This window comes from Williamsia sp. D3, assembly GCF_000506245.1.
GTDB lineage: Bacteria > Actinomycetota > Actinomycetes > Mycobacteriales > Mycobacteriaceae > Williamsia > Williamsia muralis.
In genome coordinates, this window is the sequence record NZ_AYTE01000014.1 from 1 (window position 1) to 56,079 (window position 56,079).

At 64.6% G+C, this 56,079-nt stretch carries 57 protein-coding genes, 1 tRNA gene and 4 pseudogenes (1 of these 62 only partly in view); 39 read left to right on the forward strand and 23 right to left on the reverse strand.

Annotation, left to right across the window (positions count from 1 at the left end; all coding sequences use genetic code 11):
- Positions 1–462 (forward strand): RDD family protein (locus tag W823_RS57715; RefSeq protein ID WP_161633986.1); only part of this gene is annotated, 462 nt, incomplete at its 5' end.
- Positions 456–632 (forward strand): hypothetical protein, encoded by a 177-nt coding sequence (locus W823_RS58070; protein ID WP_161633987.1) that lies wholly within the window; start codon positions 456–458, stop codon positions 630–632. The genes W823_RS57715 and W823_RS58070, both read left to right, overlap by 7 nt.
- 1 nt (position 633) lies before the next feature.
- On the opposite strand, the gene tgt is transcribed toward W823_RS58070, so the two are convergent.
- The 3 genes from tgt to W823_RS58720 all read right to left on the reverse strand — a co-directional run bounded on the left by tgt (position 634) and on the right by W823_RS58720 (position 2,843).
- Complete coding sequence (gene tgt, locus W823_RS38935; protein ID WP_031331841.1) at positions 634–1,896, reverse strand: tRNA guanosine(34) transglycosylase Tgt; 1,263 nt, start codon at positions 1,894–1,896, stop codon at positions 634–636.
- A gap of 84 nt (positions 1,897–1,980) precedes the next feature.
- On the reverse strand, positions 1,981–2,532 hold the full coding sequence (locus W823_RS58715; protein WP_235189470.1) for a hypothetical protein: 552 nt from the start codon (positions 2,530–2,532) through the stop codon (positions 1,981–1,983).
- On the reverse strand, positions 2,478–2,843 hold the full coding sequence (locus tag W823_RS58720) for a helix-turn-helix transcriptional regulator (RefSeq protein WP_235189471.1): 366 nt from the start codon (positions 2,841–2,843) through the stop codon (positions 2,478–2,480). The genes W823_RS58715 and W823_RS58720 overlap by 55 nt, the downstream gene beginning before the upstream one ends.
- A gap of 102 nt (positions 2,844–2,945) precedes the next feature.
- Here W823_RS58720 and W823_RS38945 point away from each other — a divergent pair, with 102 nt between their 5' ends.
- Entirely contained in the window at positions 2,946–3,821 is an 876-nt protein-coding gene (locus W823_RS38945; RefSeq protein WP_023956610.1) for an oxidoreductase, read from the forward strand.
- A gap of 79 nt (positions 3,822–3,900) precedes the next feature.
- Here W823_RS38945 and W823_RS38950 read toward each other — a convergent pair whose 3' ends face one another.
- The 3 genes from W823_RS38950 to W823_RS58730 are packed head-to-tail and all read right to left on the reverse strand — an operon-like array spanning position 3,901 to position 6,923.
- Positions 3,901–6,246: an MMPL family transporter gene (locus W823_RS38950; protein ID WP_023956612.1), complete on the reverse strand. Its 2,346-nt coding sequence runs from the start codon at positions 6,244–6,246 to the stop codon at positions 3,901–3,903.
- 57 nt (positions 6,247–6,303) lie between these two features.
- Entirely contained in the window at positions 6,304–6,648 is a 345-nt protein-coding gene (locus W823_RS58725) for a hypothetical protein (RefSeq protein WP_051406436.1), read from the reverse strand.
- Positions 6,645–6,923, reverse strand: coding sequence for a TetR/AcrR family transcriptional regulator (locus W823_RS58730; RefSeq protein WP_235189472.1), 279 nt, complete (start codon positions 6,921–6,923; stop codon positions 6,645–6,647). The genes W823_RS58725 and W823_RS58730 overlap by 4 nt, the downstream gene beginning before the upstream one ends.
- Before the next feature lie 159 nt (positions 6,924–7,082).
- On the opposite strand from W823_RS58730, the gene W823_RS57720 reads away from it, so the two are divergent.
- The 4 genes from W823_RS57720 to W823_RS38975 all read left to right on the forward strand — a co-directional run bounded on the left by W823_RS57720 (position 7,083) and on the right by W823_RS38975 (position 11,236).
- Complete coding sequence (locus tag W823_RS57720) at positions 7,083–7,598, forward strand: hypothetical protein (RefSeq protein WP_023956614.1); 516 nt, start codon at positions 7,083–7,085, stop codon at positions 7,596–7,598.
- A 673-nt stretch (positions 7,599–8,271) separates the two neighbouring features.
- Positions 8,272–8,718 carry a DUF6764 family protein gene (locus W823_RS38965; RefSeq protein ID WP_023956616.1) on the forward strand — a complete coding sequence of 149 codons (447 nt, stop codon included), beginning with the start codon at positions 8,272–8,274 and terminating at the stop codon, positions 8,716–8,718.
- Positions 8,719–8,866: 148 nt separating this feature from the next.
- Positions 8,867–10,024 carry an acyl-CoA dehydrogenase family protein gene (locus W823_RS38970; RefSeq protein WP_023956618.1) on the forward strand — a complete coding sequence of 386 codons (1,158 nt, stop codon included), beginning with the start codon at positions 8,867–8,869 and terminating at the stop codon, positions 10,022–10,024.
- A 45-nt stretch (positions 10,025–10,069) separates the two neighbouring features.
- Positions 10,070–11,236 carry a thiolase family protein gene (locus W823_RS38975; protein WP_023956620.1) on the forward strand — a complete coding sequence of 389 codons (1,167 nt, stop codon included), beginning with the start codon at positions 10,070–10,072 and terminating at the stop codon, positions 11,234–11,236.
- A 77-nt stretch (positions 11,237–11,313) separates the two neighbouring features.
- On the opposite strand, the gene W823_RS38980 is transcribed toward W823_RS38975, so the two are convergent.
- Entirely contained in the window at positions 11,314–12,141 is an 828-nt protein-coding gene (locus tag W823_RS38980; protein ID WP_023956622.1) for a crotonase/enoyl-CoA hydratase family protein, read from the reverse strand.
- Between the two features lie 143 nt (positions 12,142–12,284).
- On the opposite strand from W823_RS38980, the gene W823_RS38985 reads away from it, so the two are divergent.
- The 16 genes and pseudogenes from W823_RS38985 to nuoN all read left to right on the forward strand — a co-directional run bounded on the left by W823_RS38985 (position 12,285) and on the right by nuoN (position 30,754).
- Positions 12,285–14,453: an MMPL family transporter gene (locus W823_RS38985; RefSeq protein WP_031331843.1), complete on the forward strand. Its 2,169-nt coding sequence runs from the start codon at positions 12,285–12,287 to the stop codon at positions 14,451–14,453.
- Positions 14,454–14,480: 27 nt separating this feature from the next.
- Complete coding sequence (locus W823_RS38990; protein ID WP_023956627.1) at positions 14,481–14,897, forward strand: response regulator transcription factor; 417 nt, start codon at positions 14,481–14,483, stop codon at positions 14,895–14,897.
- Positions 14,898–15,123: 226 nt separating this feature from the next.
- Entirely contained in the window at positions 15,124–15,516 is a 393-nt protein-coding gene (locus tag W823_RS38995) for an NADH-quinone oxidoreductase subunit A (RefSeq protein WP_031331844.1), read from the forward strand.
- Between the two features lie 37 nt (positions 15,517–15,553).
- On the forward strand, positions 15,554–16,108 hold the full coding sequence (locus tag W823_RS39000) for an NADH-quinone oxidoreductase subunit B family protein (protein WP_023956631.1): 555 nt from the start codon (positions 15,554–15,556) through the stop codon (positions 16,106–16,108).
- Positions 16,105–16,812 (forward strand): NADH-quinone oxidoreductase subunit C, encoded by a 708-nt coding sequence (locus W823_RS39005; RefSeq protein ID WP_023956633.1) that lies wholly within the window; start codon positions 16,105–16,107, stop codon positions 16,810–16,812. The genes W823_RS39000 and W823_RS39005 overlap by 4 nt, the downstream gene beginning before the upstream one ends.
- Positions 16,812–18,117: pseudogene (nuoD, locus tag W823_RS39010) on the forward strand (NADH dehydrogenase (quinone) subunit D). The gene W823_RS39005 and the pseudogene nuoD overlap by 1 nt, the downstream one beginning before the upstream one ends.
- A complete protein-coding gene (gene nuoE, locus W823_RS39015; protein ID WP_023956635.1) occupies positions 18,114–18,983 on the forward strand; it encodes an NADH-quinone oxidoreductase subunit NuoE in 870 nt (289 codons plus the stop codon). The pseudogene nuoD and the gene nuoE overlap by 4 nt, the downstream one beginning before the upstream one ends.
- A 1-nt stretch (position 18,984) precedes the next feature.
- Positions 18,985–20,304 (forward strand): NADH-quinone oxidoreductase subunit NuoF, encoded by a 1,320-nt coding sequence (nuoF, locus tag W823_RS39020; RefSeq protein WP_023956637.1) that lies wholly within the window; start codon positions 18,985–18,987, stop codon positions 20,302–20,304.
- A complete protein-coding gene (locus W823_RS39025; RefSeq protein ID WP_023956639.1) occupies positions 20,301–22,712 on the forward strand; it encodes an NADH-quinone oxidoreductase subunit G in 2,412 nt (803 codons plus the stop codon). Before nuoF ends, W823_RS39025 begins: the two co-directional genes overlap by 4 nt.
- Positions 22,709–23,944: pseudogene (gene nuoH / locus W823_RS39030) on the forward strand (NADH-quinone oxidoreductase subunit NuoH); the annotation flags it as partial. The gene W823_RS39025 and the pseudogene nuoH, both read left to right, overlap by 4 nt.
- 100 nt (positions 23,945–24,044) lie before the next feature.
- A complete protein-coding gene (gene nuoI, locus W823_RS39035) occupies positions 24,045–24,569 on the forward strand; it encodes an NADH-quinone oxidoreductase subunit NuoI (protein WP_023956643.1) in 525 nt (174 codons plus the stop codon).
- Positions 24,566–25,381 carry an NADH-quinone oxidoreductase subunit J gene (locus W823_RS39040; protein ID WP_023956645.1) on the forward strand — a complete coding sequence of 272 codons (816 nt, stop codon included), beginning with the start codon at positions 24,566–24,568 and terminating at the stop codon, positions 25,379–25,381. Before nuoI ends, W823_RS39040 begins: the two co-directional genes overlap by 4 nt.
- The gene (nuoK, locus tag W823_RS39045) at positions 25,378–25,677 is read left to right on the forward strand and encodes an NADH-quinone oxidoreductase subunit NuoK (protein ID WP_023956647.1); all 300 of its coding nucleotides are present in this window, start codon (positions 25,378–25,380) and stop codon (positions 25,675–25,677) included. The genes W823_RS39040 and nuoK overlap by 4 nt, the downstream gene beginning before the upstream one ends.
- A 7-nt stretch (positions 25,678–25,684) precedes the next feature.
- Positions 25,685–27,579 (forward strand): annotated as a pseudogene (nuoL, locus tag W823_RS39050) (NADH-quinone oxidoreductase subunit L).
- The gene (locus W823_RS39055; protein ID WP_152538033.1) at positions 27,576–29,144 is read left to right on the forward strand and encodes an NADH-quinone oxidoreductase subunit M; all 1,569 of its coding nucleotides are present in this window, start codon (positions 27,576–27,578) and stop codon (positions 29,142–29,144) included. Before nuoL ends, W823_RS39055 begins: the two are co-directional and overlap by 4 nt.
- A complete protein-coding gene (nuoN, locus tag W823_RS39060) occupies positions 29,141–30,754 on the forward strand; it encodes an NADH-quinone oxidoreductase subunit NuoN (RefSeq protein ID WP_023956651.1) in 1,614 nt (537 codons plus the stop codon). Before W823_RS39055 ends, nuoN begins: the two co-directional genes overlap by 4 nt.
- Before the next feature lie 9 nt (positions 30,755–30,763).
- Here nuoN and W823_RS39065 read toward each other — a convergent pair whose 3' ends face one another.
- From W823_RS39065 to W823_RS39085, 5 genes are all read right to left on the reverse strand, one after another.
- A complete protein-coding gene (locus W823_RS39065) occupies positions 30,764–31,789 on the reverse strand; it encodes a GAF domain-containing protein (protein WP_031331851.1) in 1,026 nt (341 codons plus the stop codon).
- Between the two features lie 164 nt (positions 31,790–31,953).
- Positions 31,954–32,044 (reverse strand) — tRNA-Ser (locus tag W823_RS39070).
- Between the two features lie 89 nt (positions 32,045–32,133).
- A complete protein-coding gene (locus tag W823_RS39075; RefSeq protein ID WP_023956656.1) occupies positions 32,134–32,343 on the reverse strand; it encodes a CsbD family protein in 210 nt (69 codons plus the stop codon).
- Between the two features lie 133 nt (positions 32,344–32,476).
- Positions 32,477–32,935 carry a nucleoside deaminase gene (locus W823_RS39080; protein WP_023956658.1) on the reverse strand — a complete coding sequence of 153 codons (459 nt, stop codon included), beginning with the start codon at positions 32,933–32,935 and terminating at the stop codon, positions 32,477–32,479.
- Between the two features lie 23 nt (positions 32,936–32,958).
- Positions 32,959–33,468: a tRNA adenosine deaminase-associated protein gene (locus W823_RS39085; protein WP_023956660.1), complete on the reverse strand. Its 510-nt coding sequence runs from the start codon at positions 33,466–33,468 to the stop codon at positions 32,959–32,961.
- Between the two features lie 73 nt (positions 33,469–33,541).
- On the opposite strand from W823_RS39085, the gene W823_RS39090 reads away from it, so the two are divergent.
- Positions 33,542–34,546: a prephenate dehydrogenase gene (locus W823_RS39090; protein WP_051406440.1), complete on the forward strand. Its 1,005-nt coding sequence runs from the start codon at positions 33,542–33,544 to the stop codon at positions 34,544–34,546.
- Here W823_RS39090 and W823_RS0128595 read toward each other — a convergent pair.
- The 9 genes from W823_RS0128595 to W823_RS39125 form a co-directional block, all read right to left on the reverse strand.
- Positions 34,519–35,067, reverse strand: coding sequence for a putative glycolipid-binding domain-containing protein (locus W823_RS0128595; RefSeq protein ID WP_235189489.1), 549 nt, complete (start codon positions 35,065–35,067; stop codon positions 34,519–34,521). The genes W823_RS39090 and W823_RS0128595 overlap by 28 nt on opposite strands.
- Positions 35,068–35,225: 158 nt before the next feature.
- Complete coding sequence (locus W823_RS39095; protein ID WP_023956666.1) at positions 35,226–35,927, reverse strand: ABC transporter permease; 702 nt, start codon at positions 35,925–35,927, stop codon at positions 35,226–35,228.
- Complete coding sequence (locus W823_RS39100) at positions 35,924–36,619, reverse strand: ABC transporter permease (RefSeq protein WP_023956668.1); 696 nt, start codon at positions 36,617–36,619, stop codon at positions 35,924–35,926. The genes W823_RS39095 and W823_RS39100 overlap by 4 nt, the downstream gene beginning before the upstream one ends.
- On the reverse strand, positions 36,616–37,716 hold the full coding sequence (locus tag W823_RS39105) for an ABC transporter ATP-binding protein (RefSeq protein ID WP_031331857.1): 1,101 nt from the start codon (positions 37,714–37,716) through the stop codon (positions 36,616–36,618). The genes W823_RS39100 and W823_RS39105 overlap by 4 nt, the downstream gene beginning before the upstream one ends.
- A 22-nt stretch (positions 37,717–37,738) precedes the next feature.
- Positions 37,739–38,740, reverse strand: coding sequence for an ABC transporter substrate-binding protein (locus W823_RS39110; protein WP_023956672.1), 1,002 nt, complete (start codon positions 38,738–38,740; stop codon positions 37,739–37,741).
- A gap of 78 nt (positions 38,741–38,818) precedes the next feature.
- Entirely contained in the window at positions 38,819–39,559 is a 741-nt protein-coding gene (locus W823_RS39115) for a class I SAM-dependent methyltransferase (RefSeq protein ID WP_023956674.1), read from the reverse strand.
- On the reverse strand, positions 39,556–39,738 hold the full coding sequence (locus W823_RS56455) for a hypothetical protein (RefSeq protein WP_161633988.1): 183 nt from the start codon (positions 39,736–39,738) through the stop codon (positions 39,556–39,558). The genes W823_RS39115 and W823_RS56455 overlap by 4 nt, the downstream gene beginning before the upstream one ends.
- Positions 39,735–40,349: a class I SAM-dependent methyltransferase gene (locus tag W823_RS39120; protein WP_081729686.1), complete on the reverse strand. Its 615-nt coding sequence runs from the start codon at positions 40,347–40,349 to the stop codon at positions 39,735–39,737. The genes W823_RS56455 and W823_RS39120 overlap by 4 nt, the downstream gene beginning before the upstream one ends.
- Entirely contained in the window at positions 40,346–41,170 is an 825-nt protein-coding gene (locus tag W823_RS39125) for a hypothetical protein (RefSeq protein ID WP_023956676.1), read from the reverse strand. Before W823_RS39125 ends, W823_RS39120 begins: the two co-directional genes overlap by 4 nt.
- A gap of 163 nt (positions 41,171–41,333) precedes the next feature.
- Here W823_RS39125 and W823_RS39130 point away from each other — a divergent pair, with 163 nt between their 5' ends.
- From W823_RS39130 to W823_RS39145, 4 genes are all read left to right on the forward strand, one after another.
- Positions 41,334–42,692: a glutamate decarboxylase gene (locus W823_RS39130; RefSeq protein ID WP_023956678.1), complete on the forward strand. Its 1,359-nt coding sequence runs from the start codon at positions 41,334–41,336 to the stop codon at positions 42,690–42,692.
- Positions 42,693–43,044: 352 nt separating this feature from the next.
- The gene (locus W823_RS39135) at positions 43,045–43,281 is read left to right on the forward strand and encodes a hypothetical protein (RefSeq protein WP_030168661.1); all 237 of its coding nucleotides are present in this window, start codon (positions 43,045–43,047) and stop codon (positions 43,279–43,281) included.
- 255 nt (positions 43,282–43,536) lie between these two features.
- Entirely contained in the window at positions 43,537–43,824 is a 288-nt protein-coding gene (locus tag W823_RS39140) for a hypothetical protein (protein ID WP_152538024.1), read from the forward strand.
- A 44-nt stretch (positions 43,825–43,868) separates the two neighbouring features.
- Complete coding sequence (locus tag W823_RS39145) at positions 43,869–45,080, forward strand: NAD(P)/FAD-dependent oxidoreductase (protein ID WP_023956685.1); 1,212 nt, start codon at positions 43,869–43,871, stop codon at positions 45,078–45,080.
- A 44-nt stretch (positions 45,081–45,124) separates the two neighbouring features.
- On the opposite strand, the gene W823_RS39150 is transcribed toward W823_RS39145, so the two are convergent.
- Entirely contained in the window at positions 45,125–45,982 is an 858-nt protein-coding gene (locus W823_RS39150; RefSeq protein WP_235189473.1) for an ATP-grasp fold amidoligase family protein, read from the reverse strand.
- A 39-nt stretch (positions 45,983–46,021) separates the two neighbouring features.
- Between W823_RS39150 and W823_RS39155 the strand changes: the two genes are divergently transcribed.
- Positions 46,022–46,453 (forward strand): nuclear transport factor 2 family protein, encoded by a 432-nt coding sequence (locus W823_RS39155; RefSeq protein ID WP_023956689.1) that lies wholly within the window; start codon positions 46,022–46,024, stop codon positions 46,451–46,453.
- 174 nt (positions 46,454–46,627) lie between these two features.
- Positions 46,628–47,597, forward strand: a pseudogene (locus W823_RS39160) (intradiol ring-cleavage dioxygenase).
- Here W823_RS39160 and W823_RS39165 read toward each other — a convergent pair.
- Positions 47,594–47,947 carry a hypothetical protein gene (locus W823_RS39165; RefSeq protein ID WP_152538025.1) on the reverse strand — a complete coding sequence of 118 codons (354 nt, stop codon included), beginning with the start codon at positions 47,945–47,947 and terminating at the stop codon, positions 47,594–47,596. The pseudogene W823_RS39160 and the gene W823_RS39165 sit on opposite strands and share 4 nt — an antisense overlap.
- A 111-nt stretch (positions 47,948–48,058) precedes the next feature.
- Between W823_RS39165 and W823_RS39170 the strand changes: the two genes are divergently transcribed.
- The 9 genes from W823_RS39170 to atzF form a co-directional block, all read left to right on the forward strand.
- On the forward strand, positions 48,059–48,523 hold the full coding sequence (locus tag W823_RS39170) for an SRPBCC domain-containing protein (RefSeq protein ID WP_023956693.1): 465 nt from the start codon (positions 48,059–48,061) through the stop codon (positions 48,521–48,523).
- A gap of 85 nt (positions 48,524–48,608) precedes the next feature.
- Positions 48,609–49,454, forward strand: coding sequence for a helix-turn-helix domain-containing protein (locus tag W823_RS39175; RefSeq protein ID WP_051406443.1), 846 nt, complete (start codon positions 48,609–48,611; stop codon positions 49,452–49,454).
- Between the two features lie 121 nt (positions 49,455–49,575).
- The gene (locus W823_RS39180; protein ID WP_023956695.1) at positions 49,576–49,950 is read left to right on the forward strand and encodes a VOC family protein; all 375 of its coding nucleotides are present in this window, start codon (positions 49,576–49,578) and stop codon (positions 49,948–49,950) included.
- A 42-nt stretch (positions 49,951–49,992) separates the two neighbouring features.
- Positions 49,993–50,658, forward strand: a complete 666-nt coding sequence (locus tag W823_RS39185; RefSeq protein WP_023956697.1) for a GntR family transcriptional regulator — start codon at positions 49,993–49,995, stop codon at positions 50,656–50,658.
- Positions 50,659–50,781: 123 nt separating this feature from the next.
- A complete protein-coding gene (locus tag W823_RS39190) occupies positions 50,782–52,095 on the forward strand; it encodes a nucleobase:cation symporter-2 family protein (RefSeq protein ID WP_152538026.1) in 1,314 nt (437 codons plus the stop codon).
- Positions 52,092–53,174 (forward strand): ring-opening amidohydrolase, encoded by a 1,083-nt coding sequence (locus W823_RS39195; protein ID WP_023956701.1) that lies wholly within the window; start codon positions 52,092–52,094, stop codon positions 53,172–53,174. Before W823_RS39190 ends, W823_RS39195 begins: the two co-directional genes overlap by 4 nt.
- Positions 53,171–53,878, forward strand: a complete 708-nt coding sequence (locus tag W823_RS39200; protein ID WP_023956703.1) for a cysteine hydrolase family protein — start codon at positions 53,171–53,173, stop codon at positions 53,876–53,878. Before W823_RS39195 ends, W823_RS39200 begins: the two co-directional genes overlap by 4 nt.
- Complete coding sequence (locus tag W823_RS39205) at positions 53,875–54,534, forward strand: alpha/beta fold hydrolase (protein ID WP_051406444.1); 660 nt, start codon at positions 53,875–53,877, stop codon at positions 54,532–54,534. Before W823_RS39200 ends, W823_RS39205 begins: the two co-directional genes overlap by 4 nt.
- A protein-coding gene (gene atzF, locus W823_RS39210; RefSeq protein ID WP_038252800.1) for an allophanate hydrolase crosses the window boundary here: on the forward strand, positions 54,534–56,079 show its 5' portion. The gene runs 206 nt beyond the window's last position; only the first 1,546 of its 1,752 coding nucleotides appear in the window; it begins with the start codon at positions 54,534–54,536; its stop codon lies beyond the right edge, outside the window. Before W823_RS39205 ends, atzF begins: the two co-directional genes overlap by 1 nt.

Genomic DNA, 56,079 nt, shown 5'->3' on the forward strand with positions numbered 1-56,079 from the left:
CCGGCAGGTCCGCCTCCCGGTTCCTACCAGCAGCCAGGCACCCCGCCGCCGGCAGGTTCTTACCCGCCGCCGCAGGGCAACTATCCTCCGCCCTCGCAGGGCAGCTACCCCCCGCCGCCCCAGTTCGGCGACCAGTCCAGCTACGGACAGCCGCAGGCGGGCGCCGGATTCGGGCAGACCGCAGGCGCCGGAATTCGCTTGGGCGCCAGGATCATCGACGCCATCATCGTCGGCGTGGTCTTGGCCATCGTTTCGACGATCGTGGTGCTGGTCGTCGACATCTTCATCGTGTCGCTGATCGTCTCCCTGATCCTGAGCCTCGCCGGGTTGGCCTACTTCGTGTTCTTCGAAACCCGTTCGGGCGCAACGTTGGGCAAGCAGCTCCTGAAGCTGAAGGTTCAGGCGTGTCGGGTGGACTGCCCACTCAGGAAGAGTCACTCAAGCGGAACTCCTGGATGCTGATCGGCTTCCTGTCGTCGCTGCTCTCGTTCGTGCCGATCTTGCCGTTCCTTTTGAGCCTCGCCTCGCTCGGAATCCTGATCGCCATCGGCGTCACCATCAACAGTGACCCGAACAACCAGGGCATCCACGACAAGTTCGCCGGTGGCACCAAGGTCGTCAAGACCGGCTAGTTCACGAGGTTTTCGCCTGCGCGTAGTACCGGCCGAGGAACTCGTCCCGGAACTCGAAGTAGGTCCCGTCTTCGATGGCCTGGCGCGCCCGCTCCACCAACGTCACGATGAAGTGTTCATTGTGGATGGTGCAGAGTGTGGCCGCCAGGCCTTCTTTGGCTTTGAACAAGTGGTGGATGTACGCCCGGGTGTATTGCGTTGTGTAGTTCTCGATCTCGGGATCCAGTGGTCCGAAGTCGTTGCGGAACCGGCTGTTCGTCACGTTGTAGCGACCATCGAGTGAATAGATGGCCCCGTTGCGCGCCACCCGCGACGGCGACACGCAGTCGAACGTGTCGACCCCGTTCTCGATCGCGGTGAAGATGTCGTCCGGTTCGCTGATCCCCAGTAGATGTCGCGCTTTGTCCTGTGGCAGTTCCTCGTTCACCCACCGGACGATGGTGCCCAGGTTCTGTTTCTCCAGTGCGCCCCCGATTCCGTAGCCACCGAAACCGCGGCCGCCGTTGTCGACGTCGCGTTCGCTCATCGCAACCAGATCACGCGCCGCCTTGCGCCGCAGGTCTTCGTACTGCGCGCCCTGCAGTACTCCCCAGAGCGACTGGGTCGGTCGATGGCTGCGTTCGGCGGTCAGCCGGTTGTGTTCGGCCAGGCACCTGATCGCCCAGAGCCGCGTCCGCTCGAGCGACGTCTCCTGGTATTCACGGGTGTTCATCAACGTGGTGAGTTCATCGAACGCAAAGATGATGTCGGCGCCCAACTGGTGTTGGATCTGCATCGACACCTCAGGGGTGAACCGATGGGGCGAACCATCCAGATGCGATTTGAACGTGACCCCGTCGTCGTCGACGCGGGCCAATCGTTCCTTGCCCTCGGCGATCACCTCGTCGTTCTGCATGCCGGTCACGTCCATCGCGATGACCTTCTTGAAGCCGGCCCCCAGCGACATCACCTGGAAACCGCCACTGTCGGTGTACGTGGGGCCGGGCCAATTCATGAACTTTCCGAGACCACCCGCCTCGTCGATGATGTGCGGACCGGGCTGCAGATACAGGTGATAGGCGTTGGCCAGGACAGCCTGAGCACCGAGGTCGCGCACCGCCTCGGGAACCACGGTCTTCACCGTCGCCTTGGTTCCGACCGGCACGAATGCCGGCGTCTTGATCTGCCCGTGCGGCGTACTGATCGTCCCGGTTCGTCCGAGCGTGCCGGCCAGGCTGGTCCCGAGGGTGAAGCTGCGGTCGGGGCCGTGTTGGGGATCGTTCACCGATGCATCTTCCCAGTGCGCCGCACCACCGGGCAAAACGCCGGGGTGTGGCGGCGAGACTTCTTCGACCAGAGGCCCCGGCGATCAGCCGTCCGTCACGTCCACTGCACGCGCCGACGACTCCGGCGACGACGGTGCCGCCAGCGATGCGAGCAGAGCGAGCTTCTCTGCGCTGTCGGTTCCGGGCGCCGCGTGATAGATCACCAAGACAAGACCTTCGGAAGCATCGACGGCGAGCCTGTCTTTGTAGAGCATCAGCTCGCCGACCTGCGGGTGGTACATCGGGGTCTGAGTGCCCACCCGCACCTGCACGTCGTGCCGAGCCCACAGTCGACGGAACTGCTCGCTCGCCAGGGAGAGCTCCCCCACTATCTGCACAACACGCGGATCATCGACGTCGGTGCCGACCGACTGTCGGAAGCCCGCGACGAGGTGGCTCATGGCCAGTTCATGATTCGGGCAGAGTGCTTGTTCGCCGGGGTCGAGGAACAGCGCTTTCAAGCGGTTCTGACCGACACGCAGATTAGGTGACACGGCGCGGGCAAGGTCGTTGGCGGCGAGCACGTCGAAGTGTCGACTCTCTACGAAGGCCGGCATTCCGATGGTGGCAAGTAGTTGGCGGATTCCCTCGGGCACCGTCTCGCGGCGGTGACGTCGCGTGCGCTTACGTGTCTGGGGCGAAGCGAGTCCGATGAGATATGCCGTGGCCGTCTCGTCAAGTTGCAGTACGCGCCGAGTGATTCGAGCACCTGCACCGACGGGTTGTGGTCGCGCCCTTGCTCCAGCCGGAGGTAATAGTCGGAGCTGATGCCCGCGAGCATCGCCACCTCCTCGCGGCGTAACCCCGACACGCGGCGCTGCCCCACCACCGGCAGCCCGACGTCCGCCGGCCGAACGAGCTCCCGTCGGGCACGAAGGTAATCGCCGAGTTGTCCATTGCCGCTCATACGTCGACCGTACTCAGACTTGCGCTCGGCGTGACTGTCCCTGTCACTCCCAGGAAGACCGGGGCACTGGCACGGTCACGTCGCGTCTCGCACAGTGGGGACATGACAAACGCAACCCAACTACCCGGCGGGGTCTTTCCGCTCACCGATCAGCTCGAGCTCACCCGTTTCGGCTACGGCGCAATGCAACTGGCAGGCCCCGGTGTGATGGGACCTCCGGCCGACCGCAGCGCTGCGGTCAGTGTCCTGCGCGAGGTGGTGGAGCTGGGCATCACCCACATCGACACCAGCGACGCGTACGGGCCCTACATCACCAATCAGCTCATCAGACAGGCACTTCACCCGTACCCCGACTCGCTCCGCCTCATCACGAAGGTCGGCGCGCATCGTGACGCCCAGGGCGGCTGGCCGCCGGCTCGATCGCCTCAGCAGCTGCGCGACAGCGTCCGTTCCAATCTCGAGAATCTCGGACTCGATGCGCTTGACGTGGTCAATCTGCGGGTGGGCAGTCCCACGGGCCCGGAGTCGGGATCCATCGAAGAGGCCTTCACGGCCCTGGCGGAGTTGCAGCAGGACGGGCTGATCCGGCACCTCGGGCTCAGCAACGTGACACCTGACCAGGTCGCCGAGGCACGCGCGCTCGCGCCGATCGTCTGCGTCCAGAACTTCTACAACGTGGCCAATCGAAACGACGATGAGCTGATCGACTCGTTGAACTCCGACGGCATCGCCTACGTACCGTTCTTTCCCCTCGGCGGTTTCAGCCCGTTGCAGTCGGCGGTGCTGAGCTCGGTGGCGACTCGGCTCGACGCGACACCGATGTCGGTTGCTCTGGCGTGGCTCCTCCGGCGTTCACCGAACATCCTGCTGATCCCTGGCACCTCATCGGTCACTCACCTGCGCGACAACGCTGCCGGTGCCGGCGTGCAGCTGTCCGACGCTGACTATGCCGAGTTGAGCACGATAGCCGGGCCTTAGCCGAAAGATTCTCTCCAACAAACGAACTCACCCCACCAGCTCAGCGAGCTGGTGGGGTGAGTGTTGTGCGCGACGACGCTCAGACGGACACCTGTTCGCGCCTGTCGATTTCCGCTTGCTCGGCGGCCAACGTCTTGTTGAGCTTCTCGCCCTCGATGTCGACGTTGGGCAGGATCTTGTCCAGCCACTTGGGCAGCGACCACGCCTTGTCACCCAGAAGGGCGAGCACGGCCGGGATCAGCGTCATACGGACGATGAAGGCGTCGAAGAAGACCGCGATCGCCAGCGCAAATCCCATCGCCTTGATGAACACCATCTCCTGCAGCATGAAGGCGGCGAACACCGAGATCATGATCGCGGCCGCGGCTGCCACCACGCGGGCACTGTGACTGAAGCCCGACACGATCGCATCCTTGGCCGACGAGCCGTGGACGTACGCCTCGCGCATCCGGGTCACCAGGAACACCTGGTAATCCATCGCGAGTCCGAACACCACGCCGATGAGCATGATCGGCAGGAAGCTGACCAGAGGCTGCGGATTGCCGATCAGCCCGAGGTCACCGTTGGTGAAGATCGCCACCGTGGCACCGAAGGTGGCGCCCACGCTGAGCAGGAAGCCCAGTGCGGCGGTCAGCGGGACCAGGATCGAGCGGAACACGATCATCAACAGGATGAACGCCAGTCCGACCACCACGATCAGGTACGGGATCAGTGCCGAGGAGAGCTGATCGGACACATCGATCTCGATCGCTGTCTGCCCGGTGACACCGTAGGTGAGTCCGGTCGACTCGGTGACACTCGATTCCAGGCCTCGCAGATCCTTCACGAGCTGCTGCGTGGCCTCTTCTCCCGACGAACTCGCGGGGAGCACCGAGATGATCGCGGTGTCGCCGGATGCGTTCACGTCGCCGGGGCTGATCAGCGCCGTGGCGACATCGTCGACGCCTTTGATCTGGTTGACCAGACCGTTGAACGCGTCGATCCGCTGCGTCTCGTCTGCGATGGCGCTGCCGTCGACAACAACCACAAACGGGTTGTTCTGGCCCGGACCATAGCCCTCGGCCACCAGCTCGTACGCCTTGCGCTGCGTGGTGCTGGGGTCGCCGCTGCCGTCGTTGGGCAGAGCCAACTTCAGACCGGCCATCGGTACCGCGATCAGCGCGAGCAGGATGATCGGTGCGATCGCGAAGAGCGCGGGCCGCTTGACCACCTGGTTGATCCAACGCTGGCCGTTGTGGCGGCGCGCCGGATCGGCGGGCGTCACGTCAGGTGCGTTGAGGGCCTTGATCCGGCCGGCGAACACCTTGCCGCCGAAGAGACCGAGGATCGCGGGCAGCAACGTGAGCGCGACGAGGACGGCTACCAGCACCGTGCCGGCCGCGGCCAGGCCCATCGCCGTGAGGAACGGGATGTTGACGATGAAAAGGGCTGCGAGCGCGATGAACACGGTCGCACCGGCAAAGACAACGGCCGAACCTGCTGTGCCGACGGCCTTTCCGGCTGCTTCGGCACGAGACTTGGAGGTGTGGACCTCATGCCGGTAGCGGGAGAGGATGAACAGCGCGTAGTCGATGCCGACCGCGAGACCGATCATCGTCGCGAGGATCGGGGTCTCAGAGCTGAGATCGAAGAAGAACGTGGCTGCCGTGACTCCCATCATGCCGATCACCACACCGACGATCGCGGTGATGAGCGGCATGCCCCAGGCGACCAGCGACGCGAAGGTGAGGATCATGACGATCGCACCGACGCCCATACCGATGAGCTCCGAGGTGAGACCGATCGCGGGCTGCGGCAGGGCCGTACCCGACATCTCGACCGTGAGGCCTCCCTTGCGCGCTTGATCGGCGACGTCTTCCATCTGCTCGTGGGCCTTTGCGCTCACATCCGCGCTGGCCTCGACATCAAAGGACGCGCCGAGCTGAACCATGGTCTGGTCCTTGTTGATCGGTGAACCGGCCTGCGCATCGGCCGCCGCTTCGTCTGGCGACTTGCCGAACTGCTGGGTCTGGAATTCGGTAACCGCGTTCCAGCCGGGCCCGGGACTGTCAGGTGTTCCGTAGGTCTCGAATGGATTGGCGATCGAGTCAGGCTGCTTGACCTTGTCGAACTGCTTCATCTGCTCGACCATGCGGTTGATGGTGGCCTGATTCTGCGGCGTGTTCAGGTTCGAACCATCCGGGGCCTTCACCACGTACTTGACCGACGTGTCCTCGGAGAACTTCGGTTTTTCCGGGAAGGCCTCGACCATCTGATTCTGAGCTTTTTCCGACGGAATGCCCGGAATCGAGAAGCTCTCGGAATTTGGCTTCGACAACGTTGCGGCCGCCACACCCATCGCGACCAGCACGAGTAGCCAGATCGCGATCATCTTGAACTTGTTCACATAGGCCCATTTGCCTATTCGATAGAGATTAGTGGCCATGGTGCTGGTCCTTCCAGTGGGTCTTCGGGAGGTTTGGGTGCGCCGGTAGGCGTCAGGTCAGGGATTTGGTGTCGACATCGGGCGGGACAAGCCGCACTTGGTGAGACGGAATGCTTCGCCGAGGAATTCACGGAGGTCGGTGTGCGGGGCGAGCCCCTCGCTCCACATCTCCAACCCCACGCGCAGGGTCACCAGCGCGTTGCCGAAGACCAGGCGTTCGTACAGGCCCAAGTCGGTGGATTCACCTCGGCATCCGACGACCGACTCGAACCGAGCCTTCTGTTCCGCGGCCAGTCCGTCGCTGTGTTTGTGGTCGGCCAGTGTCGGCTCGGTCTCGAGCAGACGGATCAGGGTCAGGAACTGCCCCGGATCGGCTTCGGTGTCGCAGGCGATCTCGGTCAAGGCGTACTCGACCGAGTCCCACAGAACCTCTCCCCCCGGTCGTGACTCGATAGATCGGCCAGGCGGTCGAGCATGACGCCGACGAAATAGATCAGCGCATCCTCTTTGCTCGGGAAATAGTTGTGGAAAGTCCTTGCGGATACTCCGACCTCGGCGGCAACGGTCTCCACGGACACCGACTCGAGGCCGCCGTCCGATGCATGACGGAGCACCGCAGTCGCCAGAGCCAGCCGCGTGGCCGCCTTCTTGGATTCGCGTAAGCCCATTTCTTGCATGACTTCCACCGTACGGAACTTGCAGAGTTCTGCAACTTTTCTGTCGGGTGCAAAAATACGAAACACGTCACACGGGGCCACTGGAGTGGCGGGCATCACCTCGCGCGGTGGACGCGTCGCCGTCATGTGGGCCCGGATGCGGTTCGCTACGGTTGCCCCATGCGTACCGCTCTTCTCCGACTTGCCGGACCATTGGTGATCGCCACGGGCGCGGTCGTCACGCTTTCCGCCTGCGGCGGGGACAACTCGACCGCGCCTGGCAATTCGTCGACCGCGCAGAGTTCGGGCAGCGCCGCGACCGGTTCGAGTTCTCCGGCCGAGCCCGGCAGCACCTCATCGCGCACGCCGTCGACCGAGAACTCGAACGCACCCGCCGTACCCGGCCCGTCATTGCCGCCGGCCACCTCGATTCCCGACTCGAAGCGACTTCCCGCCATCGAGGGCGTCCGGTGCGAGACGGTCAACGGTCCCGACGGCGCGCTACAGGTCGTCATCTTCGCCGGCAGCGGCGTCGACTGCGCCGCAGTGATGCCGGTTGCCAAGGAGTACGGCCCGAAGATTGCGACAGGGACTCCGCAGCAGGTCAGCGGCTGGGATTGTGGCCCGTCACAAACCCGCGGGGTGCTGTCGCGATGCACCCGAGGATCGGACGCATTCGGTTTTGCCATCGAGTGATCTGGCTGTTCTGGTGTCGCGCGGCTGACCGGTAGCTGCGCGATCTGCAGACAGCGCATCAACGAGAATCGCGAGCTCGCCGTCAGTGCCGCTCACCCAACCGGCACACGCTCGGCCTGTAGCCCGAGCATCCGCGAGAATCGCGAGCTCGCCGTCAGCGGCGCCCACCAAACCCGCACAGGCTCGCTCTACAGACCGCGCATCCGCGAGAATCCCGAACCGACGGAACGTACCGCCCGGCCAGCCGGCAAACGCTCACCCCGCAGCCCGAGCATCGGCGAGATTCGCGAGCTGGCCGTCAGCGGCGCTCGGCTAACCGGCAAACACTCGCCCCGCAGACCGAGCATCGGCCAGAACCGCGAGCGTGGCCGTCAGCGCCGCTCACCCAACCCGCACACGCTCGCCCTGTAGCCCGAGCATCGGCCAGGATCGCGAGCTGGCCGTCAGGGGCGCTCGGGGAAACCCGCGCACTCGCCCCGCAGACCGAGCAACGACGAGAATCGCCACTAGGTAAACCGCACCACGCACTCCCCAGCCCAAACTTCGGCGAGAATCCCAACGCCCGAAACCACCTATTTCGACATTTTTCATACCCAGGCAATCCACCTTTGTTTCGGCTCCGAACACGTGTGGTAGTCGTCACAAAATGCCGCATCGAAAAAGGAGCTCGAGAATGATTCGTTTCACTCGCAAGTCCGTCGTCGCCGCCGCAGCAGCAGGCGCTGGTGCCGCCGCCCTCACCTTCGCCGCCGCACCTACCGCCACCGCCGCTCCTGAGATCTGCCCGAGCCTGCCCGGCCAGACCAGTGCAGGTGCGAACTGCTACTCGACCTCGGGTCCGACCGGCCTCACACTCGCCATCACCGCAGATGGTGGCGTCGCCGTGTCCACCGGCAACAACTTCTCAGGCCCGGCTGCCATCGCGCTCGGACCAGGGGCGGTCGTGGAGATGCAGGGCGTGAACCCAGGGCTGGCCATCGGTATCGCGGGGCCGGGAGCGACTGTGGTGGTCGACGGGCAGAACCGGGTGCAGTGCACTGACGGAATCAGCTTCGCCGGGGACTTCCAGACGTGGACCGGCTGCTTCAACAACGGCACCACCCAGATCCCACTCGGCTGACCGGTTGGGGCCCGAGACTCATCCATGTGAGTTTCGGGCCCCGATTCCGGCGATTGCGCTCACCCTCCATCACCTGGTGTTCTAGTTTGCTAAGTGAACCTTGCGTCGCGGACCGACCGCGATCGGTGCACTTGAAGATGGAGGAGCAATGCTCCGCACGGTGTTCGACGAAGAACATGAAGCCTTCCGAAAGGTGGTGCGCGACTTCATCGCACGCGAAGTCGCACCGGTGCACCACGAATGGGAGGAGCAGGGCCATCCGCCCCGCGACTTCTATCGCCGTCTCGGCGAGATGGGCATTCTCGGGATCGAGGCGCCCGAAGAGTTCGGCGGAGGTGGAGCTGACACCTTCAAGTTCAGTGCCGTGGTCACCGAAGAGGCAGCACGCGCAGGTGTCACGTTCGGCACCTACTCGGTTCACTCGAACCTCATCCTGCCGTACCTGGTGAAGTACGCAACCGACGAGCAGAAGAAGCGCTGGCTTCCCGGATTCATCTCCGGCGACATCATGACGTCGATCGCGATGACCGAGCCCGGCACCGGCTCGGACCTGGCCAACATCGCAACCACCGCAAAGCTGTCCGATGACGGCAGCCACTATCTCCTCAACGGCGCCAAGACCTTCATCACCGGCGGCGCTCTTGCCGATCTTGTCCTGGTGGTCTGCCGAACCGCGGCGAGCACCCCCGAGAACCGGCGCGGCGGTCTGAGCATCTTGTGTGTCGACACCACATCGCAGGGATATTCGGTGGGACGCAAGCTGCAGAAGATCGGGCTGAAAGCGTCTGACACTGCTGAACTCTCGTTCGACAACGTCCGCGTCCCCGTGGAAGACCGACTCGGCGAGGAGGGCGAGGGCTTCAACTACCTCACCCACAACCTCGCGCAGGAACGCCTGACGATCGCGTTGCAGTCGTCGGCCGCCGCCCAGGCCGCGTTGCGGCATGCGCTGGACTACGTCAAGGACCGCAACATCTTCGGTAAGCCGCTGGCGGCTTTCCAGAACACCAAGTTCGTACTCGCCGAGTGCGCCACCGACGTCGAAGCCATCGTGTTGATGGCCGACCGTGCGCTCGAGCTCCACGATTCGGGTGACCTCACCGTGGCCGACGCGGCCAAGGTCAAGCTGTTCTGCACCGAAGGCGCGGGACGGGTGATCGACAAATGCCTGCAACTACACGGCGGATACGGGTACGTCACCGAATACCCCATCGCCCGTCTTTACGCGGACACTCGTGTGTCCCGAATCTACGGTGGCACAAGCGAAGTCATGAAGACCATCATCGCGAAATCCCTGGGCATCTGAAAGCCCGTCCCATCTCGGTGATCCGAAACAGCAGGAGAACAAACAATGCGTGATGCAGTGATCGTCGATGCCGTTCGAAGTCCAGTCGGCAAGCGTGGTGGCGGCCTGTCCGGTATCCACCCGGTCGATCTGTCCGCCCAGGTGTTGCAGGCGCTCGCCGCCCGTAACGGTCTCGATCCCGAACGGGTGGACGACGTGATCTGGGGATGCGTTTCCCAGGTCGGTGAACAGGCCGGCTGCATCGGCCGGTATTCGGTACTGGCTGCCGGCTGGCCCGAGTCGGTGCCCGGGCTCACCGTGGACCGCCAGTGCGGATCTTCGCAGCAGGCAGTACATCTGGCTGCGGCCGGAGTTGTCGCGGGCCACTACGACGTGGCCGTTGCCGGCGGTGTGGAGTCGATGTCGCGTGTGGTGATGGGTGCGGCCCGCGCCAGTGGCGAACACGGCGAACCCTTTGGGCCGATGGTGCGCAAGCGTTACGACAACTTCGTGTTCAATCAGGGTATCGGTGCGGAGATGATCGCTGAGGAATTCGGCTTGAGCAGAACAGATCTGGACCAGCACGCCCTCGACTCGCACGAGAAGGCGGGCAACGCCATCGACGAAGGACGTTTCGTCGACCAGATCGCACCCATCACCGTCACGGCCGAAGACGGAACGGCAACCGTGGTCACCACCGACGAGGGGGTTCGCCGAGGCGGCACACTCGAGAAGCTGGCGGGACTCAAGACACCATTCAAGGAAGACGGGGTGATCTCCGCGGGCAATGCCTCTCAGATCTCCGACGGCGCCGCCGCGCTTCTGGTCACCACCAGTGAACTTGCGTCGGTGTACGGATGGACCCCCATCGCCCGCGTGCATTCGGTGGCGGTGGTGGGCGCCGACCCGATCACGATGCTGAAAGGCCCGATCCCGGCCACCGCGAAGGTGTTGCAGCGCTCCGGGATGTCCCTCGACCAGATCGGCACTTTCGAGATCAACGAGGCGTTCGCGTCGGTGTCCCTCGGCTGGCAGAAGAGCACGGGCGCCGACTACAAGCTACTCAATCCGGACGGCGGCGCCATGGCGCTCGGCCACCCGCTGGGCGGGTCCGGTGCACGACTGATGACCACGATGATCCACCGGATGCGGGCGCAGGGCATCCAGTACGGACTGCAGTCGATGTGCGAGGGCGGCGGCATGGCCAACGCGACCATCCTCGAATTGCTCTGATCCGATCGAGCCGTTCAGGCGGTTGCCACCGGGCCGGTGGCAGCCGCTCTGTGCGTCAACGGGTTTGAGTCGGTCCGTCAGTCTCCCGTGAACTGCCCGGGCCTACGTTCGACAAAGGCGGACAGCGCTTCGCGATGATCAGCCGTGCCGTGCGAGATCGCCTGCATGGCGGCCGACAACTCCAGGATGCCGCCGAGGTGTTGCGTATCCGCTTCGCGTAACAGCTTCTTCGTGAGACGCAACGCATTCGGTGGATTCGAGGCCACGCGGGCGGCCAGCTGTTTGGCGGTATCCATGAGGGCGTCGGCGGCCACCACCCGCGACACGAGTCCCCACTCCAGCGCGGTCGCCGCATCCACGCGGTCGCCGGTGAAGGCCATCTCCGCGGCGCGTGCCGCACCCACCGCACGCGGCAGCAGCCATGCTCCACCATCGCCTGGTATCAGGCCCAGCTTCACGAAGCTCTCCGCGAAAAAGGCTTTCTCCGAAGCGATTCGCATGTCTGCCATCAAGGCCAGATCACATCCGGCGCCCACTGCAGGTCCGTTCACCGCCGCGATGATCGGCACCTCGCAACCGTAAATTGCCCGCGTCAGTCGCTGTATCCCGCTGGTGTAGCCGTGCTGGATGTCGGCCTGATTGCCGCCGAACATGCCGACCCGGTCCACCATGTCCTTGACATTGCCGCCGGCCGAGAACGCCGACCCCGCTCCGGTGAGGATCACCACCCGTACGTTCCGGTCCGCGTTGGCGGCCGCGGCAAGGTCGACCATCCGGGACACGACCTCGTCGCCTGAGATGGGGTTGCGGGCTTCGGGCATGTTGAGCGTCCAGGTGGTGATGCTGTCCTCGGTATGAGCGACGACGACTTCATGTGACCCGGTCACATCGTTGGGGTTGGTCATGCAATGGATTCTCCCCCTTCGCCCGCCGTCAGGCGATATGCTTCTTCCGCTTCGACCCGGGCAACATCTTGCGACGGCACCCGCGCAAGATCGCGAGACGCGGAGCGAGCATGTACGTGCCCGACCCTCGGACGGAAGTTCCCATGTTCGCTGTCATCGCCCGCACAGTTGTCGCTCATCCGTGGCGGTTCATCGCCGGTTGGGTGGTCATCGCTGTGTTGATCATCCTGTTCTCGCCCAACCTCGAGGACCGCACGAGCAACAACCAGCAAGACTTCCTGCCATCGTCGTTCGAATCGGTCCACGCTCAGGAGTTGGGAAACGAGTACTTTCCGGCGACGGCCGGGGCCAGCGGCAGCCTGGTGGTATCTCGTCCGGACGGTGCCCCACTCACGCCGGATGATCAACAGACCGCCCTGGGTTTGGCAACAACGTTGCAGAACTCCAAGATTCCCGGCGTCACGAGCGTCGTCGGCAGTCCCCAATCGTTCTCGCCAGACGGCAAGGTGGCCGCGCTCCAGGTGACCTTCGCCGGGCAGCCGGGTGACGAGACGGTCAACGATGCGGTGGCCGATGTGCGCGACGATGCCACCAAGGACCTCGAAGGCACCGGGCTCGCAGCGGGTCTCACGGGCAACGCCGCGATATCTGTCGACAGCAACGCCGCCTACGCTGATGCCGAGCAGGTCATCACCATTGCGACGGTGGTCATCATCCTGCTCACACTCGGGCTGGTGTTCCGCAGTCCCATCATCGCGATCCTGCCCATAGTCGTGATCGGAGTGGTCTTCATCGCTGTTCGTGGTGTGACAGCCATGGCGGCAGACCTTTTCGACTTCGAGGTGAGCACCACCCTCGACGCGATCCTGGTGGTCGTGCTCTTCGGCGTCGGCACCGACTACATCGTCTTCCTGCTCTTCCGCTACCGGGAGGAGTTGCGGCGAGGCGACTCTCACAATCCGGCGATCATTCTCTCGACGCGAGTGGTCGGTCGGGTGGTCGCGTCCTCGGCACTGACGGTCATCGGGGCCTTCTCCGCGCTGTTCCTCGCCAAGCTGGGCTCACTCAGTTCGCTGGCACCAGGCCTGATCATCGCCGTGGCAGTCATGCTGATGACTGCCCTGACGCTCATCCCCGCCATCTTCACCATCCTGCATCGCCACCTCTTCTGGCCCCTCGGACCCGGCCACGACTCCAAACGCTCGCCGTTCGCCGGGATCGGCCGATTCGTCGGCGGCCGACCGATCATCGTGGTCGGAACCGTTGTGGCAGGCCTGATCGTGCTGGCGATCTTCAGCACTGGTTACAAGGCCACCTACGACACACTGGCCGAGATGCCCTCGGACACACCGTCTCAGCAAGCGTTCGACACACTGGCCGACTCACTGCCCCCAGGGGCGCTGAGCCCGACCCAGGTGTACGTGAAGACACCTGGTCCGGTCCCGCAGGACCAGTTGGCAACGCTCGAGGCAAATCTCGCGAAGGTCCCCGGCGTGGCGTCGGTGCAGCCACCGAGGATCAGCCAGGACGGCACGGCCGCCCTGATCAACGTCATCTTGACCCAGAGTCCATATACAACCGACGCTCTCGACACGGTGGAAGGCCCGGTGCGGCAGACAGCACACGATTCGATCCCCGGGGCCGAGGTCTACGTCGGCGGACAGACGTCGACCTTGGTCGACGTGCGCAAACAGCTCGGTTCCGACACCGGCCTGGTGTTCCCGGTGGCCGTGGTGATCGTCGGCGTGATCCTCGGACTGCTCCTGATGTCGGTTCTCGCACCGATCAATTTGCTCATCTGCGTCGGGCTCACTTTCGCCGCCACACTCGGCGCTCTTGTCATCGTCTTCCTGCACGCCGCCGGCCTCGCAGGTATCGACTTCTCGACGCCGATCGTCCTCTATCTGTTCGTGGTCGCAATCGGCACCGACTACAACATCCTGCTCGCCGAGCGCTTGCGAGAGGAGTTCCGCGACGGCCATTCACCTCCGGACGCGGCGCGGATAGCGATCGCCAACGACGGTCCGACGGTCGCCGCGGCGGGCACCATCTTGGCGCTGACCTTCGCCTCGCTCACACTCACCGGACTCGACAACCTGAAGGAGCTCGGCGCGGGAGTCGCGATCGGTGTCCTGCTCGCATCGCTCGTGATGGCACCCACGCTGGTGCCTGCTCTCTCGGTGTTGCAGCGCAAGGCGTTCTGGTGGCCGGCGAACGACGTGCCAGGCGGGCCGAAGCAGTCACCACCCTCGGGGCCCGATGGCGACGCGACTGCCAGCGGCCCCGCAGATTCATCAACTGCCCGCTCCTGACGGTGACCGGCGCGTAGCATCGGCCTGGTGACAGAGGCACCGTCGCGTTCCAATCGTCTTGATGTGCTGCGGGTTCTGGTCTACAGCAGCGACGCTGCCACCCGCCGGCAGGTCATCGAGGCACTGGGCGACCACCCCCCTTCCGGACTCGCCCCGTTCGCCTATGTCGAGGTGGCAACTCAGCCCGCCGTGCAAGCCAGGATGGACGAGGGCGGCATCGATCTGGTCATCCTCGATGGTGAGGCGTCTCCCGCGGGCGGCATGGGAATCGCCAAACAACTCAAAGACGAGGTGGACCGCTGCCCTCCCGTGGTCGTTCTCACCGGTCGTGCAGAGGACAGTTGGCTTGCCAACTGGTCGCAGGCAGAAGCGGTTGTCCCCCGGCCTCTTGATCCGTTCACCCTCACCCACGCCGTTGTGGAAGTCCTGCGTCCCTCACGCTGACTCCCCTCTGATCCGCGTACCTTTATGCGCGATCGAGATAACTGGGATGACAAATCGGCAACCCGTGTCACCGCGAGAACTCTGCCGAGCACAGAGGTCTCACGAGTAGTGTGTGTCTCAGATCACACACAGCCCATGTGCGGTCGCACCCTCGGACAGCGTGCTCGTCCGCCCGGTCGATGACCGCCGCTCCACCGCCACTCGCGGGAAAGGAGGATTCGGTGCCATGAATCTCTACGTGCCGATCCTCGTTCTCGGTGCCATCGCCGCCGCCTTCGCGGTCTTCTCGGCAATGCTCGCCTCGGCGGTGGGGCCCCGCCGCTACAACCGCGCCAAACTCGAAGCGTATGAATGCGGGATAGAACCCATTCCGAAACCCCTGCGAGGCAGAGACTCTGGGAGCGCCGGGCTATCTGCCGGCCAGCGGATACCCGTCAAGTACTACCTCACAGCCATGCTCTTCATCATCTTCGACATCGAGATCGTCTTCCTGTACCCGTGGGCGATCTACTTCGACTCGCTCGGCTTGTTCGGCTTGATTGCCATGGCGCTGTTCATCTTCAACGTCTCGGTCGCCTACGCGTACGAATGGAGGCGGGGCGGCCTGAGCTGGGATTGATTGTCTGCTGGACACATTCGAAAAGAGAGTAACCACCATGGGACTCGAAGAGAAGCTGCCGAGCGGGTTCCTGCTGAGCACCGTCGAAGGTCTCGCCGGATACATGCGCAAGGGTTCCCTGTGGCCCGCCACCTTCGGATTGGCCTGCTGCGCAATCGAGATGATGGCCACCAGCGGCGGGCGCTTCGACATCGCCAGGTTCGGCATGGAAGCGTTCCGGGCGTCGCCGAGGCAGGCCGACCTGATGATCGTCGCCGGCCGGGTCAGCCAGAAGATGGCACCGGTGCTCCGCCAGATTTACGACCAGATGGCTGAACCCAAATGGGTTCTGGCCATGGGTGTCTGCGCTTCATCGGGCGGCATGTTCAACAATTACGCGATCGTGCAAGGCGTGGACCACGTCGTGCCGGTCGACATCTACCTGCCCGGCTGTCCGCCGCGGCCCGAGATGCTGTTGCACGCCATTCTCAAGCTGCACGAGAAGATCCAGGACATGCCACTCGGGGTCGACCGGGTGGAGGCCGTCAAAGCCGCTGAGGCCGCAGCACTCACCGCCACCCCCACCATCGAGATGAAGGGAATGCTGCGATGACGCCGCCCGATGACGGGCCCACCCACGGCGACGCTCCCGGCGAGGTAATCGGTGTCCGTCGGGGGCTGTTCGGCGTACGAGGCAGCGGCGACACGTCTGGTTACGGTCGCCTCATACGCCCGATCACTTTGCCGGGCAGCACTCCTCGTCCGTACGGTGGCTACTTCGACGAGGTGGTGGAGACCCTCGGGCAGGCGCTGAAGAAGGCCGACACACCTGTCGAGATCTTCGACGCCCTCGAGAAGATCGTGGTCTACCGCTCAGAACTCACCCTGCATGTCTTTCCCGCGCATCTGCCGGTGATCGCACAGACACTGCGCGACGACCCGAAGTTGCGTTTCGAGCTGTGCCTGGGTGTCAGCGGAGTGCACTACCCCGACGAGACCGGCCGCGAACTGCATGCGGTCTATCCGCTCATGTCGATCACCCATAACCGGCGAGTCCGGCTCGAGGTCGCCGTTCCCGACGCCGATCCGCACATCCCTTCGCTCCACGCGATTTACCCCACCACCGACTGGCATGAACGCGAGACCTACGACTTCTTCGGCATCGTCTTCGACGGCCATCCGTCACTGACGCGGATCGAGATGCCGGACGACTGGGCGGGACATCCACAGCGCAAGGACTACCCCCTCGGTGGAATCCCTGTGGAGTTCAAGGGCGCGCGTATACCGCCGCCTGATCAGCGGAGGTCCTACAACTGATGAGCGACAACATCGACACGGGCAGCAACCTGTTCACTGCCACAGGCCAGGACTGGGACCACATCGTGAGTTCGGCCGCCGAGTCCGGCGAGGAACGCATCGTGGTGAACATGGGGCCGCAGCATCCCTCGACTCACGGTGTGCTGCGGTTGATCCTGGTCCTCGAAGGAGAAACGGTCACCGAGGCCCGCTGCGGAATCGGCTACCTCCACACCGGCATCGAGAAGAATCTCGAGTTCCGCAACTGGACGCAAGGTGTCACGTTCGTGACCCGGATGGACTACCTGTCGCCGTTCTTCAACGAAACCGCCTACTGCCTGGGCGTGGAGAAGCTCCTCGACATCACCGATCAGATACCGGAACGGGTGAACGTGATCCGGGTGTTGCTGATGGAGTTGAATCGCATCTCCTCGCATCTGGTCGCGCTGGCGACCGGCGGCATGGAACTCGGCGCGGTGACCGCCATGCTGTTCGGCTTTCGCGAGCGCGAACTGATCCTCGACATCTTCGAGATGATCACCGGATTGCGGATGAATCACGCCTTCATCCGGCCGGGTGGTCTGGCTCAAGATCTGCCCGATGGGGCGGTGGAGAAGATCGGCGAAGTTCTCGAGGTGCTCCCCGGGCGACTACGGGACATGGAAGACCTGTTGAGCGAGAACTACATCTGGAAGGCACGCACTCAGGGGATCGGCTACCTGGACCTCACCGGCTGTATGGCATTGGGGGTCACCGGCCCGATTCTCCGCGCGACCGGTCTGGCGCACGACCTCCGACGGTCTGCGCCGTACTGCGGTTACGAGAACTATGAGTTCGACGTGATCACCGATGTGGCGTGCGATTCCTACGGTCGCTACCTGATTCGTGTCAAGGAGATGAAGGAGTCCCTGAAGATCGTCGAGCAATGCCTCGACCGATTGCGCCCCGGCCCGATCATGGTGGAGGACAAGAAGATCGCATGGCCTGCCGATCTTGTTGTGGGCAGCGACGGGTTGGGCAATTCACGCGAACACATCTCCGAGATCATGGGCTCGTCGATGGAGGGGCTCATCCACCACTTCAAACTGGTCACGGAGGGCATGAGGGTGCCGCCGGGCCAGGTGTACGTGTCGGTCGAATCGCCCGGGCGAGCTGGGTGTGCACATGGTCAGTGACGGCGGGACCCGACCGTACCGGGTGCACTTCCGCGACCCCTCCTTCACCAATCTGCAAGCGGTGGCTGCCATGTGCGAGGGCGGGATGATCTCGGACGTGATCGCTGCGGTCGCGAGCATCGACCCTGTGATGGGCGGAGTGGACCGATGACTGCTGAGCCCGTCTTCCTCACCTTCGGTGATCCGGTGCCGCCGGAGCAGCGCTATCCCGCCGATGTGGTGGCCCGGCTCGAGCCGGACGCCCTCGAGATCATCGCCCGATATCCCGATGCACGGTCCGCACTGCTGCCGCTGCTGCACCTGGTCCAGAGCGAGGACGGGTACATCACGCCGGCCGGGATCGCTTTCTGCGGAGGGCTTCTCGAGCTGACGTCGGCGGAGGTGACCGCGGTGTCCACGTTCTACTCGATGTACCGGCGGCGGCCGACCGGGGATTTTCTGGTCGGGGTCTGCACCAACACCTTGTGCGCGGTCATGGGCGGTGATGAGATCCTTGCCGACCTCATCGACCACCTCGGGGTGTCGCCGGGAGGGACCACCGCGGACGGGTCGATCACGCTCGAACATCTCGAGTGCAATGCGGCGTGCGACTTCGCACCCGTGGTGATGGTGAACTGGGAGTTCTTCGACAATCAGACGCCGGAGTCGGGCCGCGAGCTCGTGGACGCACTGCGTTCAGGCGAACAGGTCACCCCGACACGGGGTGCGCCGCTGTGCACCTTTCGCGAAACAGCCCGCATCCTGGCAGGTTTCCCTGATTCCCGGCCTGGTAGCTCGGACGCTGCCGGGAGTGCCGGTGATCCCAGCCTGGCCGGCCTCCTCATCGCCCGGGACCGGGGTATGCAGGCCCCCGCCACCAGTCGCCCAGACCTTCCGAACAATGCCTCCCCCGACGCGGGCCGTACCGGTGCTGCAGATGAAGCCGAAGCATCCCGGACGGCCGCAGACAAGCCGGCACCGGCACCGGATGCGCAGCCGCACGATCACACTGCGACCACGGACAGCAAGGAGGTGTGAGATGCCACTGGCACCGGTCTTGAGCCGTTACTGGGACGAGCCCGAGTCCTGGACGCTCGACACCTACCGCGAACACGAGGGCTACCAGGCACTTTCGAAGGCGCTGGCGATGGAGCCCGACACGGTCATCGCCACGATCAAGGAGTCGGGCCTGCGAGGACGGGGAGGGGCCGGATTCCCCACCGGGATGAAGTGGTCGTTCATTCCCCAGGGCGACGGCAAGCCCCACTACCTCGTGGTCAACGCCGACGAATCCGAACCGGGTACCTGCAAGGACATGCCGCTCCTCCTCGCCACCCCACACGTGCTGATCGAGGGGATCATCATCGCCGCGTATGCCATTCGCGCGGCACACGCTTTCATCTACGTGCGCGGCGAGGTGGTCCCGGTGCTACGCCGATTGCACAACGCCGTCGCCGAGGCATATGCCGCCGGATACCTCGGCGACAACATCCTCGGCAGTGGTTTCCATCTCGACGTGGTGGTGCACGCCGGTGCCGGCGCCTACATCTGTGGTGAGGAGACCGCGCTGCTCGATTCGCTGGAAGGGCGCCGCGGACAACCGCGTCTGCGTCCACCCTTCCCCGCCGTCGCCGGCCTCTACGCCAGCCCCACCGTGGTCAACAATGTCGAGTCCATCGCCAGCGTGCCGCCGATCATCCAGTACGGCAACGAATGGTTCCGATCGATGGGAAGTGAGAAGTCGCCGGGGTTCACCCTGTACTCGTTGTCCGGCCATGTGACACAACCGGGACAGTACGAGGCACCGTTGGGCATCACGCTGCGCGAGCTGCTCGACTACGCAGGCGGTGTTCGCGCCGGGCACCAACTCAAGTTCTGGACCCCCGGTGGCTCGTCCACCCCGATCTTCACCGATGAGCACCTCGACGTCGCCCTGGACTACGAAGGCGTCAGCGCAGCCGGATCGATGCTGGGCACCAAGGCCTTACAGATCTTCGACGAGACCACCTGCATCGTCCGCGCAGTTCTGCGGTGGACCGAGTTCTATGCCCACGAGTCGTGTGGAAAGTGCACTCCCTGCCGCGAGGGCACCTATTGGCTGGTGCAGATACTCCGAGATCTCGAGAACGGCAGCGGTTCCGAAGCCGACCTCGACAAACTCCTCGACATCTCCGACAGCATTCTCGGCAAGTCGTTCTGCGCTCTCGGTGACGGAGCAGCCAGCCCGATCATGTCGTCTCTCAAATATTTCCGTGACGAGTACGTGGCCCATGCCGAGCACGGCGGCTGCCCGTTCGATCCGGCGCGAGCAACACTGTTCGCGTCAGCAGGTGCTCCCATGAACGCAGGTGCGCGATGACGGCCGTCGACAACAGCCCGGCGTCGGGGGGCTCGGCGGCCCTCGATCTCGTGACGATCACCATCGATGGCGTCGAGCTCAGTGTGCCCAAGGGCACCTTGGTGATTCGCGCCGCTGAACTGATCGGTGTACAGATCCCGAGGTTCTGCGACCATCCCCTGCTCGAACCGGTCGGGGCATGCAGGCAATGCCTGGTAGAGGTGGAGGGCCAACGCAAACCCCTCGCCTCCTGCACCACCACGGCAACCGAGGGCATGGTGGTGCGCACCCAGATCACCTCGCCGATTGCGGAGAAGGCCCAGCGTGGGGTGATGGAACTGCTCCTGATCAACCACCCGCTGGACTGCCCGGTGTGCGACAAGGGCGGTGAGTGCCCGCTACAGAACCAGGCGATGTCCACCGGACGGGCAGAGTCGCGCTTCGAAGGGGTCAAACGTACCTTCCCCAAACCGATTCCACTCTCGAGTGAGGTGCTGCTCGACCGCGAGCGGTGCGTACTGTGCGCACGATGCACCCGGTTCTCCGAACAAGTCGCCGGCGACCCGTTCATCGATCTCCTCGAACGAGGAGCCCAGCAGCAGGTGGGGATCGCGGCAGACGAACCATTCGAGTCCTATTTCTCGGGTAACACCGTGCAGATCTGTCCGGTGGGGGCATTGACGGGTGCGGCGTATCGCTTTCGTGCCCGACCGTTCGACCTCGTTTCCAGCCCCAGCGTCTGCGAGCACTGCGCAAGCGGATGCGCACAGCGCACCGATCATCGGCGGGGCAAGGTGATGCGCCGACTGGCCGGGGACGACCCAGAGGTGAACGAAGAGTGGAACTGCGACAAAGGCCGATGGGCATTCACCTATGCCACTGCTCGCGATCGCATCACCACACCCCTCATCCGCGACGCGGACGGAGAGTTGGTGCCGACATCCTGGTCACATGCGCTGGACATCGCTGCACGCGGACTGCGCGCGGCCCGCGGTCGGGCCGGGGTTCTCGTCGGTGGACGCGCAACGGTCGAGGACGCGTATGCCTACGCCAAGTTCGCTCGAACAGGGCTGCACACCAACAACATCGACTTCCGTAGCCGCGACCATTCGGTCGAGGAAGCACAGTTCCTGGCGGCGAATGTGGCCGGACGTCTCCTGGACGTCACCTACACCGACCTCGAGAACGCGCCCTCGGTACTACTCGCCGGCTTCGAACCCGAAGAGGAATCGCCGATCGTGTTCCTCCGACTGCGCAAAGCGGTGCGCACGAAGGGAATGGTGGTGCAGGCCATCGCGCCCTATCGCAGCCGTGGCCTGGAGAAGCTGTCGGCCCGGGTGATCCCGGTGGTACCGGGCGATGAACCCGGCGCACTCACCGCGCTCACCGACTCGGCCGCCCTTACCCGGCCCGGCTCCATCATCGTGGTCGGCGAACGCCTCGCGTCGGTGCGCGGCGCACTGTCGGCGGCCGCCGCTCTATCCCGTGCGACCGGCGCCAGACTCGCGTGGATCCCCCGCAGAGCCGGTGACCGTGGCGCACTGGAAGTCGGTGCGCTGCCCGGTCTTCTGCCGGGTGGGCGGCCCGTGGCCGACCCCGAGGCACGCGCAGAGCTCGCCACCGTGTGGGGGCCCGATCTGCCACAGGAACCCGGCTTGGACACCGGTCAGATCCTGGCGGCGGCGGGTGCCGGGTCACTGGGGGCGCTGCTCGTGGGCGGTGTCGAACTCGACGACCTTCCCGACCCTGACGCCGCACGCTCCGCACTGGACGACGCGCCCTTCATCGTGAGTGTGGAAGTGCGGACCAGCGACGTCACCGATCGCGCCGACGTGGTGTTCCCGGTGGCACCGGTGGTCGAGAAGAGCGGCACTTTCGTGGACTGGGAGGGACGCCCCAGATCGTTCGCAACCGCACTGCCCGCCACCGACTCGATGCCCGATCTCCGCGTCCTCGATGCAATCGCGCGGCAGATGGGTATGGATCTCGGGCTCCCCGACCCCGGCAGAGCCCGAGCTGAGCTGGCCGGTCTCGGGGCCTGGTCGGGTGCCGGCGCCCCAGCGCCCGACACCTCTGCGGCAGAACTGCCCACAGCTGGGCGTGGCGAGGCCATCCTGACCGGCTGGCGCTTGTTGCTCGACTCCGGTCGTCTGCAAGACGGTGAGCCCCACCTCGCGGGTACCGCTCGGCGACCGGTGGCACGCATGTCGGCGGCCACCGCCGTCGAGAACGGCCTCGCGGCAGACGATCTCGTCACGGTCAGCACGGACCGCGGGGCCATCACTCTCCCGGTGGACATGGTCGACATGCCCGATCGGGTGGTCTGGCTGCCGCTGAATTCACCGGGCAGTCAGGTCTACGCCGAACTCGGGCCGGCTATCGGCAGCATCGTGAAGGTCCACCGTGCGGATGCAGGGGTGCGGCCGTGAACGACCTGTCCGAGTTCGGCCACGACCCCTGGTGGCTCATCCTCGCCAAGGCGTTGATCGTCTTCGTCTTCCTACTGCTGACCACGCTGGTCGCCATTCTCGCCGAACGAAAGGTGATGGCGTGGATGCAAACCCGCGTCGGACCCAACCGTGTGGGGCCCATGGGATTGCTGCAGAGCCTGGCCGACGGTGTGAAGCTCGCCCTCAAAGAGGGCATCATTCCCCGCGGGATCGACAAGCCGATCTATCTGCTCGCGCCGATCATCGCCGTCATCCCGGCCATCATGGCGTTTGCCGTGATCCCGTTCGGACCGGTGGTCTCGGTGTTCGGTCACCGAACACCACTTCAATTGACCGATCTTCCGGTGGCCGTGCTGTACATCCTCGCCGTCACCTCGGTAGGCGTGTACGGCATCGTGCTCGCCGGATGGGCCTCCGGCTCAACGTATCCTCTACTCGGGGGCTTGCGCTCCACGGCGCAGGTCATCTCGTACGAGATCGCAATGGGTTTGACGTTCGCGGCGGTCTTCCTCCATGCCGGCACAATGTCCACGTCGGGGATAGTCGACGGTCAACTCGACACCTGGTACGTCTTTCTCCTCCTGCCCTCGTTTGTCGTCTATGTGTTCTCGATGGTCGGCGAGACCAACCGGGCGCCCTTCGACCTCCCCGAGGCAGAAGGCGAACTGGTCGGCGGCTTCCACACCGAGTACTCATCGCTGCGGTTCGCGATGTTCATGCTGGCGGAGTACATCAACATGGCCACGGTATCGGCCCTCGCCGCGACGATGTTTCTCGGCGGATGGCATGCGCCGTGGCCCCTTTCGATCTGGGATGGCGCCAACTCCGGCTGGGTCCCACTGATCTGGTTTGTCGCCAAGGTCTGGGGTTTCCTCTTCTTCTTCATCTGGTTGCGGGCCACGCTGCCGCGGCTGCGCTACGACCAGTTCATGACGTTGGGGTGGAAGATCCTCATCCCGGTGTCACTGGGATGGGTCATGGTCGTCGCAACCATCCGTGCTCTGCGGGTGGAGGGCCACGACATCGGTTCAGTGGTCGACGTCATCGCCGGTGTGGTCTTCGCGATCGCCTTGCTGGCTGTGTTCTGGGCGATGAGTCGTTCCAAGCGACGTCGAGCCGGTGAGGCGAACGCAGGCCCCGACCTTTCCGCACCGTTCGATCCCATGGCCGGAGGATTCCCGGTGCCGCCACTGACCGGGCAGAGCCGGCCCGGCCAGACATCGCGGGGACAAACCGGATCGGCGCTACCGGCCACAACACGTTCGGAGCCGACACCGGCCTCGCAACCCGTTCCGATGAAGGAGAGCAGCGATGCGTAATCCGCTTGAACCACTTGCCGGTTTCGGGGTCACGTTCTCGTCGATGTTCAAGAAGAACAACACCGAGTTGTATCCGGAGGAGAAGGCTCCGACAGCGGCGCGTTATCACGGGCGACACCAGCTCAACCGCTACGCCGACGGACTCGAGAAGTGCATAGGCTGCGAGCTGTGCGCCTGGGCGTGCCCGGCCGACGCGATCTACGTCGAGGGTGCGGACAACACCGAAGAGGAACGCTTCTCACCCGGTGAGCGGTACGGGAGCGTCTACCAGATCAACTACCTACGCTGCATCGGATGCGGGCTGTGCATCGAAGCCTGCCCCACCCGGGCCCTCACCATGACAAACGAGTACGAGATGGCCGACGACAACCGGGCCGACCTCATCTACGGCAAGGACAAACTCCTCGCCCCGCTCGAACCGGGCATGGAGTCACCGCCCCACCCGATGCAACCGGGCAGCACCGACGAGGATTACTACCGCGGCTCGGTGATCGCCACAAACGAAGTGCCGCAATGAACCCGGCGTGGGCAGCTGAGTCACTCACCCGAACGTCCACGGGCGAGGCGGTCCAGTTCTGGGTACTCGGCACTGTCGCCGTCCTGGGCGCGCTGGGTGTGGTGTGCGCAACCAAGGCTGTGTACTCGGCGGTGTTCCTGGCCATGACGATGATCATCGTTGCGGTCTTCTACATCGCGCAGGGCGCGCTGTTCCTGGGTGTGGCTCAGATCGTCGTCTACACCGGCGCGGTGATGATGCTGTTCCTGTTCGTTCTCATGCTGGTCGGGGTGGACTCGTCCGATTCACTGGTCGAGACACTACGTGGACAACGACTCGGTGCCATCTGCGCCGGGCTCGGATTCGGGATCCTGCTGATCGCGGGGATCGGAAGTGCCACGGTCACAGCCTTTGCCGGAGTCGACGACTCGACGACGGTGGTGTCGGACCGCTCACCGGGAGCCGCGACCGGAGGCAACGTCGAAGGACTCGCCGAGCTGATCTTCGTCCGGTACCTGTGGGCGTTCGAGCTCACCGGCGCGTTGCTCATCACCGCGACCATCGGAGCGATGGTGCTGGCCCACCGCGAACGCCTCGGCGATCGGGACAGTCAGCGCGAGCTCTCCATCCGACGCTTTCGCGAAGCCGGGCGCCGCACACCTCTGCCGAATCCCGGTGTCTACGCCCGGCACAACGCCGTCGACATGCCGGCCCTGCTACCCGACGGCTCGTTCTCCGACTTGTCGGTCAGTGATGTTCTCGAACCCCGGGATCCGGCGGGCCCCAACCTCGGATCGGCCAAGTCGGATCGAGCCGGTAGGTGGCGGTCATGAATCCCGAGAACTACCTGTACGTCTCGGCTCTGCTGTTCACGATCGGGGCATCCGGCGTCCTGATCCGCCGCAATGCGGTGGTCGTGTTCATGTGCGTGGAACTGATGCTCAACGCCTGCAACCTGGCCTTCGTCACCTTCGCCCGGATGCACGGCAACCTGGACGGTCAGGTCATCGCCTTCTTCACCATGGTCGTCGCGGCCACCGAAGTTGTTGTGGGACTGGCGATCATCATGACCATTTTCCGGACCCGCCACTCGGCCTCGGTCGACGATGCCGACCTGCTGAAGCTATGAGACACGGATGAACACAACCATCTGGATCCTGCCGGCGCTCCCGCTCGCCGGGTCGATCGTGTTGCTGCTCGCCGGCAGGCGCACCGACCCGTGGGGTCATCTGCTCGGCTCTCTTATGGCGATCGCCTCTTTCGTCTACGGGTTGGCGCTGTTCACCGACATGCTCGGACGCCCCTCAGACGAACGCGCCGTACACGAGAACCTCTTCACGTGGGTGCCCGTCGGTGAGCTGCGTGTGGACTTCGGTCTGCAACTGGACCAACTGTCGATGTGTTTTGTCCTGCTGATCACCGGCGTGGGCTCGCTCATCCACATCTACTCCATCAGCTACATGGCCGATGACCCCGATCGCCGGCGATTCTTCGCCTACCTCAACCTCTTCCTGGCAGCCATGCTTCTGCTGGTCCTCGCCGACAACTACCTCGGCCTCTACCTCGGCTGGGAGGGCGTCGGACTTGCCTCCTACCTGCTGATCGGATTCTGGCATCAGCGTCCGTCGGCGGCCGCAGCCGCGAAGAAGGCATTTGTGGTCAACCGCGTCGGTGACATGGGTCTTGCCATCGGGATGATGATCATGTTCGCGACATTCGGGTCGGTGGCTTCGCCGAGGTGTTCGCCGGAGCCGACGAGGCTGGTGAGACAGTACTGACCTTCCTCGGCCTGATGTTGCTGCTCGCCGCCTGTGGCAAATCGGCGCAGGTCCCGCTGCAATCGTGGCTCGGGGATGCCATGGAGGGCCCCACGCCGGTGTCCGCGCTCATCCACGCCGCCACCATGGTGACCGCCGGCGTCTACCTCATCACCCGGTCGGGCCCGATCTTCGACCTGGCGCCCGGAGCGCAACTCGCGGTGGTGGTCGTCGGCGCGGTCACGCTCTTGTTCGGCGCGATCATCGGCTGCGCCAAGGACGACATCAAGAAGGCCCTCGCCGCCTCCACCATGAGCCAGATCGGTTACATGGTGCTCGCCGCCGGACTGGGGCCGGCCGGATATGCCTTCGCCATCATGCATCTCATCACACACGGCTTCTTCAAGGCCGGTCTGTTCCTCGGCGCCGGGTCGGTGATGCATGCAATGAACGACGAGACCGACATGCGCCGTTTCGGCGGCTTGCGTGCGCTGATGCCGATCACCTTCGTCACCTTTGGGTTCGGCTATCTGGCCATCATCGGGATCCCGCCGTTCGCAGGCTTCTTCTCCAAGGACAAGATCATCGAAACAGCCTGGGCAGCAGGTGGTGTGAAAGGCGTGATCCTGGGCATCGTCACCGTGCTCGGTACCGGTATCACCGCGTTCTACATGACACGCGTGATGCTGATGACCTTCTTCGGCACGAAGCGCTGGCCGGCTGACACCCACGGGGTGACCGCGCACCCACACGAGTCGCCTGCCTTGATGACCGGACCGATGATCCTGCTGGCCCTCGGATCCGTTTTTGCCGGTGGGTTCTTGGCATTCGGTGGTTCACTGCAGCACTGGCTCGAACCGGTGGTCGGTGAGCACCACGACGAGCTGCCCGTTCCCATCTGGGTGATCACCGCCGGCACACTCGCGGTGGTGCTGGCCGGCGTCGCCGTGGCCTGGCGGCAGTACGCCCGACGCGACATTCCCGTTGTCGCACCGAAGGGACGCGCGCCCACCGTCGCAGCCCGCCGCGACCTCTACGGCGACGCATTCAACGAGGCGGCGTTCATGCGACCTGGCCAGAAGCTGACCGGAGCACTGGGGTCGGCGGACTCGAAAGGCGTTGACGGCCTGGTGAACGGACTCGCCGGCGCCGTCGGCGCCACATCCACGCTGTTCCGCAAAGTGCAGACCGGATACGTCCGCTCGTACGCGTTGTCGATGTTCGCCGGAGGCGCCCTGTTGGTCGCGATGATGATGTTGGTGAGGGTGTGGTGAACGCAATCCCCTGGCTGACACTGTTGTGGGTGGTACCGGCGATCGGTGCGGTTGTCATCTTGATGCTGCCTCCTCGACTACGAGTGGTCGCCAAATGGGCAGCGCTGGCAACGTCTCTAGGGGTGCTCGCCCTCGCCATTGTGTTGGCGGTCCGCTTCGATCCCGGTGGCGATCAATACCAGTTCGTGGAATCACGCTCGTGGATACCCGCTTTCGGGACCCGCTACGCGCTCGGTATCGACGGCATCGCGCTGGCGCTCGTGGTGTTGACCGCCGTGTTGCTCCCTCTTCTGCTCCTGGCCGGGTGGAACGACGCCGACGCCGACCGACGGCGTGCGACCCATCGCTACGTGGCACTGATGTTGCTGGTCGAGGCCATGGTCATGGTGTCGTTCACCGCGCTCGACATCTTCCTCTTCTACATCTTCTTCGAAGCCATGCTGATCCCGATGTACTTCCTCATCGCCGGTTTCGGTGCGGCAGAACAGGCCCCGGGCCAGCGGTCGCGCGCGGCGGTGAAGTTCTTGCTGTACAACCTCGCCGGGGGCCTGGTCATGCTGGCCGCGGTGATCGGCCTGTACGTGGTGACCGCCGACCAGGGCGGCGGTACGTTCGACTTCCGCGAGATCGTTTCGGCCGTCTCCTCCGGCTCGCTGGACATCGACCCGACTGTCGGCAAAGCTCTGTTCCTGGGCTTCATGTTCGCCTTTGCGGTGAAGGCGCCGCTGTGGCCGCTGCACACATGGCTCCCGGATGCGGCAGTACAGGCCACCCCCGCCGGCGCGGTGCTGATGATGGCCGTGGTGGACAAGGTCGGCACCTTCGCGATGCTTCGGTACTGCGTGCAGTTGTTCCCCGATGCGACAAGGTATTTCACCCCGTTGATCGTCACAGTGGCGGTCATCGGCATCATCTACGGCGCCATCCTCGCGATAGGCCAGACCGATCTGATGCGACTGATCGCCTACACGTCGATCTCCCACTTCGGCTTCATCATCCTGGGCATCTTCGCACTCACCAGTCAGGGACAGTCCGGTTCCACGCTCTACATGGTGAATCACGGCATCGCCACCGCGGCACTGATGTTGATTGCCGGGTTCCTGGTGTCGCGGCGCGGATCTCGGGCCATCGCCGATTTCGGCGGGGTTCAGAAAGTCGCACCACTGCTGGCCGGCACTTTCCTGGTGGCGGGCCTGGCGACTCTGTCGCTTCCCGGGCTGGGTCCGTTTGTCAGCGAGTTCCTGGTCTTGATCGGCACTTTCACCCGCTACCCGGTGGCGGCCGTCTGCGCCTCGGTGGCTCTGGTGCTCGCCGCAATATACGTGCTGTGGATGTACCAGCGGGTGATGACCGGCCCCGTGAACAAGGGCACCGAGCGCCTCACCGATCTGCACGGCCGCGAAATGCTGGTGGTGGCACCCCTTCTGGCGCTGCTGCTGGCGCTGGGCATCTATCCCGCACCGGTGCTCGACGTCATCGATCCAGCCGTGGGCCACACCCTCACCGTCATCGACGAGCGTGACCCCGCACCGGCTGTTGCCGAGCCCGATGGAGGTGACCGATGAACGGTTGGGCGTTGGATACTGCCCAGGACGTGCTGCCCGCGCCGTCGATCGAATACGCACAACTCTCACCGATGTTGATCGTGTTCGCGGCGGCGGTGGCCGCAGTACTGGTCGAGGCGTTTGCACCCGATCGATTCCGGTACGCGTTGCAGCTTCTCCTGAGCGTCGGTGGCCTGGTGGCAGCATTCACAGCTGTTGTGGCACTGGCCGGTACACGCGAATCCGTGGCGGTCGGCGCCGTGGCGGTCGACGGCCCGGCACTGTTCATGCAAGGCACGATCTTGGTGGTGTCGGCGTTGTCCATCCCCCTCATCGCCCAGCGGACCATGGCGGGCGTGACCGTCGGCGCCGGGGTGGGCGCGGCAGCCGGTGGCCGGGTGAAGTCGCTGGACGCGTTCACATCTGCTGCGTCCACCGTGCCGGGCAGCGAGCCGGAACGACGAGCGACCACTGCCGGACTCGCGCAGACGGAAGTGTTCCCCCTCATGCTGTTCGCGGTCGGCGGCATGCTGTTGTTCCCCGCGGCCGACGACCTGCTGACCATGTTCGTGGCGCTCGAAGTACTGTCGCTGCCGTTGTATCTGATGTGCGGTCTTGCGCGTCGTCGCCGGCTGCTCTCGCAGGAAGCGGCGTTGAAATACTTTCTGCTGGGCGCCTTTTCATCGGCGTTTTTCCTCTTCGGGGCGGCGTTCCTCTACGGCTACGCCGGGTCGGTCGACTTCCCGGAGATCGCCGCAGCCATCGACGCCGAGGCCGGTGACAGGACGCTCGCTTTGATCGGGGCGGGCCTGGTCTCGATCGGCTTGCTGTTCAAGATCGGTGCGGTGCCGTTTCACTACTGGGTCCCGGACGTCTACCAGGGCGCGCCGACGCCCATCACCGCCTTCATGGCCGCAGCCACCAAGGTCGCCGCGTTCGGTGCGATGTTGAGATTGTTCTACGTGGCCCTGCCCGGTTTGAAAGACGAGTGGCGTCCGGTGTTGTGGGCGGTTGCGATCCTGACGATGGTTGTCGCCTCCGTCGTTGCGATCACCCAGACCGACATGAAGCGCATGCTCGCGTATTCCTCTGTGGCGCACGCCGGTTTCATCCTGACCGGTGTTGTCGCCCTCAACCGCGCAGGACTGTCGTCCACGATGTTCTACCTCGTCGCCTACGGATTCAGTACCGTCGGCGCATTTGCCGTGGTGACCCTGGTGCGGGACCGGGCAGGCGAGGTCGGCGAGATGTCGCGGTGGGCGGGTCTGGGGCGACAGTCTCCGTTGGTGGCCGGGACTTTCGCGTTGTTCCTACTCGCGTTCGCCGGCATCCCTCTGACAAGCGGCTTCGTCAGCAAGTTCGCGGTGTTTCAGGCGGCTGCGTCCGGCGGCGCCGTTCCGCTGGTGATCGTCGGGGTGCTGAGCAGCGCAATCGCCGTGGTGTTCTACGTCCGGGTCATCGTGCTGATGTTCTTCTCCGAGCCACCTGTCGACAACGCCCCCACCGTAGTCGTACCGAACACGGCGACCACCTTTGTCATCGGTCTCGGCGCTGTCGCGACAATCGCCCTCGGCATTGTTCCTCAACCGCTCCTCGACCTCGTGGATCAGGCAGCGGCCTTTCTGAGTTGAGCCCGGCCCTCACACCTTGCCTTCTCGACCCGCGGACTCCACTCGCATCAGCCCGTGTCCGTTCGACCCCGCGGTCGCGGCAGTGAGGGTGATGCGTGCGCCGTGCCATGGCCCGTCCGAAAACCGCACTCTGACCACGTATTCGGCCCGAGGTATACGTTCGGTCGCCACCGCGATCTGGGCTTCCATGACCGTGGACATGTCGTCGGGATGGAACTCTGCATTCTGCGTGGCCCATCGATCCAGCGGGGCAGGCGGCTCGGTCAGCCATTCGGTGACGATGCCCGTCGCGAAGTCGACATGCCCGATGCCCCACTCCCCTTCCACCAGCCGCGCGACCACCCGGGCCGTCCGGCGGTTGTAGGCTGCGGCCGAACTGGGTTCGCGCACGTCGGTGATGTCGTGGACGATTCCCCGCAACCCCCAGGTGTCGTCGCGGTTCTTGACCGCGCGCATGGTCATGTACACCTGGGCCAGATCCCCATCGTCCCGGCGGACGGTGATGTCGCTGTCGAATGCTTCGCCGTCCGTGATGTTCCCCGCCATGATGTCGGCCACATACGTGCCGAGTTCGCCCTCGCGGGGGAACGCCTCGAAGTATTTGAACACCTCGGGGCTCACCCGGGTCGTCTGTGGATCGGTGATGCCGAGGATCTCGGTCTCGATGGTCGGCCCATGATGGGTCAGCTGTGTTGCCGGATCCCAGAGGAACGCTCCGACCAGCCGGCGGGGTGGCGGCAGCTCGTGCTCGAGGCCCACCCACACCTGGACGCCGTAGACACTGCCTCCGGGTCCTTCGACGGGATGCCCGACCATCATCAGCGATTCGTTCTTGTCGGCGGAGAGCACTCGGCGAACGGTGCTCCGCGAGCCGGTCACGTCGCCGACCATCGTGAGCAATGCCGCGGTCACCTGGGGACTCCGCAGATTGTCGCGCCGCCGGATCGACGAATAGCGCCGTGGCCTCACCCTGTCGAACACGAGAGTGGGCTCTCCGTTGCCCATACACTCGATGAGAATCCAGCCGTGACCCATGTAGACCCCCACACAAAAATCGCTGTCATGCCGCACCACCGCTGCGACGGTTACCCCGGTTACCGATTACACCCCACCGCCCGGGTGCGACCTCATGCGGAACCATCGGACTCGATACAACACAGAAACAGCCCCTCACCTGGATCAGGTGAGGGGCTGTTCGCTGGCGGTGGCGGAGGGATTTGAACCCTCGGTACGGGGTTACCGTACACAGCATTTCGAGTGCTGCACCTTCGGCCGCTCGGACACGCCACCGCCGAAAACTGTACCGCAGGGCCGGGCTGAGCCAACAATCCGCTGGTCAGTCCGGCTGTACAGACAGCCTTCGGCGGTATGAGCGGCTCTTAGTGGCCGGTCAGCTTGTCTTTGAGGTTGTCGACGCCACCCTTGACGGCGTCGGCAGCGTCAGACACCTTCTGCTTCGCGCCGGCACTGGCTTGATCGCCCTTGCCTTCGTTTTTGAGGTCGTGGTCGTTGGTCAGGCTCCCTGCGGCTTCTTTCCCGCGGCCCTTGAGATCTTCGGCCTTGTTCTTGGCATCGTCGGATACAGCCATGGATCCTCCTAGTTGACTCGATCTGTGACCAAGGTGCATCACACGCGACTGTCGCGTGGTCCAGGGGTACCCACTGCACCACCGTTTCAACCTGACAACCCAGGAATTCGACGATCCGCGCGTCGACGTTCCCTTACGAGGGTCGTCGACCAGCGAAGAACTCGCGCAGGACCGCGGCACACTCGTCGGCGAGCACACCGCCGCGCACCTGAGGACGGTGGACGTTGCGGCGGTCGCGCACCACATCCCACAAAGAGCCCACGGCCCCTGTCTTCGGCTCCCACGCACCGAACACCAGCCGATCGAGTCTGGCCAGGGTGATGGCGCCCGCGCACATGGTGCACGGCTCGAGAGTCACGGCGATGGTGCAACCCGTGAGCCGCCATCCGTCGCCGACCACGTCGACCGCTTTTCGGATGGCGAGGATCTCGGCGTGTGCGGTGGGATCGGAGGTCGCCTCGCGTGCGTTCGCGGCCTGCGCGATGGCAGTGCCATCGGAATCGAAGACCACCGCGCCAACGGGCACGTCTCTGGGATCGGCTCCGGCGGCGGCCGCCAGTGCCGCCTCGATCATCTGCTCATCGGTACCCATGCCACCCGACTCACGAAAAGTGCTCAGTGACCGAGCTTCTCGAGCGTCTTCGACAGCTCGTCCGCGAAACCGAGTCGGGCGGCGATCATCCCGATCTGTTCGTCGGCATACAGATCCGTGTCACCGACGATGATGCTCATCACCGAGTCCGGCAGACCGAGGTCGGCGAGAATGGCCAGATCGCCTTCTTCCCACGGTTCGACATCATCGATCTCGTCGGGGTCGATGTCGGGGATCTCGACATTGAGCACGTCGAGTACATCGGCGGCGATGTCGTAGTCGATTGCCGCTGTGGCGTCCGAGATCAGGAGTTTTGTTCCCGACGGCGACGGCCGCACGACGATGAAGAACTCGTCGTCCACGTCGAGCAGTCCGAACACCGCTCCGGCGCTGCGCAGGCCCCGCAACCGATTCTCGGCTTCACCGAGTTCGGCCAATGCACTGCGATCCATTGCGGTGAGGGTCCACTTGCCGTCCTCCCGGACGACCGCAATGGCGAAACCATCTACATCATCCGCACCTGCAGCTGCCATGCGGTCACGGTAGCGGTCGGCGCGGGTAAACCCAACTCTCTACGAGCAGCCGCGTGACCTGCGTACCGCCCGCATGTGCCAATCTGATCGAGTGACCGCGACCTCGCCACAGCCCCGGCCCTCTGTCTGTGTTCTGGGCCTGGGTTTGATCGGCGGTTCGTTGCTGCGGGCACTGGCCGCCACCGGTCGGCCGGCGTTCGGTTACAACCGCTCCGAGGCCACCGTCGCCGCTGCCGCCGAGAGCGGGTTCGACGTGTCCACCGACCTCGTCGCGACCCTCGCCCGCGCAGCGGAGCAGTCGGCGTTGATCGTGATCGCGACGCCGGCCCCCACAGTTGCCGCGATCGTCGCGGCCGTCGCCGAGCACGCTCCCCGGTGTCCGCTGACCGATGTGGTGAGCGTGAAGCAGCCGGTCGCCGACGCGGTTCACGCACAAGGGCTCAGCAGCAACTTCGTGGGCGGCCACCCGATGGCGGGTTCGGCCGACTCGGGCTGGGCGGCCACCGACCCCGCTCTTTTCGACGGCGCGGTCTGGGTGGTCGCCACCGACGACGGCGCCGATCCCCACGTGTGGCGGACCGTTGCGCAGCTCGCCCTCGAGGTCGGGTCCCGCGTGATCCCCGCGGCGTCCGATGAGCACGATCGCGCTGTCGCGGGCATTTCCCATCTACCTCACCTCACGGCCGCCGTGACCGCTGTGGTGGGCGCCGGCGAAGGTGAACTCGCGTTGCGGCTCGCGGCGGGCTCGTTCCGCGATGGGACACGCGTCGCCGGCACCAAACCCTCTGCGCAGCGGGCCATGCTCGAGGCGAACGACATCGCCTTGCTCAGCGCACTCAGCGAAACCATCGACCGCCTCACCCGTGCCCGCGACCAACTGCGCGACGAGGGCTCGGTGGAGATCCTCGTCGACGACGGTCACCGCGCACGCAAGCGCTACGAGCAGATCAACGCTTCCGCCGACGTGCCCGTCACCGACGTGGTGATCGGTTCCGACGGCTGGGAGGCGGCCCTGCGTGACGCCGCCCGCCGCGGCGGGGTGTGGACGGGTCAGACCCGTTCGGCCAACCCCGGGTAGTTGATGACAAAGCCGTTGTCGTCGACGGTGAGGGTGGTGTCGGCCACCGGTGAGACCACCCCGACGCCATCGTCACCGGGTGTGTATTGCAGCGTTGCCGACTTCACCTCGCCCGTGGGCAGGTAGAGGTAGGCAACGGGGACGGCGACCGGCGCGGCCGCGGGTTTGCCCAGGCCCAGCCTGCGGATCGGCAAGGCGTTGAAGAAGGGACTGAGTGCCAGGTCGACGTCTTGTGCACCGCCGAAGTCGCTGCGTTCCATGCCGCGGGCAGTCTGGACCAGCCAGGTGTCCTCACCGTCGCGGGTGATCGAGATCTGGGCGTCCCCACCCGCGCGCACGAGGTGCAGCGACAACCGCTTGGTGACACCGGCATCGTTGGTGACCAGGTCGTACGAGGCGCTGAAGGCCTCTCGATCGGCGGTTGCCGCAGCAACGATCCGCCCATACGCCTTCACCCGATTCCCGGTGACCGCGACACGCACCTGCTCGAGCCGGTCCTCGCCTATCCCACGCCAGGTCATCACTGTCTTGAAGTCGCTGTTGTCAGAGACACCGGCCGACCCTGGCTGGAGCACGGTTGCCTCTTGGGACACGTCTGGGGAATTCACACCTTCAAGGTAGGCGACCAGACCCCATGTTTCCGAACCAATGGCACACATTGGCCGGTCCACCCCTTTGATCAGGCGGTGGACAGGTCAGGAGTGCGTCGCAACCGTCCAGTGCCTGGGACCGACGCCCAGCTGACACCTGCGAGTATGCCGTCGAGAATCAGGGCCAACAGCGTGACCAGCAGCGACCCGGCGATCATCGGCGGGTAGTCATAGGTGGCGAGGCCGTCGAAGATCGGGCGTCCGAGGCCACCCAGGCCGGCGTAGGCGGCGATGGCCGCGGTTGCCACCACCTGCAGCGTGGCGTTACGCAGGCCACCCAGGATGAGTGGGAGTGCGTTTGGTAACTCCACTCTGAGCAGCACCTGCAGATGGCTCAACCCCATGGCCCGGGATGCGTCGACCACGGCCTTGTCGACATTGGCGACCCCCGCATAGGTGCCGGCCAGCAGCGGCGGGATCGCGAGGAGGATCAGAGCGATGATCGTGGGCGTGAGTCCGAGACCCATCCACAAGATGAAGAGCAGCAGCAGACCCAGGGTCGGCAACGACCTCAGGACGTTCACCAGTCCCACCACCGCCACCTCGCCCTTGCCGGTGTGACCGATGAGCAGACCGATCGGGACCGCGATCAACGCCGCGACCGCCACTGCGTAGAAGGTGTAGCCGATGTGTTGGCCGATCTCGACCAGCAATCCCTCGGAGTCCTCGGTGCCGGTCCAGTTCGTTGCGGTGGTCAGGTAGCTGACGGTGTCGCTGAAGATGTTGCTCATGCCGGTGCCGCCTCCTTGGCCAGGTTCATCCGGCTACGTGCCAACCTGCCCGGTCCCCGGCCGACGCGTGCCCACGGGGTCAGCACCCGGCCGATCACCACGAGAACCAGGTCGATCACCAGTGCGAGAACCACCACGGCGATGATGCCGGCCACGATCTCGTCGGTGTAGTTGCGGCTATAGCCTTCGGTGAACAACCGTCCCAGGCCGCCGAAACCGATGACCGCACCTACCGACACCATCGAAATGTTGGTCACCGACACCACGCGAATGGTGGCGATCAGCACCGGGATCGACAGGGGCAGTTCCACCTTGAGCACGCGTTGCCACGGCTTGTATCCGATGGCCTTGGCGGCGTCGACAGCGGCCGGAGGCACGGCGTCGAGCGCTTCGGGAACCGAACGCACAAGCAGCGCAGTCGAATACAAGGCCAGCGCCACCATCACGTTGACGTCGGAGAGAATGCGCGTGTTGATCAGCGAGGGCAGCACGATGAACAGAGCGATGGACGGGATGGTGAAGATGATCGAGCCGATCACGATGGTCACCCGCCGCGCCGGCCGGGACCGGTACACCAGGAGACCCAGCGGAATCGCGATGACCAGCGCCACCGCCAGCGGGATCATCGATAGTTTGATGTGCTCGAGCGTCAGTTCCCAGACCTTCGAGAAGTGGTCGAAGAGGTAGTTCATGATGCCGACTTGCGCTGCTGTTCGAGAGCAGCGAGCACGTCGGCGGCGCGGACCCCTCCGCTCACGGTGCCTTGGCCGTCCACCACCACACCGATTCCCGAGGGCGATGACAATGCGGCATCGAGTGCCTGGCGCAACGACCCGGACTCACTGAAGAGCGACCCGCCGGCCGAACAACTGTCGTACAGCGACGCCCCACCGGAATGCGCCCGCACCCCATCGGCGTCGACCCAACCGAACGGGGTCCCGTTCACCGTCACCAGGCGCCATTCGTCGGCACCGAGGACCAGCCCGTCGATCTGCGCTTCGGTGATCGGTTCGAGCGGCTCGATCTTCACGTCCTGACCCGAATTGAACTGCAGCAGACGATAACCGCGGTCGCGACCGACAAACGAGGACACGAACTCGTCGGCGGGCGCGGCGAGCAGTCGCGCCGGGGTGTCGAATTGGCGCAGGACACCGCCTTTGCCGAAGATCGCGATCCGGTCGGCGAGCTTGACGGCCTCATCGATGTCGTGGGTGACGAAGACGATGGTCTTGCGCAGCTCGGCCTGCAGTCGGAGCATCTCGTTCTGCAGGTCCTCGCGCACGACGGGATCGACAGCACTGAACGGCTCGTCCATCAGCAGGATGGCCGGATCTGCAGCCAAAGCCCTTGCCACACCAACACGTTGTTGCTGTCCGCCCGACAGCTGGCCCGGGTACCGGGTGGCGACGGTCGAGTCCAGACCGACCCGCTCGAGGAGTTCGAGCGCCGCGCGCCTGGCCGACTTGCGCGACTCGCCCTCCAGCACCGGGACGGTGGCGACGTTGTCGACCACTCGCTGGTGGGGCATCAGACCGGCGCTCTGGATCACGTAACCGATACCGCGTCGCAGCGTCACCGGGTTGGTGGTGCTCACGTCTTGTCCGTCCACCTTCACGGTCCCGGACGTCGGATCGATCATCCGGTTGATCATGCGCATCGAGGTGGTCTTGCCACATCCCGACGGACCCACAAAGGCCGTGAAGCTGCCTTCTTCGATCTCCAGGGTCAGGTTGTCGACCGCGGTGGTGCCGTCAGGGTAGGTCTTGGTCACCGCATCGAAGGTGATCATCGGCTTCCTTCCATCGGTCATCTCATGACCCCAGCTGCTTGTTGAGCCCGTGGTCTCTCACCCAGCGTTCTGCCGCGTCCTCGACTTCGAGTTTCTGTGTACCCGAGACCATCTCGTTCAGGTTTCGGAGTTCCTCCACGGTCAGCTGTGCCGACACCGCGTCGAGCACCTTGCGTAGCTCCGGCGAGTCCTTCGACTTCGCCAGCACCGGCACGATGTTGTTGGCGGGGAAGTTGTGTTTCGGATCTTCGAGCACCACAAGGTTTTCCGTGGTTATCGCGGGCGTTGTGGTGTAGATGTCGGCGGCGGTGACCCGTCCGCTGGTCAGCTCGTTGATGGTGGCCTGTCCGCCGCTGTCGTTGTTGGGTTTGAAGTCCACGTCCAGCCCATAGTTTCGGCGTAGGCCCGGTACCCCCACCTCACGGGTGGCGAACTCGCTGTTGGCCATGAAGCTGACGGTCTCCGACTGCGCCACTCGAGCGAGGTCTGCGATGGACACCAGGTTCCACTTCTCTGCGCTCTGTCGGGTGACGGTCACCGAGTCCGAGTTGGACCCGGGAGCCGGCGTGTAGGTCAGCAGATCGTCACCGAGTACTGCGGGCAACGCATTCTCGATGTCGGGCAACGACGTCAGCGACGAGTACTTCGTCACCTCGTCCTCGGACAGGCCGGGAGCGGCCGCTGCCAGATACTGGAGCAGGTTCCCTATGTAGTCGGGGGCGATGTCGATGTCGCCGGCGCGCAGGGCGGGAAGGTAACGCTCGCGGGTACCCGAATTGAGCTGGTTCTCGGCCGTGAACCCGTTGGCCTCGAGAACGTCGATGTAGATCTGACCGATGATCTGGCTTTCCAGCACGCCCCCTGATCCGACGACGACGTGACGGGGATCGGGATCACGCGATCCCGCACGGTTGAGGGGATCGAAGCATCCTGCCACGACGGTCGCCAGCAGCATGACGATCAACGGCAACAGGGTGAGCCTGATCCAGGTCCGCCGGCGAGGGAGCGTTCGCATCTGTTCCATAGAACACCACCGCAGCGACGGCGTCAGCATGGCCGGCCGATTTCGTTCATGGTGAGCCGAACTCGACGTGCCGACCGCTCAGAGTCGATGGGCGCGGTACACGTGCGTCCGGTAGGGCAACACGATGACACCGTCGCCGTCGGCCACATCATCCGCCAGCTCCTGCACCCCCGCCAGGATCCGGGTGCGTTCGGCCTCGGCTTCGGTGATGACATGGCTGCGCGACGCTGCCATCGCAACAAGCTGTTCCGATGTCATCCGACGCTCCCAGTCGAAGGCCTTGTGTTCCAACGAACCGAAGTGCGTTCGTAACCGGGGTCCTCCCCTGGCCACGAACAATTCTGCAGCGCTGGCAGACATGATGTCGGTGAGCGCGGCCACCCACGGAACCGACTCGTCCCGGATATTCCACACCAGGCCGATCCGCCCACCGGGCTGCAGTACCCGGGCGGCTTCGGCGGTCGCCGGCTCGGGCTGCACCCAGTGCCAGGCCTGGCCATAGGTCAGGACATCGGCCACCGAGTCGTCGAGTGTCGTCTGCTCGGCAGTGCCCGATACCGAGTGCACCGTCGGCAATGCCGAGGACAACGCGTCGAGCATCACCCGATCGGGCTCCACCGCGATCACCGTCCGTCCCGGCGACAGGAGCGACGCGGTGAGTTTGCCTGTGCCGGCACCGATGTCGACGACCACTCGGGCGTCGGACGGAACGAGATGGGCGATTGCAGCTTCCGGATAGTCCGGCCGGCCCTTGCTGTACGACGCTGCTTCGCGACCGAACGACGTGGCCATCCGCGCTTGCCTGTGAGGGTCGGTCATTGCCACGACGTCCTGTCCCTGGTTTCACTCACCACCACGTACGGGGCCGCGAAGGTCACCGAGCCGTCGGCGTGCGCGAGGTCACCGAACACGTCCCGAAAACCGTTGACAACCTGCTGACCTCGTTCGTCGTCGATCATCGACAGCAGGTTGACGTGCACCGGGGACTCGCTGGTCACCAGATGCATCGCCTCGTCCACGGAACCGAACTGCCACAGATGGTCGCGCTCGTCCACCACAACATCGATGAAGCCATCGACGAGTCTCTGTTCGATGCTGCCGGGTCGGCCCACGATTCGGGCGACACGTCACCGAACTGCGGCGCCGGCGACGGGCCGAGCACGTCGGCGATCGGTGCGAACAGCGGTTGGTCCGGCGCCGATGCCCAGGCGGTGTACGCGAATGTCCCGCCGGGCTCCAGCAATCTGCGGACCTCGGTGATCTGAGGTTCGGGCTGCACGAAGATGATGCCCACGCTGGAGAGCACCACGTCGGCCGGTGGCAGTCCGGTCGCGCTCGCGTCCGCACACACCCAGCGGATGTCGAGACCCGAGCGTGCCGCTTCCACCTCTGCTTCTTCGAGCAGTTCGACGGTCAGGTCGACCCCCGTGACCTGAGCCCCTTCACGGGCGCAGAGCAGTGCCGCGCTGCCGGTTCCGCAGGCGAGGTCGTAGACGACCGCACCCACCAAGGGCGTACGACGACCGGTGACGGCCACCAGGTCCTCGGCGAGTGGGACGAGGTGATCTGCCACCGTCCGGTACCGACCCCGAGCCCATGGCGTGCTCATGAGCCGAGATGGACGCAGACCGCCAACACACCCTTCTCGTCGGCGACGACCTTCCCGTCGACCTTGATCGAGCACGTCACGTCATTGCCGTCGATCGAAAATGCACTGAGCTGCAACGTATCCGGCGCGCGGTCGATGGTCTTGGTCCACGGTGTGCGGGGATCGGACTCGGTCTTCTCGCCGTCACGATCGCTGTACAGGATCAGCATCGCCGACCCGGTCACCTCGTACTCGACCGTTCCCGATGTCGAACCCGTGGTGGTGGTTTCCGTGGTGGTGGTGTCGTCGGTTTCCCGGGTGGTTGTCGTCTCCGTGGTCGACGTTGCCGAGGTGGACGTCGCCGATGGCGAGTCGTTGTCGGAATCTCCCATCAGAGCCAGGGCCGCGAACGCTCCGCCGGCGACCACGATCAGTGCGACCACCACGCCCAGGATGATCAGCAGGGTTTTCTTGCTGCCCCCGTCGTCGGGCCCGTTCGGGGGACCGCCGTAGCCGCCTCCGTACGGAGGCTCTCCGTATGGAGGCCCGCCACCATAAGGGTTGTTGCCGTAGGGATTGTTCGGGTCGTACGGCTCCCCATACGCAGGCTGACCTTGGGGACCATAGGCGGGCGGTCCATACGCCGGTTCGCCGTATTGGGGATCGCCGTATTGGGGAGTCGGGCCGGACCCGTACGCGGGCATCTGGCTGGTACCGCTCGGGCCCTGACCCGGCTGATCCGAGGGTTGACCCCAGTACGGCTGTTGCGGTTGCCGAGGATCCTGGCCGCCCCAGTACGGCTCATCCGGCTTGTTGGGATCGTTGCCATATCCGGGCCCCATACGTTTTGCTCCTCAGGTCGACCTTCAGGAGTCAAAGACTACCGGCGCGGCGTACGCAGACCTAGAAATCGTTTCCCTATACACGCGCCCGGCAAACGGTACGATCAAAGCGCTTCGCGGGCGTCGAAAAGCACCGCGTCTCATCCAACGCGATGGAGTTCAAATGTCGAACGAACGTGGATTGATCGCTCCCGCATACACCGGCCGACTCGCTGTCGAGGGTGTCCCGGCACTGAGAATTCCGGACGACTCGATGGAGCCGGAAATCGCGTACCGCTTCATTCACGATGAATTGATGCTCGACGGCAATTCGCGCCTCAATCTGGCTACATTTGTGACCACTTGGATGGACCCGCAGGCCGAGCGATTGATGGCCGAGACGTTCGACAAGAACATGATCGACAAAGACGAATATCCGCTGACCGCAGCCATCGAGTCTCGGTGCGTGAGCATGGTCGCCGACCTGTTCCACGCTCCCGGACTCGACCCAGAGGACGCATCGACGGCCACCGGCGCCTCCACCATCGGCTCATCGGAGGCCGTGATGCTCGGCGGGCTCGCCCTCAAATGGCGCTGGCGCGAGAAGAAGACGGGTGGCACACCGAACCTCGTCCTCGGCAGCAACGTTCAAGTGGTCTGGGAGAAGTTCTGCCGTTATTTCGAGGTCGAACCGCGCTATCTGCCGATGGAGGAGGGTCGCTACGTCATCACCCCTGAGCAGGTGACCGAGGCGGTGGACGAGAACACGATCGGCGTCGTGGTGATCGCAGGTACCACGTACACAGGCGAACTCGAGCCCGTGAAAGAGGTCGCCGCCGCCCTGGACAAGCTCGCGGCCGATGGCGGCCCGGACATCCCGATCCACGTCGACGCGGCCAGTGGCGGTTTTGTACTGCCGTTCCTGCATCCCGATGTCGAGTGGGACTTCCGGGTGCCGCGCGTGGTTTCGATCAACGTCAGCGGCCACAAATACGGACTCACTTATCCCGGAGTCGGTTTCGTGGTCTGGCGGGGCAAAGAGGACCTCGCCGAAGACCTGGTGTTCCGCGTCAATTATCTCGGCGGCGACATGCCCACCTTCACCCTCAACTTCTCGCGCCCCGGCAACCAGGTCATCGGCCAGTACTACAACTTCCTGCGGCTCGGGCGCGCCGGCTACACCGACATCATGAAAGCGTTGTCGAGCACGGCCCAATGGTTCGCCGGGCAGATCGCCGAAGAAGAAGAGATCACGGTCCTGACCGACGGTTCGGCCATCCCTGTCGTGACTTTCAAGCTCAATGATCCCTGCCCGTTCACGGTCTTCGACATCTCTCATGGACTCCGGGTGTACGGCTGGCAGGTACCGGCCTACACGATGCCCGACGACGCCACGGACGTCGCCGTTCTCAGGGTCGTGGTGAGGGAGGGGTTCTCGCGTGACATGGCCCGCGTCCTGCATCAGCACCTCGTCGAGGTGATGGACGGACTACGCAAGATACAGGCCGGCGGCCATTTGAAAACCCAGCATTTTGCTCACTGATTCCTGTCCCTGACTTTTGTGGCCTGGGTCACCATTGCCACGGGGCAACTCCACCGCAAGCGGCGGGATGGGCGGCGATTGCACCATTGTCCGCCGGGCCGGTGACCACCCTCCCGACGATTGATACGAGTACTTTTTGCCCTTCGGTCGTTAATTCCGCATGTTCTTTTATTAACTCACCAGCAATTACTCATTGACCTGCGACAAGTAGGCGTGTCTCGTGCGACGGTCAGGGCAGTTGGCCAAGTGGCCAGCTGTCCAACCCCTCCAGGGAGAACAAAATGCATTTGTCGACATGCCCACCGATCACCACCCAAAAGCAGAGCGGTTTCGCAGCACGGGGGTTCGGAGCATGAAGGATCCGAAGCTGATGCTGAGTGTTGCCAATGCCATCGAGGAGCGCGCCGACTGGACCCGCACCATCCAAGGTGTCTCCATCGGCATGTGGTTTGCCGTCGCGGTCCGTCCCGGCGCGTGCGGGTCACTCCTCAGCGGTATGGCCGCGATGTACTTTCCGGAGACCGAAGTGTTCGGCGACCCGGGTAAGGCGTTCTACGCCGCGGTGCAGGAGGCCCTGGTGATGAGTTGACCAGCAGCCGGCCGTGCGGTCGCCTCGGTGAGGAATGTGTTGCCTGATCGCCGACCATCGCGCCGCTGACTCTCGCAGATGGCATGGACCACGACGAGGTGGTCCGATGTCATCCTCGAACTCCGTCCCCGCAGCATCACCTGGGACCGGAGACGGTGACGCACGGCCGAAACTAGACCGAGCACCCAGGCGCAGGTGCCAGATCGCCCAAAATCTCTTAGGCTGACTCATCACCACACGTTGAGGAGAATGCTGATGGTCGACAAGGGCAGGAAGTCGACTGCATCCGACATCCCTCTGTCGGACGCCGACGAGTCCGCAGGCGAAGCGATCGCTGAGGCGGTCACCGCGGTCCACCTCGACGACCACCGCTTCGAGATCCCGAGTCAGTTGGCCACAGAGATCTTCGACCAACTCGACGCGTCCATCGACACCACCCGCGCCGTCATGCTCACGCTGAGCGACGATGCGTGCATCATGATCGCGCCCGACGACCCGATGGTCATCTTCGTCCAACGCGATGTGGTCGACACCGGTGCGTGATTCGCCGACGGGTGGTCACCAGAGGTTCTGGGTACAGGGCCGATATGACCCCAGCAGCGAGCACAGCGGACCAGTACTTCGACGTTCTGGTCATCGGCGGCGGTAACGCCGGGATCAGTGCCGCGGCCCGGCTGATCAAGAAGGGCATCACCGACGTCGCTGTCATCGAGCCGCAGAGGGTCCACACCTATCGGCCACTGCTGTCGTATGTGGGTGGCGGTCAGGCGACGTTGAACGACGCCGAACGAACCCAGCGATCGGTGACCCCCGAGCAGTGCACATGGGTTCAGGACACAGCCATCTCGGTTGATGCGCCGTCGCAGACGGTGCTGTGTGCGTCAGGCCGTACCTACCGTTACCGAGACCTGGTTCTCGGGCCCGGGCTCGTCCCGGATGCTGACGCACTACCCGGTGTCGACGCGGCCCTCGAATCCTCTGCTGTTGCCAGCAATTACGTGGACCGGGCCGAGGAGACATGGGAGTTGGTCAAGTCCATGCCCGCTCGCGGACGGGCCGTGTTCACCGTGCCTCGCGCGCCGGTGAGCTGTACCGGCACCACGCTCAAACCACTCTTCTTGGCTGCAGCCCACTGGCAGAAGACCGGCCGACTGCCCGGGGTCGACATCTCCCTGGTGGTCGACCGTCCCGAGTTGCTGGGTGTGCCCGACCTCGACGGCCGGCTGTACAGCCTTCTAGCCGACCTCGACGTGCGGGTGTTGCGCACTACAGCGGTCACCGAGCTCGATCCCGAGGGCCGGCAGATATCGGTGACGGGGGCCACCGGGTCGGTCGAACGACTGCCCTACGACATGCTTCACCTGGTCCCGCCGTTCCGTGGGCCCTTGTGGGTCGAGTTGTCAGGACTTTCCGGCGCCGATCCCCGGGGTCTTGTCGACATCGACCCCCACACGTTCCGTCATCACAAGTACCCCGACATCTGGGCTGCAGGAGACGGGGCCGCGGTGGCCACTGACCCGTCCGGCGGTGCGCTGCGCCGTCAGATCGCGATCCTCGTCGACAACCTGATCGCTGCCCGCGAGGGAAAAGCGTTGGCGGAGTACGACGGATACACGGTCGCGCCCGTCGCCATCGACGGGCACAGGCTGATCGCCGGTGAGTTCGACCGGGCCGGCACCGTCGAGTCATCGTTACCGTCGTTTGTCGACCCGCTCAAACCACGACGATCGGCATGGGCCTTCGACCGCTACGGACTGCCACAGATGTACTGGAACCTGATTCTCAAGGGTCGGCTCTGAGGTCGGGACCGGCTGCGGTGCCGACCATTCGGAGCGACACCGGATCAGAGGTCGGGCAACGTCCACCAGCTGCCGAGTTCTTCATCAAAGGAATCCGGCGAATACCGGCCGAGCCCACTCATCGGATATGCGGTGGTCTCGCCGAACCACACGTGGCCGTCGACGTCGTACAGATCGACGCGCAGGAAATCGAATCCCTGCGCGATGCGTTCGGCGATCGCGATCATCTCCGACAGATGGGGCGGCGCAGGCACCAGCGGGAGGTCCTCCGCCCCGGGATGCGTTGCGACCCGATTCCACGAGGTGTCGTAATACGAGGCCCGCGGATCCGCGACTCGGTCGGAGACCACCAGCACGTATCGCGCGACGCCTGCGAAGACGAAGAACTTGTAGTCCGAGGGGAGGACATCGGATGTACCGATCCGCTCTTCGACCAGGATTCGCGGCGTGGCCCGGCTGTACCCCCACTCGCCCATCAGCTGCCAGTTCTCGTTGTCGAGCCACCCGTCGGTCCGGGCGAGCAGGTCGTCGAGGTCGGGACGTCCATGGCCCACGATGATCTTGCCGAACCGGTGTGCCGGCTTGAGGATCCACCGATCGGGCAGATCGACCGAGCCCAGGTCCCGCAGATCGGTTCCCGCCCAGAGGGTCCGCGGAACCCTCACAGAATCTCCGGCGGCGGCAGACGCCAGTTCTTTCATGGCCAACTTGTCGCACGTGGGAGCCAGCAACTCGCGGCGGTCGTGGCGCACTCGCCAGTTGACCTTGTCGGTGAAACGTTGCGGATTCCGCAGACGCGGCAGGCGTCGGTGAAGGGCACCATAGAACAGAATTCGTCTCGGTGTCAGTGGAATTCGCATGATCGCGGCGAGCGCGACCCGCGCTACGGTGGTGTCAGACATCGGCATCAGACTAGCCCCCTATGGCGGAAGAGGATTACTTTGCAGGACATCACGATCCGGGATTGGTTCGAGAGCTGGCGTCAACTGATCGTCGACGTCGACTACGACAAGGCCCGCACGATGTTCGCCCCCGACGTCGTCGGCTTCGGCACCTACATGCGACTGGTCCGAGGCATCGACGAGTTGGAGAACGAGCAATGGCGTTCCATATGGGGCCGTATCGCCGAGTTCCGTTTCGACCTGGATTCGATGGTGACGGGCACGTCTGATGACAAACTCACCGGTTGGGGGCTGTGCCTGTGGACCTCTACCGGTTACGCCGAGAACGGGACGCCGTTCGAACGGCCGGGCCGCTCGACGGTCTTGCTGACCCGATCAGACGTCGACCAACCGTGGCAGGCGATACACACTCATCTTTCACTGGTTCCCGGCACACCGCCGCGCACCTTCGGACCACCGCCCGCCGGCTGAGCCCACTCGAAACCGTTGCGCCGCATGTTCCTCGGTACCCGCTCAACCCCGCAGCGGCCGCCCGCTCACCGTGGGTGGGGTCTTCGCAGCGGGCGTCCAGCTGGTTGCCAGGTTGTCGATCAAGACTGATGTCACCCGGTTCGACGATTGAACCGGATCGACCGAGGAGGCAACATGACACAGCGCAGGCAACGTGATTCGACACCGACCTACGAGGGTCGCCGACTGCCCCGGCCTGCCGACGAGGTGGTCGACCAGGGGTTGGCTTTCGACGTGGATACGTTGTTCAGTCGGCGCAGGATGCTGGCGGTGTTCGGATTGGGTGCAGCCACCGTCGGATTGGCGGCGTGCGGAGGGTCGAGCAACTCGAACTCGGCCACCAGCTCCGCGACGACGGCTGCATCGACCACAACAAGCACCGGGTCATCGACGGCACTGACCGAAATTCCTGACGAGACAGCAGGCCCCTATCCGGGGGACGGGTCCAACGGACCGACGTACTCGAACAGAGCGGCATCGTCCGCACCGACATCCGCTCGAGTTTCGGCGACTTCAGCGGGACTGCGACGGGGTTCCGATGACCTTGCAGCTGACGGTCTCCGACCTCGCCAACGGAGGTGTCCCACTGGAGGGCGCCGCTGTGTACGTGTGGCATTGCACGCGTGAAGGTGGATACTCCCTGTACTCGGACGGGGTCACCGACCAGAACTTCCTGCGCGGCGTCCAGATTGCCGATGCCGCCGGAAAGGTCGAGTTCATCAGCATCTTTCCCGCTTGTTACAGCGGCCGCTGGCCTCACATCCATTTCGAGGTCTATCCCGACCAGAACAGCATCACCGATTCCACCAATGCCATCTCCACCTCGCAGGTCGCGCTTCCACAGGACGTGTGCGACGCGGTCTACGCGACTGCGGGGTACGAGGATTCCGTGGCCAACCTCGCCCGGGTCGGCCTCGACAGCGACAACGTCTTCGGTGACGATTCCGGTGCCGCCCAACTGGCCTCGGTGACCGGCGACGTCACCGGCGGTTACACGGTTGCCCTGGCCGTGGGGGTCGACGCCACCACCGAACCCGCGGGTGGCCAGATGCCCGGGGGCGGTGCCCCACCCGGCGGAATGCCGAACGGTGGCCCGACGGGCTAGCTCGTGCGTCCGTCCACCAGCGCATCACGAAGCTGCAGGACTGCCGCCTTGACCCAGATGTTGGCCCCGAACCCGCCGTGGCTGTTGAGGTAACTGGCGCAGAGCTCGGGCATCGTCGGTGCGTACACAGCCAGCTGTGCGTTCACTGCGGCATGCAACGTCGCCGAACTCACCGTCGCCGAGGCCGGACAGTGCCGGTCGATGAGGGCCATGTACTCGGTGAGCATCTCTGGCGTCACGGTGCCCGGCTGCTCGCCGGACGCGGCCGATGACACTTCTTCGGGTAGTTCAGCCAGCATGATCAGCGCCAACGGATTGTCCGCCACTATGGGCGCACGATGCTGGGTCATACGTTCAGTGTGCACGTGTCCACTCGAAATGCATATCGATTCGCGGGGGCAGACATGGTGGGCGACGCGGGCCGCCTTGCCGTGTCAGCGATTCTTAGGCAGTGTTGGGGCATGAGCGAAAACACGAAGGTCACAGTCGAACGCACCATCGATGCGCCCGTCGACGCAGTTTTCGACGTTCTCTCCAACCCCGAGCGGCACCAAGAGCTCGATGGTTCGGGGTTCATCCGCGGCGTGGACCACGCCGATCGGATCCAGCAGGTCGGCGAGGTGTTCACCATGAACATGCAGGGCGACCACATGGGCGGCGAGTACAAGACCGACAACCACGTCTCCGGTTACGCGAAAGACAAATTGCTGGCATGGAAGACCGCACCCGCCGGTACGGAACCTCCCGGCTGGGAGTGGTTGTGGGAGTTGGAGTCTCAGGGTCCCAACGAAACGCTGGTCCGGCACACGTACGACTGGTCCAAGGTCACCGACAAGAAGCTCCTCGAGCAGGTGAAGTTCCCGCTCGTCACCGAGGACCAGTTGTCCGACACCCTTGCGCGACTGGCCGCAGCGACTGCTTCCTGACCTGAGGCGTCGGCCGATGCGTATTGCTGCCGGCGCAGCGCAGTCGGTCGGGTGAGATGAGCTTTGACCAACGACAGGTTCTCTCGTGCAACGTCCAGACGTCACGGTCCGACGAGGTGAGTCCTCGACCACCCGATGGCAGATGGTGACAGGCCGGCCCGGGCGTCATCTGCGAGGCGTGGTGGACAGTTACGTCGAGTTCCTCGAGTACTCGGTGGCGCCGGTGAGCCGCCGCGAGATTCCCGGGCCCGCCACCGTGCTGATCATCGAGCTGGGGTCCGCGGTGCACGCGGCAGGCGCTACCGAGACCGGGTCTTTGCGTCGGGTCAGAGCCTTCGTCGGCTGCCCTGGCCGCGGCCCGGCGCTGACGTGGCATCAAGGGGCCCAACACTGTGTCGAGGTGCGCCTCTGCTTGCCAGGCGCCTATCAACTGTTCGGCACGATGGGCGATTTCGGGGGCCGCATCGTCGATCTCGACAGCGTGCTGCACATCTCGGCCGATCGTCTCGTCGAACAGCTCGTCGCAGAGCCGGATGCCGGCGCCCGGTTCGGCGTCTTGGACCAGATGTTGGGAGATGCGATGGCATCCGGCCCATCTCCCGATCCGGAGGTGCTCCACGTCTGGAACCGTCTACAGACCACCTCGGGCAGCGTGCAGATCGGTGAGCTGCTCGCGGAAACCGGATGGAGTCGATCCCGCCTGGCCACACGATTCCGTGCGCAGACCGGTCTCACCCCGAAAGCCGCTGCCTCGATCGTGCGGCTGGATCGAGCCGCACAACAACTCATGGCCCAGCCGACTGCCTCGCTGTCGTCGATGGCCTTGTCGTGCGGCTATTTCGACCAGGCCCATTTCAACCGGGATTTCAAGAACTTCGCGGCGTGCACTCCTCTGGAGTGGCAACGCACTCAACTAGCCGATTTGTTCTGAGCCGACGTCCATTCGGATGGCGGCGGTGTCCACTATGCCGGCCGACATTTGTACAAGACGCGTATCTCGCTGCGGCATAACGTGGCCGACGACCGCATTTCACCGCGACGTTGGAGCTCACATGCCTGCCGGACCCACTCACTTCGAACTCGGCGTCGACGACGCCGAACGCGCAAAAGTCTTCTACAGCAAGCTGTTCGGATGGACCTTCCATCCCACGGGTGAGGGACGGGAAGGCTGGATAGAGACCGGCGGTGTGCCCGGAGGTTTACACGAGAACGACCCGAATCCCGGTGTGGTTGTGTACTTCAGCGTTCCCGACCTCGACCACGCGCTGACGACCGCAGGTGAACTCGGCGGTCGACCGGGTCGACCCAGTGCCGAGGAGCCCGGGTTTGGCCGGTTCGCGGAGTGCATCGACGACCAGGACACACGTTTCGGACTGCACCAGCCACCCAGCGCGGGGACGCCAGGGGCAGCGGGACCTGCCAGATAGGTCCACAGGCCACGAAGTCGCGAGTACAACTATCCTGACCGGATGCACACCGACTCGGATGTCGCCGCTGCGATGACAAGAGAGCCGGCGACCAGGGAAGCGATTGCTGCGGCGATCCGCGACGACGTTCTCGATGGAAAGCTGCAACCGGGCGACCGTCTCCCGGAACCCATGCTCGCCGAACGATTCGGGGTGTCTCGGGTACCGGTCCGAGAGGCGCTGTCGCAGTTGCAGAGCGAAGGATTCGTCAACCTCGAGCGCTACAAGGGAGCGACCGTGTCAGGCGCGTCACGGGCCGACGCTATCGAGTTGATGCAGGTCCGTCGAGGTCTGGAGGTGTTCGGTGCCCGACTGGCTGCCGAGCGCAGCGGTGGTGAGTTCGCTGCCGAACTGCGTCTCGTCATCGAGTCGGGAACACAGGCCGAGCGGTTGAAGCATCATGATCAGGTCCCTCCCCTGGTGCTTCGCTTCCACACGCTGATGGCCGAGGCTTCCGGGAACCACGAACTGGCCCGCACTCTCGAACACACGCTGCGGCGCATCGCGTGGGTCTTCGACCGCGACGTGGAGAGCAGGGCCGACGGATGCTGGCGTGACCACACGGCGATTGCCGGTGCCGTTCTGGACGGCTCCCCCTTTCAGGCGGGCTATCTGATGGATGAGCACGTGAAGAAAGACGAAGATCTGGTTCGACGACTGATCAAGTAGCACTTCGTATACGAACTATCGCCCGTTAACTCGATTGTAATGGTTGATAACGGCCGTGACACACAGAACGTATACGAATTGTTCATGCGAAACTTCCTACCCACCCCGTCGCGAAGGCCGAGCATGTCCGGCCTGTGGCGCACGGGAGCCTTCGGCGCTCAGCATGTGATCGTCATGTACACGGGGTGCGTCACCGTTCCCCTCGTCTTCGGTGCCGCACTCGGATTGGACCAACGCACCATCGGACTGTTGGTCAACGCCGACCTGCTGATCGCCGGCATCGTCACCATCATCCAGGCCGCCGGCATCGGCAACATCCTGGGTGCGCGGATGCCGGTCGTGGCAGGTGCCTCGTTCACAGCCGTCACCCCGATGATCCTCATCGGGCAGGAATACGGCCTGAATGCGGTGTACGGGTCGATGATCGGTGCCGGGATCTTCGCTCTCCTCATGGCGGTGCCGTTCTCCAAGCTGTTGCGGTTCTTTCCTCCGGTCGTGCGCGGTGCAGCGGTGACGATGATCGGGTTGTCGCTCATCGGTAAAGCAGTGTCGATGATCTTCGACGACGGTCCGGCCGACGGTGAACGACTGTCGCTGGCTTTGGGCATCATCATCGTCGTGGTCGCCTTGATGCGCTACGGCCGCGGATTCATCAGGCAGGCAGCCGTTCTCACCGCTCTGGTCCTCGGAACCATCGCGGCTGCGGCGATGTCGATGACGGACTTCTCCGGTGTGGGTGACGCAGCGTGGTTCGGGATCCCGCAACCCTTCTTCTTCGGCGCACCGACATTCCCCATCGCCGGGATCATCTCCATGAGCATCGTGATGATCGTGATCTTCATCGAGTCGACCGCCTACATGATGGCGATCTCCGAGACCACTGGCATCGACGCGGACCCTCCGCGTATCGCCCGCGGTCTGGCCGCCGACGGCGCGTCCGCAGTACTCGCGGGAGTATGGACCTCGTTTCCCGACACCATCTTTGCGCAGAACGTCAGCCTCGTCCGGATCACCAAGATCGCGAGCCGTGCGGTCGTGGTGTTCGCCGGTGCGCTCCTGATCATCTTCGCGTTGATCCCCAAGCTCGGCGAGACGATCGCGAGCCTGCCGGGGGCAGTCATCGGTTCGGTCAGTCTGGTGATGTTCGCACTCGTCGCGGGCACCGGCATCAGCACCCTGTCGAAGGTGGACTACCGCAACAACGACAACCTGATGATCGTCTCGCTGGCTTTGGGCGCAGGGATGATCCCGGTGGTCTCCAAGGACATCTACACCGACTTCCCCGCCGAGGTGCAGATCATCTTCGGCAACGCCATCAGCAGCGCTGTGATCACCGCGTTTGTCCTCAACATCGTCTTCCATCACCTACCGCCACGACGACGTGGCGACAACACCCCGACCGCTGAACCGACGTCGAACAAGGAGGTCGTGGCATGACCGGAGTCCGCCTGCTCACCGCGCCCACCACGGGTCCCGACGACATCAGCGCCCTCGAGCTGTTGGCCGACAACGGATTCGGCACCGATGATGTGCTCGCCGTGGTCGGCAAGACCGAAGGCAACGGTTGCGTCAACGACTTCAGCCGCACGCTCGCCTCTGCGGTATGGGAACCCCACCTCAACGATGCTGCGGTGACCGTGTTCTCGGGAGGCACCGAAGGTGTCATCGCACCGCATGTGAACCTACTGGTGGCCGACGATCGGGTCGATCCCCGTCATCAGCGTGGTCTGGTCGCCGCCGCAGGAACCACCCCGGCAATCCCCCCGGCCGAGCTGGGGCGCGTTTCGCACATGGAGTCGGTCCGCGACACCGTGGCCAAGCTGGTCGCCGAACTCGGCATCGCAGGCGACGATGTGCACCTTGTCCTGGTCAAGTGTCCGCTGCTCACCTCCACCGACATCGCGGGACTGCGTGCCCTCGGCATCGAGCCGGTCAGCGACGACACCTATGAGTCGATGGCGCGTTCGCGCGCAGCGAGCTCGCTGGGAATCGCCCTGGCGCTCGACGAGATCGACATCGACACCGCACTGGCTGCTCTCGAGGGACGGCGCCACGCCTGGTCGAATCGGGCGTCGGCAAGTGCCGGAGCCGAACTGAAAACGTGCCACGTGCTGGTGGTCGGCGAGAGCGACAAGGCCGCGAACTCGTTGCGCGCCTTGCACACCGAGATGAAGGACGCCTACGACCTCGATTCGCTTCTCTCCGCTGCCGCTCTGGTGTCCGAGCGTGGCGGCCGTATTCGACAGCTGTTCGTCAAGGCCGAAGCCGATCCCTCCGGAACCATCCGCAACCTGCGGCACACGATGCTCACCGACTCTGACATCAACGCGACGCGCCACGCACGAGCTGCTGTCGGCGCCCTTGTCGCGGCCATCAAAGGCGACGGCTCGGTGTATGTCTCGGGCGGCGCCGAACATCAGGGACGACCCGGGGGCGGCAGCGTGACCGTCGTCTACGAAGTCGATCCACCCCAGATCACCCCATACGGCACCACTTCGGAAGGCACACCTCGATGACCACGCACCCCGTTGACGCTCATCCCTACGCCTGGCCCTACGACGGTGTTCTCGATGTCGGGCGCACCGCGCTGGTACTCATCGACTGGCAGGTCGACTTCTGCGGGCCCGGCGGATACGTCGATTCGATGGGTTACGACCTCTCGCTGACCCGTGCCGGCCTCGCGCCGACCGCCCAGGTACTCGCTGCGTGTCGCAACGCAGGAATGCTGGTGATCCACACCCGCGAAGGGCACCGCCCCGACTTGACCGACCTCCCGCAGAACAAGCGGTGGCGTTCGGAGCGCGCGGGCGCCGAGATCGGTTCGGTCGGACCGTGCGGACGCATCCTTGTGCGCGGCGAACCCGGGTGGGAGATCGTGCCGGAGGTCGCACCACTGCCCGGAGAACCGATCATCGACAAACCCGGCAAGGGCGCCTTTTACGCCACCGACCTGGACCTGATCTTGCGCAGTGCGGGTATCACGAACCTCATCCTCACCGGGATCACCACTGATGTCTGCGTCCACACCACCATGCGTGAGGCCAATGATCGTGGCTTCGAGTGCCTGGTGCTGTCGGATTGCACCGGCGCCACCGACCACGGCCACCATGTGGCGGCGCTGAGCATGATCGCGATGCAGGGTGGGGTGTTCGGCGCGACTGCCACCTCGGAGCAGTTGTTGTCGGCGCTGGGCCCGAGCGCATCGCTCGCCGCCTCATGACAACGCAGTCGCGAGCCGTCTTGCTGTGTGGCGTGGCCGTGGACCCGCCCGTATGGGAGCAGACATCCACAGTGTTGTCCGAGAGAGGGTTTCACGTCGTGATACCCCAGCGGCCCCGCTCCGGCGACCTGGCGGCCGAAGTCGAGTTCCTGGCACCGTTGTGTGACGACGCGGTGGTCTTCGGCGTCAGCGGCGGGGCGACATTGGGCTTGGAGTTGGCTGCCCGCGGTGTCACGATGACCGCGGCGGTCCTGCACGAACCGGCGGCCGGGTCACTGATGCCAGGATTGCTGGACCCGGTCGTCGCCGCGTTCGACGAACACGGGGTGCCGGGTTTCGGCCACGAGCTCTACGGTCCCGGGTGGGATCCTTCAATGACCACATCGAACTGGGAGACGGTTGCCCGAGAACTTGCCATGTTCCGACGATTCGAACCTCGCCCCCTCACGATCAATTCGTCTTCGGTCACCCTCACCGTCGGAGCCAAGTCACCGCGTGTGCGCCACGAGTCCGTCAACGCACTGGCGGGTGCCCTCGACCTGAAAGTGCGAGTTCTGCCCGGCACTTCTCACGCCGCTCACCTGGACAACGCCTTTGCGCCCCTGATCGAGGAGTTGGAGCCCATGGTTCATGTACACAGCGCTGGGAGTCGATGATGACCGAACGAGTGGACGCGTTCTTCAAGGCAGTGGACACACTCGATCGGTCCGAGATCTGGATCGACCTCCTCGCCCGAGAGGACGTGAGCAAGGCCGCGGAGACAGCGACGGGCCCGCTCGCCGGAATGCTGTTGGCAGTGAAGAACAACGTCGATGTCGCGGGACTGCCGACCACCGCCGGAGGCCCCTCATACGCCGCTGCGCCGGCGAGCGTTGACGCCGACGCGGTCGCACGCCTACGGGCTGCAGGGGCCACCGTCGTGGGGTCGACGAACATGGACCAGTTCGCCACCGGATTGGTCGGGCAGAGAAGCCCCTACGGAGGTGTCCGGGACGCGCGACGACCAGACCACATCGCGGGTGGTTCGAGCTCAGGATCGGCGGTGGCCGTCGCGCTCGGACTCGCCGACATCGCGATCGGTACCGACACAGCCGGTTCAGGCCGGGTACCGGCAGCGCTCGGAGGCATAGTCGGGATCAAACCCACCCTGGGCCTGGTCTCCACGCGAGGGCTGGTGCCCGCATGCCGATCGTGGGATGCGGTGACCATCATGGCCCGAGACCTCGAGACTGCCAACGCCGCCATGGGGTTCATGTCCGGAGGCGAGGGCACACGCGCTCTCCCACACGACATACCACTGGCCGCACCTCCCGTCCCGCGCATTGCGATACCGCGCGAGTTGCCGGCGATGTCCCCGGGCTGGAGTGAGGCCTTTGACCGAGTCGTGGACCGACTGCGCGCGGACGGTGTTGTTGTACAAGCAATTCCATTCGAACCATTTCTCGAGGCAGCACGCCTGCTCTACGAGGGTGGACTTGTCGCCGAACGCCACGCGGCTGTCGGCGCCTTCGTCGACACGCATCGCCATGCAGTGGACCCCACCGTCGGCCGCGTGATCTCGGCGGCGGGAACAGTGACGGCGTCTCAGATGGCGCGCGACCTGGAGCGGCTCGAGCGTCTGCGCGTCGAAAGCGTTGCGTTGCTGTCGGATTTCGACGCACTGCTGGTTCCGACCGTTCCAGGACATCCATCGATCGCAGCGGTCGACGACGACCCGATCGGCGTGAACTCGTGGCTCGGCACCTACACCAACTTCGCGAACCTGTTCGACCTGTGTGGTGTCGCCGTCCCCGCGGGAACCGCCGGGCCCGCCCAGTTCGGGGTCACTGTGCTGGCGGGCGCTTTCCACGATGCGGTCGCCCTCGACGTGGCCCGCCGAGTTGTCGAGACGCCAGAGCCGGTTGCAGCTGCGGGTGCAACACCGCCGTTGTCACAAGGGGCGCCGTGGATCGAATCCATCGGCGCATCGTGGTCGGACGTGTTCGTCGTCGGCGCACACCTACCAGGCCAGCCACTCGAGCACGAGATGACAAGCCGGGGAGCGCGATTCGTAGGCGCCGATCACACCGCCCCCACCTATGCTCTCTATGCCCTGCCGACCACGCCACCCAAACCGGGACTGGTGCGCACGATCGACGGCGGCAGTTCGATCACCGGAGGCGTCTGGCGGATGGCCCCGGCCGAACTGTCGTCGTTTCTCA

What these genes read in the sequence shown, in the direction of transcription:
- W823_RS58070 (WP_161633987.1), top strand. Translation starts at nt 456, where the DNA reads ATGCTGATCGGCTTCCTGTCGTCGCTGCTCTCGTTCGTGCCGATCTTG.
- W823_RS58720 (WP_235189471.1), bottom strand. Translation starts at nt 2,843, where the DNA reads ATGAGCGGCAATGGACAACTCGGCGATTACCTTCGTGCCCGACGGGAG.
- W823_RS38945 (WP_023956610.1), top strand. Translation starts at nt 2,946, where the DNA reads ATGACAAACGCAACCCAACTACCCGGCGGGGTCTTTCCGCTCACCGAT.
- W823_RS38950 (WP_023956612.1), bottom strand. Translation starts at nt 6,246, where the DNA reads ATGGCCACTAATCTCTATCGAATAGGCAAATGGGCCTATGTGAACAAG.
- W823_RS58730 (WP_235189472.1), bottom strand. Translation starts at nt 6,923, where the DNA reads ATGCAAGAAATGGGCTTACGCGAATCCAAGAAGGCGGCCACGCGGCTG.
- W823_RS57720 (WP_023956614.1), top strand. Translation starts at nt 7,083, where the DNA reads ATGCGTACCGCTCTTCTCCGACTTGCCGGACCATTGGTGATCGCCACG.
- W823_RS38965 (WP_023956616.1), top strand. Translation starts at nt 8,272, where the DNA reads ATGATTCGTTTCACTCGCAAGTCCGTCGTCGCCGCCGCAGCAGCAGGC.
- W823_RS38970 (WP_023956618.1), top strand. Translation starts at nt 8,867, where the DNA reads ATGCTCCGCACGGTGTTCGACGAAGAACATGAAGCCTTCCGAAAGGTG.
- W823_RS38975 (WP_023956620.1), top strand. Translation starts at nt 10,070, where the DNA reads ATGCGTGATGCAGTGATCGTCGATGCCGTTCGAAGTCCAGTCGGCAAG.
- W823_RS38980 (WP_023956622.1), bottom strand. Translation starts at nt 12,141, where the DNA reads ATGACCAACCCCAACGATGTGACCGGGTCACATGAAGTCGTCGTCGCT.
- W823_RS38985 (WP_031331843.1), top strand. Translation starts at nt 12,285, where the DNA reads ATGTTCGCTGTCATCGCCCGCACAGTTGTCGCTCATCCGTGGCGGTTC.
- W823_RS38995 (WP_031331844.1), top strand. Translation starts at nt 15,124, where the DNA reads ATGAATCTCTACGTGCCGATCCTCGTTCTCGGTGCCATCGCCGCCGCC.
- W823_RS39000 (WP_023956631.1), top strand. Translation starts at nt 15,554, where the DNA reads ATGGGACTCGAAGAGAAGCTGCCGAGCGGGTTCCTGCTGAGCACCGTC.
- W823_RS39005 (WP_023956633.1), top strand. Translation starts at nt 16,105, where the DNA reads ATGACGCCGCCCGATGACGGGCCCACCCACGGCGACGCTCCCGGCGAG.
- nuoE (WP_023956635.1), top strand. Translation starts at nt 18,114, where the DNA reads ATGACTGCTGAGCCCGTCTTCCTCACCTTCGGTGATCCGGTGCCGCCG.
- nuoF (WP_023956637.1), top strand. Translation starts at nt 18,985, where the DNA reads ATGCCACTGGCACCGGTCTTGAGCCGTTACTGGGACGAGCCCGAGTCC.
- W823_RS39025 (WP_023956639.1), top strand. Translation starts at nt 20,301, where the DNA reads ATGACGGCCGTCGACAACAGCCCGGCGTCGGGGGGCTCGGCGGCCCTC.
- nuoI (WP_023956643.1), top strand. Translation starts at nt 24,045, where the DNA reads ATGCGTAATCCGCTTGAACCACTTGCCGGTTTCGGGGTCACGTTCTCG.
- W823_RS39040 (WP_023956645.1), top strand. Translation starts at nt 24,566, where the DNA reads ATGAACCCGGCGTGGGCAGCTGAGTCACTCACCCGAACGTCCACGGGC.
- nuoK (WP_023956647.1), top strand. Translation starts at nt 25,378, where the DNA reads ATGAATCCCGAGAACTACCTGTACGTCTCGGCTCTGCTGTTCACGATC.
- nuoN (WP_023956651.1), top strand. Translation starts at nt 29,141, where the DNA reads ATGAACGGTTGGGCGTTGGATACTGCCCAGGACGTGCTGCCCGCGCCG.
- W823_RS39065 (WP_031331851.1), bottom strand. Translation starts at nt 31,789, where the DNA reads ATGGGTCACGGCTGGATTCTCATCGAGTGTATGGGCAACGGAGAGCCC.
- W823_RS39075 (WP_023956656.1), bottom strand. Translation starts at nt 32,343, where the DNA reads ATGGCTGTATCCGACGATGCCAAGAACAAGGCCGAAGATCTCAAGGGC.
- W823_RS39080 (WP_023956658.1), bottom strand. Translation starts at nt 32,935, where the DNA reads ATGGGTACCGATGAGCAGATGATCGAGGCGGCACTGGCGGCCGCCGCC.
- W823_RS39085 (WP_023956660.1), bottom strand. Translation starts at nt 33,468, where the DNA reads ATGGCAGCTGCAGGTGCGGATGATGTAGATGGTTTCGCCATTGCGGTC.
- W823_RS39090 (WP_051406440.1), top strand. Translation starts at nt 33,542, where the DNA reads ATGTGCCAATCTGATCGAGTGACCGCGACCTCGCCACAGCCCCGGCCC.
- W823_RS0128595 (WP_235189489.1), bottom strand. Translation starts at nt 35,067, where the DNA reads ATGACCTGGCGTGGGATAGGCGAGGACCGGCTCGAGCAGGTGCGTGTC.
- W823_RS39095 (WP_023956666.1), bottom strand. Translation starts at nt 35,927, where the DNA reads ATGAGCAACATCTTCAGCGACACCGTCAGCTACCTGACCACCGCAACG.
- W823_RS39100 (WP_023956668.1), bottom strand. Translation starts at nt 36,619, where the DNA reads ATGAACTACCTCTTCGACCACTTCTCGAAGGTCTGGGAACTGACGCTC.
- W823_RS39105 (WP_031331857.1), bottom strand. Translation starts at nt 37,716, where the DNA reads ATGATCACCTTCGATGCGGTGACCAAGACCTACCCTGACGGCACCACC.
- W823_RS39110 (WP_023956672.1), bottom strand. Translation starts at nt 38,740, where the DNA reads ATGGAACAGATGCGAACGCTCCCTCGCCGGCGGACCTGGATCAGGCTC.
- W823_RS39115 (WP_023956674.1), bottom strand. Translation starts at nt 39,559, where the DNA reads ATGACCGACCCTCACAGGCAAGCGCGGATGGCCACGTCGTTCGGTCGC.
- W823_RS39120 (WP_081729686.1), bottom strand. Translation starts at nt 40,349, where the DNA reads ATGAGCACGCCATGGGCTCGGGGTCGGTACCGGACGGTGGCAGATCAC.
- W823_RS39125 (WP_023956676.1), bottom strand. Translation starts at nt 41,170, where the DNA reads ATGGGGCCCGGATATGGCAACGATCCCAACAAGCCGGATGAGCCGTAC.
- W823_RS39130 (WP_023956678.1), top strand. Translation starts at nt 41,334, where the DNA reads ATGTCGAACGAACGTGGATTGATCGCTCCCGCATACACCGGCCGACTC.
- W823_RS39135 (WP_030168661.1), top strand. Translation starts at nt 43,045, where the DNA reads ATGAAGGATCCGAAGCTGATGCTGAGTGTTGCCAATGCCATCGAGGAG.
- W823_RS39140 (WP_152538024.1), top strand. Translation starts at nt 43,537, where the DNA reads ATGGTCGACAAGGGCAGGAAGTCGACTGCATCCGACATCCCTCTGTCG.
- W823_RS39145 (WP_023956685.1), top strand. Translation starts at nt 43,869, where the DNA reads ATGACCCCAGCAGCGAGCACAGCGGACCAGTACTTCGACGTTCTGGTC.
- W823_RS39150 (WP_235189473.1), bottom strand. Translation starts at nt 45,982, where the DNA reads ATGTCTGACACCACCGTAGCGCGGGTCGCGCTCGCCGCGATCATGCGA.
- W823_RS39165 (WP_152538025.1), bottom strand. Translation starts at nt 47,947, where the DNA reads ATGACCCAGCATCGTGCGCCCATAGTGGCGGACAATCCGTTGGCGCTG.
- W823_RS39170 (WP_023956693.1), top strand. Translation starts at nt 48,059, where the DNA reads ATGAGCGAAAACACGAAGGTCACAGTCGAACGCACCATCGATGCGCCC.
- W823_RS39180 (WP_023956695.1), top strand. Translation starts at nt 49,576, where the DNA reads ATGCCTGCCGGACCCACTCACTTCGAACTCGGCGTCGACGACGCCGAA.
- W823_RS39185 (WP_023956697.1), top strand. Translation starts at nt 49,993, where the DNA reads ATGCACACCGACTCGGATGTCGCCGCTGCGATGACAAGAGAGCCGGCG.
- W823_RS39190 (WP_152538026.1), top strand. Translation starts at nt 50,782, where the DNA reads ATGTCCGGCCTGTGGCGCACGGGAGCCTTCGGCGCTCAGCATGTGATC.
- W823_RS39195 (WP_023956701.1), top strand. Translation starts at nt 52,092, where the DNA reads ATGACCGGAGTCCGCCTGCTCACCGCGCCCACCACGGGTCCCGACGAC.
- W823_RS39200 (WP_023956703.1), top strand. Translation starts at nt 53,171, where the DNA reads ATGACCACGCACCCCGTTGACGCTCATCCCTACGCCTGGCCCTACGAC.
- W823_RS39205 (WP_051406444.1), top strand. Translation starts at nt 53,875, where the DNA reads ATGACAACGCAGTCGCGAGCCGTCTTGCTGTGTGGCGTGGCCGTGGAC.